The following is a 56436-nucleotide window of genomic DNA, read 5'->3' on the forward strand; positions in this document are numbered from 1 at the left end:
ATGGTCCACAAGGCTGCCCAGCGCACCCAGACGCCGCACGCATCCATCGCCCCGGTGCACGCGCCGGTGATCGAGTAACCCGGCCCGGCACCGTTCACGACCCAATCCGTCCCGGTGATCATGCCGGGACGGATACACGCTTCTCAATCAATCCACGAAATCGGTGGCTTCTGACGAGCCCCTCCACGCATCGAGATCCATCGCGACGGCCTTGGCCTTGACGGCGGCAAGGTCGTTGGCGATCCTGCCGGCGAACAGATGCAGCGGTGGCGATTCGACACTGGCGGCCTGGATGATCAGCAGTGCCAGCTTGTCAGGGTCTCCGGCCTGGTGGCCGTGCAGCGTGCCGAGATGCAGGTCGAGCGACGCCTTGGCCTCCGCGTAATCATCGATCTGCCGTTTGGCCACCGCCAGCGCGCCGCTTGACAGAAAATCGGTGCGAACTGGGCCGGGATAGACCACCGTGGCGCGAATGCCGAGTTCGGCAACTTCCGCGGCCAGCGATTCGGTCAGACCCGCCAGCGCGAACTTGCTCGCGACGTAGCTGCCCCAGCCCGCATAGCCGCCCTGGTAACCGACGATCGACGCGATATTGATGATGTGCCCGCTGCGTTGGCCGCGAAGATGCGGCAGCGCATGGCGCAGGACGACCATCGGCGCAAAGAAGTTCACTTCGAAGTTCTGGCGCAGCTCGTCGTCGGACAATGCCTCGACGGTGCCTTGCTGTGCGTAGCCAGCGTTGTTTACAACCACGTCGATGGCGCCAAACGTCTGCACGGCTTTCTCGATGGCCCGCCGGACGCTTTGGTCATCGGTCAGGTCCACTTCCAGGGGAAGGAAACCGTCGGATGCCTGACCGAACACCTTGGTCAGCGATGCTGCGGTGCGCGAGGTTGCGGCCACACGGTGGCCTTGCTCAAGCAGATGCTTGGCGAGCTTCTGGCCCACGCCTTTCGAGGCGCCGGTGATGAACCAGGTACGGGTTGGTGTTTTCATGGTGAAGATTCTCGAGTTGTAGGTTGAAGTTGGACGGGCGACGTCTTCAGGGCAGCGCGACGCTCATGCCGCCGTCGGCCATCACGACGGCACCGACGATGAAGCTGGCCTTTTCCGATGCCAGGAATGCAATCACCTCGGCAATTTCCTTCGGCTGGGCTGCGCGGCGGATGGGCGCCTTCTTGCCGTGTTCGGCCAGGAACGCCTGACCGTCGGCATGGATGTGATTGGTGATGTTGGTGATGACGTCACCGGAGCCCACCGCATTGACGCGGATGCCGTGCTCGATGGCTTCGAGCGACAACGCGCGGGTCAACTGCGCCAGCGCGCCCTTCGAGGCCGCGTAGGCGGCGATGGTCGGGAATGCCTGATAGCACGCGTACGAACCCACATTGACGATGGCGCCGGACTTTGCCGGCACCATCGCGCGCATGGCTTCCCGCGAGAACAGGAACGCGCCCGTGGCGTTGACGGCCTGGATGCTGTTCCAGTCTTCGAGTGACATGTCGACGACGGGCTTGTTGATGATGATCGCGGCGTTGTTGACGAGAATGTCGAGCTTGCCGAACCGGTCGATCGCTGTCGCGACCGCTTGCACGGCGCTTTCCTCGCGTGCTACGTCGGCGACGAGGGGGACGATGCCGGGTCGGGCCAGTGCTTCGACATTGGCGCTGCGTCCAACGGCGATCACGTTTGCCCCCTGGGCATGCAGGAGTTCCGTCGTGGCCAGGCCGATGCCGCTGGCCGCGCCGGTAACGATGGCGACCTTGCCTGCGAAGGCGCCGGTTTCCGAATGGCGTGATGTCATGATGGTTTCCTTGGTCGGGTTGCGGGACAGGTGCCAGGCGTTCAGAACGGGCTGGCGGTGGGCCGTACGATGATCTCGCTGACGTCGACATCGGCCGGCTGCTCCACGGCGTAGGCGATGGCGCGGGCGATGGCATCGGGCGTGATGGCGATGCGGCGGAACGCCTGCATGGCCGAGCGCGCGGTGTCGTCGGAGATCGAGTCGGCCAGTTCGGACTCCACGACGCCCGGGCAGACCACCGTCACGCGGATCTTGTCCGTCTCCTGGCGCAGCCCGTCGGAAATGGCGCGCACGGCAAACTTGGTGGCGCAGTAGACGGCGGCGGTTGGCGACACGGACAGGCCGCCGATCGAGGAGATATTGATGATCTGGCCCTGGCCTTGCTGCTCCATCGTCGGCAGGACGGCAGCGATGCCGTGCAGTACGCCACGGATGTTCACGTCGATCATCCGGTTCCACTCGCTGACCTTCAGCGCGTTCAGCGGCGAAAGCGGCATCACGCCCGCATTGTTGATGAGCACGTCGATGCGACCGAAGGCGTCGAGCGCAAATCGAGCAAATGCCGCGACATCCTCCGCCGAGGTGACGTCGAGTTCACGATAGCGGACGATGCCGCCGGCCTCCTGCAGCGATGCCGTCAGCTCGACGAGCCTGTCGGTGCGGCGTGCGCCAATCACAAGGCGATGGCCCTGCGCGGCGAGCAAACGGGCGGTGCCCTCGCCAATGCCGCTGCTGGCGCCGGTGATCAGGATGACCTTCGATTGGGTGGAAGAGATTGCCATCTTGCTTACTCCTATTGTCGGTTCGGTTTTGGCGGCGCCTGTCCGCGTTTGTTACGGGGACGACGCCGTGCCGGTTGCGGCCTGCAATGAAGCGAAAGGGGTTCGTCGGCCGGTGAATGAATGGTAGGGAAGACGCGCCCGGAGGCGAATACACGGACCGATGCCGTTATTGCCTATTCCTATCGAGTCCCTATCGAGTCGGCTGGCGCGCGCGCCGGGGGGTGACTACAATGGCGTCTATTGCGACAACAGGAGAGCGCGGTGTCGAACGTCCGCAATCCCGCTTCCACCCGGATGGTCCGTCTGCTGGAGAGACTGGCGCCCAACGAGGGTTACACCCAGTCGGCGCTCGACAGCGTGCGGCTGATGCGTTCGGATCGTCCGCTCGGGCGCACGCCGGTGCTGTACGAGCCGAGCATCGTGATTGTTTGCCAGGGGCGCAAGCTCGGCTTCCTGGGCAATGAGGTCTATGTCTACGACGCGCAGCATTACCTCGTGCTGTCCGTCCCGCTGCCGTTCTCGACGGAAACCCAGGCCTCGCCGGAGGAACCCATGCTTGCGGTGTCCATCCGTCTGGACCTGATCGAACTGAGCGAGCTGATGACGCAGATCGGTGCCGCCGGGCATCATCCCGAAGCGCCGCCGACCGGCATCGTTTCCACACGGCTGGAGGGAGACCTTGCCGGCGCCACGATACGGCTGCTGGAAGCATTGACGGTGCCGCTCGATGCGCAGGTACTGGGGCCAGGTATCGTGCGAGAGATCTGCTATCGGGTGCTCACAGGCGAGCAGGGCGGGGCGATGCGTGCCGCGCTGGCGCATCACGGCCGGTTCGGGCGCGTGGCGCGGGCACTCAAGCGGATTCACACCGAATTTGCGACGCCGCTCAACGTCGCGCGTCTTGCCGAGGAAGCCGGCATGAGCGTGCCGGCGTTTCACGCCAACTTTCGCACCGTGACGCAGACATCGCCGATCCAGTACATCAAGTCGACCCGCCTGCATCAGGCGCGCCTGATGATGATCCGCGACGGCGTGACCGCGGCGGCGGCAGCGGGGCGCGTCGGCTACGAAAGCGCGTCCCAATTCAGCCGGGAGTTCAAGCGCCTGTTTGGCCGCACGCCGGTCGAGGAGGTGCGTGACATGCGCGAATCATTCACGCTCTCGCCGGCGGTCCGCTTCGGTACCTAGGCGCTCGCTAGGCGGTCACGTCCAGAACCACCTTCCCCCGCACGTGGCCGCCCATGCTCCTTGCCAGGGCACGGCTTGCCTCCTGGAGAGGAAAGACCGAATCGACATGGGTGCGCACCTCGCCGGAGGCATGGAGCGCGGCCAGCGCGGCAAGCATCGGGCCATCGGCACGGGTGGCGAAATGCCTGCCGGTTACCTGTGCCGGGTTGCCGGCGCGCGCGGCATCCGGCTTGCTGACGGTGGAAACCAGCGTGCCGCCGCGCTTCAGCACCGACCACGACCTTGCCTGCGTTGTGCCGCCGACGAGGTCGAGCACCAGATCGACCTGGGAGACTTGCTCCGCAAAATCCTGTGCGCGGTAGTCGATGAACGCTGCCGCACCGAGGCTTTGCAGGTACTCGCGATTGCCTGCCGAAGCGGTGCCGATGACATGCGCGCCGGCCAGTTTCGCCAGTTGCACTGCCGCGCTCCCCACGCCGCCCGCCGCGGCATGGATCAGGACCGTTTGACCGGCCTGCAACGCACCGTGTTCGTGCAGCGCCTGCCAGGCCGTCAGCGTCGCAGCGGGCATCGCGGCCGCCTCGGCGAAGCTCAGCCGCGCCGGCTTGCGCGCCAGCCGGCTGGCATCCACCACAATCCGGGAGGCATAGGCGCCGACGATGCCGATGAATCCCATGACCTCATCCCCCGGTGCCAGCGTGGTGACGTGGCGCCCGACTGCGACGACGGTGCCGGCGGCATCCACGCCGGGCGTGAAAGGCAAGGGCAGCGGGATGAACGCCTTCATGGCGCCACTGACGATTTTCCAGTCGATCGGATTCACGCCGGCAGCGGCAACATCGATCAGGACTTCGTTATCGCCGGGAACGGGATCGTCCAGTTCGGCCAGGGCCATGGCGTCCGGGCTGCCATAGGCGGCAACTTGTATGGCTTTCATCAGATGCTCCTCGAAGGGACGCCCACGATCGGGGCGTCAAGGGCCAACGCGGCCTGTACCGGATCGAAATACTCCCGCAAATGGGCGATCCGTCCGTCGCGCGCGGTCAGGAATACGACGTACTCTTGCCGGTAGGTCCGCCCGGTTGCGGAGATCAGCCCTTCGGCCCGCACCCGGGCGATGGCATGCTGGGGGTCGTCGGTGGCGGTGACCACCGTATCGAAGAAGCGGAAATCCTTGACCGCGCCCACGAACCAGCCCACATGCCGCAGCACGGACTCGCGGCCGTCAAGTTGCAGCGGATGGCCAAGGCTCGGTGCATAGGGCAGATCCCACACGATGTCGTCGGCAATCAATCCCTGCCATTGCTGCGGGTCGTCAACCAGCCACTGGAGGTGTTGCTGCAAAAGCGCTGTTGCGATGGTCATGATGCGTTTCCCCTTGTTGGTGCCGGATATTAGGCAATGACCCGCTCGGCCAGCGCACGACGGTTGTCCAGGCTGAAGGCGCCAGCGCCGAAGGCGACCACCTGCAGCAGGCCCCCGGCCATGGCCAGGTTCTTCAGGAAATGGAACATCTGGTTCTGGTCTGCCAGCGCGTGGTGGAAGATCAGCGCGGTCACCACGGCGTAGGCCGCCAGCAGCAGGGCGACCAGGCGCGTCTTGTAGCCGAGCACCAGCAGCGCGGCGCCTGCCAGTTCCAGTACCAATGCGCCGATCAGGCCGAGCGCCGGTGCCGGGAGGCCCAGCGAGCCGATATAGGCCATCGTCGCCCCGGGGGCCATCAGCTTGCCGAAGCCGCTGATGAGGAAGATGGCAGCGATGAGAGTGCGGCCAATGGCCGGGACGGCCGAGCGGGCATTGAGGAGGTCGAGGTTGGCGTTCAGGTTCGAGTTCATGTTGTTCATCCTTTTCAGAGAGTGGATGTCCGAAGATTAGAGACTTGACACCTATCCAGGAAGCCTATATTTCTAGATGAAATCCATCTATCTGGTAGATACATGCTCGACGCCGTCTCGTTGGACCAGCTCCGCACGTTTATCGCCGCCGCTGACGAAGGAAGCTTTTCCGCTGCGGGCCGCAAACTCAGGCGCGCGCAGTCGGTCGTCAGCCATACGCTGGCCAATCTGGAAGGGCAGATTGGCGTCCAGCTCTTCGATCGCAGCGGCCGCTACCCCCGGCTGACCGAGGAAGGGACTGCGCTGCTGGCGCAGGCTCGCCAGGTGGTGAGCGGCATGGACGGATTCAAATCGAAAGCGCGCGCGATTGCCGATGGACTGGAGCCCGAGTTGTCGGTCGTCGTGGACGTCATGTATCCCATGGCGTCGTTGACCGATGCCGTCGGCGCATTCCGGCAGGCATTTCCCCACACACCGCTGCGGCTCTACGTCGAGGCTCTTGGCGCCGTCATGCAGCCTGTACTGGGACAGGCGTGCCGGCTTGGTATCAGCGGCTCCATGCCGGCGGTTCCGGAGTTGTTGGAGGCGGAGAAGCTGTTGGACGTACCCATGGTCACGGTTGCTGCCCCGTCACACCCATTGGCGTCCTGCAAGGGACTCATCCGGCCGCGCGATTTGAAGGACCAAGTGCAGTTGGTACTTACCGATCGCACCACGCTGACCGAAGGCACGACGTTCGGCGTCTTCTCGCCGCAAATCTGGCGGCTTGCCGATCTGGGCGCCAAGCATGCGTTCTTGCGCGCCGGGTTCGGCTGGGGCCATATGCCGATGGCCATGGTTCAGGCTGACCTGGATGCCGGCACCCTCGTGAGGTTGCGCATCGAGGCCTTCCAACCCCGTACCCCGCCGATTGCCATGTTCGCGGTGTACCGGAAAGACACGCCGCCAGGCCCGGCAGGTCGATGGTTTCTCAAACGCCTGAAGGGCGCACGGGACGCTTGACCGTCCGGATGCGGGCGTAGAATGCACCGCCAGCCGCCGCTGGCACGGCACCAGTGACACGCTCCTCGAACAAGACCAAAAGGACAAGATGAGAAACGCCTTCGCCCCCTGCCTGACCCTCTGCGCGGCTGCTATTGGCATATCCGGCCTATCCAGCCTATTCAGCCCCGTGGCACACGCGGCAACCCTGGCACCCGAAGCCGCCCAGCAGCAGGCGCAAGCGAGCTACCGCGAGTATCTGGATCTGCTCAGCATCCCCAATGATTCGGTGGCGCCCGAAGATATCCGGCGCAATGTGGCCTGGCTCGAGCAGGCATTCCGCAAGCGTGGATTCACGACCCAGCCGCTGGACAACGACGGCAAGCCGATGTTGTTCGCCGAGTATCCGGGCAAGCAGGCGTCGCGCAAGACCGTCCTGTTCTATATGCACCTGGATGGCCAGCCGGTCATCCCCTCCCAATGGGCGCAGAAGAGTCCGTGGACGCCTGTGCTGAAGAAGAAGGGCGCCAAGGGCGATTGGGAGGAGATCGACATGGCCAACCTGTTCTCGGGGGCGGTGGACCCGGAGTGGCGGGTCTTCGGTCGTTCCTCGTCGGACGACAAGGGGCCGATCATGATGCTGCTGGCGGCCATCGATGCGATGAAGGCGGCAGGCACCCAACCCGCGGTCAATATCAAGGTGATCCTGGACAGCGAGGAGGAGAAGGGCTCGCCCTCCATCGGCAAGGTGATGCAGGCCCATCGCGACCTGCTGGCCTGCGACGGCATGATCATCCACGACGGCCCCATGCATGCCACCAATCGCCCCACACTTATCTTCGGCAACCGCGGCGCGGCGAAGGCAAAGATCACCGTGTTCGGCCCGAAGGCGCCGTTGCACAGCGGCCACTACGGCAACTACGTGCCGAACCCGGCGCTCCGGCTCGCGAGCCTGCTAGGCTCGATGAAGGACGATAGCGGTCGCGTCACCATTCCGGGCTACTACGCCAAGGTTCGTCTCGGCGATGCCGAGCGCAGGATCATGGCCGCCGTGCCTGACGACGAGAAAGCGCTGAAGGCCCGGATTGGCATCGCGCAAGCGGAGAAAGTCGGCGCCAATTATCAGGAGGCGCTGCAATATCCGTCGCTGAATGTGCGTGGCATGGCCGCCGCCGCAGTCGGTGACAAGGTCGCCAATATCGTTCCGGACAAGGCCGAGGCCGAACTCGATCTGCGCACCACGCCGGACTCCGATGCCGCGTACCTCGGCAAGCTGATCGAGCAGTACATCGCCAAGCAGGGCTACCACCTTGTGAAAGGCACGCCGACCGACGAGGAACGCGCGCGCTACGACAAGCTGGCAAGCTTCTCCTACCAGAGCGAAGGGGCGAATGCAGCGGGTTCGCCGATGGACTCCCCGGTCGCGAAATGGGCGTACCAGGGCGTCACCGGCACCTTTGGCACGAGCCCGGAGCCCGTCCGTATCCGCATGATGGGCGGCACCGTGCCGACGGCGGAAATCGTGGATGTACTGAACGTGCCGTTCGTGATCATCCCGCTCGTCAATGCCGACAACAACCAGCATGCCGCGAACGAGAACCTTCGGCTTGGAAACTATGTCAATGGCGTGCGCACGCTGTACGGGCTGATGACTGCGCCGTTCTGAGTATCAGGCTTTCGCTACGGGGGGCTAGCGATAGTCCCCCAGCACCGTCGCGCGCGTAAATTCCTCGATATTGTCCAGCAGCGCATCGAGCGCTTCGCCGGCGCCATCGACATCGCCGCGCGCAATCGCCGAGGCCACCGTGGCGTGCAGCTTCGACATCGTTGGCAGGTCCGCCGCCTCCTTGTAGTGGAGATACCAGAAGCGGCGCGACAGCCCGTGCATCAGCCGCATCGACCCCTCGGCAAACTCGTTGCGGGCGGCAACCAGACACAGTTCATTGAATTCCCGGTCCGCGCGCACGAAGGCCACGTCGTCGCCACTGCGCGATGACTGCTCGAATTCCTTCGCCAGGCGCTTGAAGTGATCGCGCTGCTCCGCCGTGGCGCGGCGTGCGGCGCAGCGGCAGATCAGTCGCTCCACCTCGCGGCGGGTCTCCAGCAGGCGAAGCTGCTTGGCTACGTCGATCGGCGCGATCAGCAGGCCGCGCTGCGGCAGCACCATGATCAGATGCTCGCGCGCCAGCCGCTGGATCGCCTCCCGGATTGGCGTACGGCCGATTCCCGTCATTTCGCTGAGCTGCAATTCCGACACGGAACTACCCGGCGCCAGCTTCAACGTCACGATGGCTTCTTCTACCTGCTCGTATGCCAGGTCGGTCAGCTTGCCGCGCTGGCCTGGAGCCTCTTCAGGCTCTTGTACTGGCGCAGAACGGGCGCGCGTGGCGGGTTTTGAGGTCATGGGCCGGGATCTGGGTGCACGGAAAACCCATTGTATATGAGCCGTACGCAACTCCTGTACAGGCTGGATTTCGCCCTTGCTTCCCGTCGGATTTCTGCTACTATCCTTCTAATATATTAGATGTGTACCGGAGGAGACGTGACGGACGACGATGTCATAGCCGTGGGGGGCGGGCCAATCACCGTGGTGGCCGTCCATGGCATCCAGGGCACACGGGGTGCCTGGCTGCCGCTGGCACGGCAGTTGGCCGACCGATGCACCTTCATCCTGCCAAATCTGCCCGGGCGTGGCCTCGCGAAGGCGCCCGCCAGTGAGGACGACTGCACGCTGGATGCCTACGCACGTGAGCTGGGCCGGACGATTACCCGGCATGTCGATGGGCCGTTCGTGCTGGCCGGGTGGAGCATGGGGGTATCCGTGGCGTTGGCCTATCTGTCACAGGTCCGCACGACGGCCGCGTGGCCGCTCCCCGCCGAGTTGCTGCTGGTCTCGGGCACGCCGTACCTCGACGCGGTGGCCTGGTTCCCGCCGTCGTCACCCGATGCGCTGCTGGAAGCGATCGCGACACGCGAACAACGGCTCGGGCTGCGTGAGGCCGCCGACCATCGCACCGTGGCGTGGACCTGGAACGCGATCCGGCGGACGGACCAACGCGGCGAGCTGGCCCATATCACGACTCCGGCACGGGTCATCCACGGCAGCGAGGATGCCGACTGCCCGCTGACGCACGGCGCGATGCTGGCCGATGGGGTTCCGCGCGCCGAATTCCACGTCCTGCAGGGCGCCGGCCACAGCGTGCTGACCGAGCGGACCGAGGACATCGCCGTGTATCTGCGCAAGCATTGGCCAGCGCCAGCCGCAGCGCACGGCACCAGAACATACCCACGGGAGACAGCATGAGAATGGAGGACCTGATCTATTTCTGCGCGCCGGCGCGCCTGATCGTGGGCGCAGGCACCCGCGCGCAGCTGCCTGCGCTGCTGCAGCGGCTGGGCTATCGTCACGGCCTGCTGGTCACGGATACGTTCTTCACCTCCGCCACGCCATGGGTCGATGAACTCGTCGCTGCCGCACGCGCACACGGCGTGGCACTGATGGTCTATGACGGCGGCATGCCGGATCCCACGACCACGCTCTGCGACACCGCCACGGCAGCCATCCGGGCGCAGTGCAACGGCGAGCCGCTCGATCACGTCATCGCCCTCGGCGGCGGCAGCAATATCGATCTGGCCAAGGCCCTTTGCCTGAGCCTGCCGGGCGGCAAGCCGGTGCGGGAGTTCATCGGCATGATCGACAGCGCCACGCCCATCCTGCCGATGATTGCGCTGCCCACTACCGCAGGCACGGGCTCCGAGGCCACGCCCGGGGCGATCCTGGTCGATCCGGAGAGCGCCACCAAGGTGGCCGTCATGGACAACCGCCTGCGGCCCGCCGTGGCATTGATCGACCCCGAGTTCACCTACACCTGCCCGCCACGGGTGACGGCCGACGCGGGCATCGATGCGTTGACCCACGCCATCGAGTCATACCTGACGCTAGACGCCGCCCGTTTCGACCGGGGCGGGGACCCTGACCCCGGTTATAGCGGCCGCAATGCCCTGACCATGCTGTTCGCGCATGAATCGATCCGGCTGTGCAGCCAGTATCTGTTGCGCAGCTACCAACGCGGCGAGGACACCGAAGCGCGCATCGGCATGAGCCATGCAAGCCTCTATGCCGCGCTGTCGTATGGCAGCGCCGGACTGAACGCGGTGCATGGCATCGCCTATGCCGTGGCGGGGCTGACGCATCGCTCGCACGGCACGACCAATGCGGTGATGCTGCCTTACGTACTCGATGCCCTGCGCGATGTGCGTGCCGGCGAGATGCTTGCCGTGGCCCGGCTGTTCGGGATCGAGGACCCCGATCCCCATGTGGCCGTGGCGCGCCTGCCCGTCCTGGTGCGCGATCTGGTCCGTGACCTGGGCATTCCCACCACACTGCAGCAGTGCGGCATCGCGCAAGATGACCTGGAGACGCTGGTGAAGGATGCCCTTGGTGTGACGCGCCTCGCCAAGGCGTTTCCCGTGCCGGACGTACCGGTGCGCTATGCCGCCATCGTCCGGCATGCCTGGCACGGCGATCTCTCCGCCGAAGCCCCGTCCATGGCGCCGCGCCGCGCCGCGTAGCACCGCATTTCCGCTGGACCAAACGATGCCGCTTCGCACGGCATGCCGTAAACCATAACTTGAACATCAGCGATGTCCAACTAATATATTACGAAAGCGCGCCGCCAGAGAGCGCGACTCACCTACACAGGAGACAACCATGGATATGTCAGCAGGCGCCCTCAGGCTGGAGGCCGGCGTAGCGGCGCGGCTGGAACGATTGCCGATGACGGGCTACCAGCGCTCGTTGTTCGGCATCATCGCCACCGCGTGGTTTTTTGATTCGATGGACCTCGGCCTCATGACGTTCGTGCTCGGTTCGATCAAGGCCGAGTTCGGCCTGACCGCCGCGCAGGCCGGCATGCTCGCCAGCTCGAGCTTCCTGGGCATGTTCCTGGGCGCCGCCATCGCCGGGCTGCTGGCAGATCGCTTCGGCCGCAAGCCCGTGTTCCAGGTCAGCATGATCTTCTGGGGCGTGGGCAGCCTGATGTGCGGGCTGGCGGACAACGTCACGACGCTGATGATCTATCGCGTGCTGCTTGGCTTCGGCATGGGGATGGAGTTTCCGATCGGTCTGTCGATGGTGTCCGAGATCGTGCCGGCCAAGAGCCGCGGCAAGTACGTGGCCATCCTGGAAGGGTTCTGGCCGATCGGCTTCATCGCCGCCGGCGCGCTGACGTATTTCCTGCTGCCGATGATCGGCTGGCGCGGCATCTTCATCGCACTGGCCGTGCCAGCCGTATTTGTGTTCGTGGTGCGCCGGATGGTGCCCGAATCCCCGCGCTGGCTCGAGGATGTGGGACGCAGGCGCGAAGCCGACGCCGTGATGGCTGGCATCGAGCAGCGTGTGGAACGCGCCTGGGGCCGCGCCTTGCCCCCGGTCGCCACGACCTACGGGAGTGCGCAGCCGGCCAGCCGGAAGGCGCGCTTCATGGAACTCTGGTCTGGCCCCTATGCGCGCCGCACGATCATGCTCTGGTCGGTCTGGTTCTTCGCGCTGCTCGGCTATTACGGCCTGACCACCTGGCTCGGGGCGCTGCTCCAGCAGGCCGGCTATGCGGTGACCAAGTCCGTGCTCTACACGGTCTACATCTCGCTGGCGGGCATTCCCGGGTTCATGTTCTCGGCATGGCTGCTCGAGAAATGGGGCCGCAAGCCAACCTGCGCGCTGATGCTGCTCGGTAGCGCCGTCGCCGCGTATGCGTACGGCCAGGCGGCGGTGCACAAGGTGCCGGTGGAGCAGTTGATCGCCGCCGGGCTGTGCATGCAGTTCTTCCTGTTCGGCATGTGGTCGGTGCTCTACGCCTACACCCCGGAACTCTATCCCACGCGCTCTCGCGCCACCGGCTCCGGCTTTGCCTCGTCGATCGGCCGCATCGGTTCGCTGGCGGGCCCCTATCTGGTTGGCGTGCTGCTGCCGGTGACCGGGCAGGGCGGAGTGTTCACGCTGGGGGCGATGTCCTTCGCCGTGGCAGCCGCGATGGTGCTGATGCTGGGCGTGGAAACACGCGGCAGGGCGCTGGAGGAAGTCTCCCAATAACGATTCGCCGCGCGGCCAGCGTGCCGCGCCTGACAGGGCCCCTGTGCGACAGGGGCATTTTTTGGATCCTCGCACTTTTATATTCAACTAATATGTTAGTGCGACGGACTTTGCCGGAGATGCAATCATGATGACTGAACGCCAACGCCAGTTCAGGGAGCAATACAAGGCCGATATCAGCCCGCTTTATAACGGGCTGCTGCACATCACCGTGATCTACGGCGTGGGCATCGCCGCGCTGTACTGGGCGATCCAGCGCCTGCACAACGTCACGTGGGAATGGGCCCTGATACTGCCGGTGTTCCTGGCCGGCAACTTCGTCGAATGGTTCATGCACCGCTACATCATGCACCGCCGGATCGACGTGTTCGCGCTGCGCGCCATCTATGAGCGCCATACGCGCCAGCATCACCAGTATTTCACCGACCAGGAACCCACTATCGACACCACGCGCGAATTCCGCATCGTGTTCTTCCCGTGGCGCGTGCTGGCGACGCTGGGTGTGGGCGGCGGCGGGCTGGGCTATGTGGCGTCCCTGATCTTCAACGCCAACGCCGGCTACTTCGTGTTCATCACGATGGTGGCGCAGTACCTGGTCTACGAGACCTTCCATTACTGCTGCCACGTGCACGACAACTGGTTCGTGCGCAACATGCCGTTCGTCAACACCATCCGGCGCCATCACACCGCCCATCACAACATGGGCATCATGATGAAGTACAACATGAACCTGACGTTCCCGATCGCGGACTACATCATGGGCACCTCGGACCTGCGCCGCGGCCTGATCGGGCACCTGTTCAACGGCTACAGCGAAGCGTACGTCAAGGAAGAACTGAAGCCGGTGATCCAGAAGTTCCGCACCGACCATTCGCGGGTGACGCTCGACGGCCCGCTGCTGGACGACGAGGAGCGTCGCGCGATGGCTGCGTGACGCGATGATGGTGCGATTGGAGCCGGTGGCCCGCGCCTGGTAATCAGCGCAATACGCGATAGGTCGACTGTACCAGGCCGGACGGGAAGTACCGGCTTGATTCGAGCGCCAGACTCACGTCGTGCGGCAGGGCGCCGAACAGCGGTCTGCCGGCCCCGATCAGCACCGGCACCGTGGTGACCACCATGTCAGCGATCAATCCGTCACGCAGAAACGACTGGACCACCTGGCCGCCATCGACATATACGCGGCGCGCGCCTTCGCTCGCAAGTTGCGCCATCACGTCCGTGGGCGTGCAATCCGAGAAGCGCACCTTCCCCTGCAACGCTTCTGGCACCGGCGTGCCGGCCAACTGGCGGGATAGCACCAGCACCGGCCTGTCGTAAGCCCATTCCCCCATGCCGAGAACCTTTTCATAGGTGCCGCGGCCCATCACGATCGCGTCCTTGTCGGCGATGAAGCCATGGTAGCCATGGTCTTCGGCGGGGTCGTCCCGTTCCAGAAGCCAACCGATATCGCCATCGGGCCGGGCGATGAAGCCATCAAGGCTGGTGGCAATAAATACGTGTCCTGTCGTCATCAATCTCTCAACTGTCTTATCAAGTATCGATGCGCCGGAAACCTGTCCGCATCTCGACCACCCGCTGAAACACTTGGATCGTCACCTCTAATACGTTTTTTACCCTGCTAGCAACGGGGGATTTGAAGGCGTCGCACCTTCACGACAGCGCGTTATCAGTAGCGCTTACATAACTTTTAAGCCGTGATTTAAGATTGCCCCGCATCACTTTGTGTCAATAACAATACATTAGAACGGGGCAGTTCAATGATGACCCATTTTTGTCGTGGAATCCGGCAGGGCGGCGTGCGCGTGCCGCAAGCGTCCTCTATCACTCTGGCTGTCGCGCTGCTGTTTCCGATGGCTGCGTCGGCCGGCGAATATTTTGCTTCCAGTCTCGCCGAGCTGCAGTCGGCCATTGCGGCCGCCAATGCGGACGGCGATGCCACTGCCACCATTCGCCTGAGCGCTGACGTGACAATGCCAGGGGGCGCCTGGTCAATCGGCACGCCTACCAAGCCTATCACCCTCGATACCAATGGTTTTGTGCTGACGAAGACCGGCGCGCTGGGGAACTATGCGACATCCGCGGCGGGACCGCTGACGTTGAACGGCACCTATACGGTTGCCCCGGACACGGCGGGCGGCACGGCCATGCTGATCAGCGGCGGCGGCCAGGCCATCGTCAATGGCACCGTGACCGGCGGCAACACGACGGTGGCGGGCAGCGAGAGCGGGGCAGCCATCTCGGTACTGCCCAACGCATCCGTCGTCAACAACGGTTCGGTCAAGGGCGGCAGCGGAACGAACTCGGCCAACGGTACGGCAGGCGTATCGCTCTCGACCAATGCCAGATTGGTCAACGCGGCCACTGGCACCATCACAGGGGGCGATGCCTCGGGTGGCCTGGCCGGCACCGCCGTGAACCTCACTGCGACCGTCACGGGCGGCGTGGTCAACGCGGGCATTATTCGCGGGGGCGCCGACCTGAGTGGTGGCGGGGCCGGTGGCGTCGGCATACGCGTGGCGGCGGGTACGCCTACCGTCACTAACACGGGGCTGATCGAAGCCGGTGCGGGCGCGGCGGCTATCGTCGTCAATAGCACCACCGGAACGCTGACGGTCGTCAACGCGGGCACCATCCGCGCCGGTACCGGTTACGCGAATGCCATTGAATATGCCTCGGGCGGCACGGGCCGGGCTGTGCTCGAACTGCAGGCCGGCTCCAACATCGTCGGCAACGTCGTTGCGAACGCCACGGTGGCCAATGACACCTTCCGCCTCGGCGGCACTACTGACAGCGTGTTCGATGTCTCGACCATTGGCGACACCGCGCAGTACCGTTACTTCGACAACTTCACGAAGACCGGCACCAGCACCTGGGCGCTGACGGGCACCGGCACAGTCACCGCGCCGTGGACCGTGGACCAGGGGACGCTGCAGATCGGCAATGGCGGCACCAGCGGCAGCCTGGCCGGCAATGTCGTGGTCAACAGCGGCGCCACGCTGGCGTTCAATCGCTCGGATAGCTATACGTACGGCGGCATCGTCTCGGGCGCCGGCGGGGTGGCGCAGAACGGCACCGGCACCACGGTGCTGACCGGCGCAAACACCTATACGGGCGCCACCGCCATCAACCTCGGCACGCTGGCCATCGATGGCTCGATCACAAGCCCGGTGACGGTAGCCACGGCCGGTACGCTGTCGGGCACCGGCACGATCTTCGGCAATGTCACGAACAGCGGCACGGTGACCCCCGGTGGCACGGGCGTGCTGACCATCGCCGGCAACTACCTCGGCAACGACGGCACCGTGCGCGTGAACACCGTGTTCGGCGGCGATGCTTCGGCCACCGGGCGCCTTGTGGTGACCGGCGATACCTCGGGCACTAGCCAGATCCGGGCGGTAAACGTCGGTGGAGCCGGCGCCGCCACGGTCGACGGGATCAAGATCATCGACGTGCAGGGCGCATCGAATGCCACCTTCACGCTGGCCGGCGACTACACGTTCCAGGGCCAGCAGGCCGTGGTGGCCGGCCCGTACGCGTACCGGCTCTACAAGAACGGCGTGTCCACGCCGACCGATGGCGACTGGTACCTGCGTTCCACGCTGGCCGAAACGCCTGCCGGCAGCACCTCGGCCACGGCTGCCACGCCGCTGCTGGCACCGACCGTACCGCTGTACGAGGCCTATTCCAGCGTGCTGCAGCGCTTCAACGAGCTGGGCACGCTCCAGCAGCGCGTTGGCAATCGCTCATGGTCCCCCAACGCCGCCGTGCAGGCCGAGCAGGATGCGGGCAAGCCGATCATCGGCCGTGGGGCGTGGGCGCGCGTGGAAGGCTCGAACACCCATATCGATCCGTCCACCAGCACCACCAGCGCCAGCTACAACGTGCGCATGTGGAAGTTCGAGGGCGGCGTGGATGCACCGGTCGTCGAGAATCAGGCCGGCACGCTGGTGGTGGGCCCGACCTTCCACTACGGCATTGCCAATTCCAACGTCTCGTCGATGTTCGGCAACGGCGCGATCGATGCCACCGGCTACGGCTTTGGCGGCACGGCAACGTGGTATGGCAATAATGGATCGTATGTCGATGCCCGCGCGACCGTGACCTGGTACGACACCGATATCCGCTCGTCGACGCTGTCGACCAAGCTGGCCAACGGCAACCGCGGCAGCGGCGTGGCCACCAGCGTGGAAGCCGGCCACCAGCTTGCGCTGGGCGGCAACTGGTCGATCACGCCGCAGGCCCAGCTTGCGTGGTCGCAGGTTCGCTTCGATGCGTTCACGGACCAGTACGGGACCAATGTGTCACGTGACAACGGCAACAGCCTGGTTTCGCGCCTGGGCGTATCGCTGGATCACGAGACCAAGTGGACGGCCGGCAACGGCAAGACCCGCCGCTCGCACGTGTACGGTATCACCAACCTGTACTACGACTTCCTGCACGGCACGTCGGCGCGTGTGTCGGATATCAGCTTGATCAGCAAGGAGCAGGCGCTGTGGGCCGGGCTTGGCGTGGGTGCCTCGCTGAACTGGGATGATGATCGCTACAGCGTCTATGGCGAACTGCTGGCGCGCACCAGCTTGCAGGACTTTGGCGACAGCAATGCGATTGGCGCCAAGCTTGGCGTCCGCTACCGCTGGTAAGGCGGCATCGCTGAGCCGGAGCTGTCCCGCGCCCCAGTGGCGCGGGACAGCGAATCATCGTTGTGTTCCCTGCCTGCTCAGTGCGAGATCATCCAGGGCCTGCCGCTGGTGCTCCGGGCTACGTCGGGCCGTCCCGCAAGCTTCGGCTTTGCGCAGCACCCGCAGCCGGGGCCATGTCTCGATGATTCCTTCGGCGCAGCCGCGCTGCGTTCGTTGACCGCATGCGCGGCTCGCGCCGACGCCGCCATGCTGGCGAGCGCGGGCGCGGCCACGAGTGCCCGTTCCGCGCCCATGCCGCAGCCGGGGCACATGGCAGGCGCATCGCGCCGCGCCATTGGCCGGATCAATGCAAACTCGCCGCAGTCCTTGCACCGGTAGTCATAGGTAGGCATCGCCGCTCCGCTGGGTGGATTGCAACATGGTGCCGGCCTAGATCACGTCCGGCGACAGCGGCAGGTCCACGTCGCCCGTGATCATCCGCGTTGGCCCGCTGGCGCTGGGACGGATGTCGAAGTCGAAGATCTGGGTGGGCAACCACAGCGTGGCGCAGGCATTGGGAATGTCCACCACGCCGCTGATATGCCCCTGCACCGGGGCGGTTCCCAGGATGGAATACGCCTGCGCCCGCGAGTAGCCGAACTTGGTCATGTATTCGATCGCGTTCAGGCACGCCTGCCGGTAGGCAACCTGCACGTCCAGGTAGTGCTGCTTGCCCGCTTCGTCGACGGAAATCCCTTCGAAGATCAGGTAGTCGTTGTAGTTCGGCGTGATGGGGCTCGGCTTGAAGATCGGATTGCGGATGCCGTACTTGGCCATGCCGCCCTTGATCAGCGACACGCGCATATGTACCCAGCCCGCCATCTCGATCGCGCCGCAGAACGTGATTTCGCCATCGCCCTGCGAGAAATGCAAGTCGCCCACGGAAAGTCCGGCGCCATCCACATACACCGGGAAATACACCTTGGCGCCGCGTGACAGGTCCTTGATGTCGCAGTTGCCGCCATGCTCGCGCGGCGGCACCGTGCGGGCGCCCGTGGCGGCGGCCTGGTCGCGCGCATCGCCCTGCAGCTTGCCCATGTGCGCCGTGGCGGCGAAGGGGGGATTCGCCAGCGGAGGCACGCGGTCCGGTTGGGTGGCGATGAAGTCCATCTCCCGCTTGTTCCACGTCTCGAGCATGGCCTGGTCCGGCAGGCAGCCTATCAGCCCGGGATGGATCAGTCCGGCGAAGTTCACGCCGGGAATATGCCGCGACGAGGTGTACAGGCCGTGGAAATCCCAGATCGACTTCTGCGCCTGCGGAAAATGATCGGTCAGGAAGCCGCCGCCGTTCTGCTTCGAAAAGAAGCCGTTGAAGCCCCACTGGCTGTCAGGCTTCGCGCCAATGTCGAGCAGATCCACCACGAGGAGGTCGCCCGGCTCTGCGCCTTCCACGCCCACCGGGCCGGTCAGGAAGTGGACGATGGAGAGGTCGATGTCACGCACATCGTCGGCCGAGTCGTTGTTCTTGATGAAACCGCCGGTCCAGTCGTAGGTCTCCAGGATGAAGTCCTCGCCGGGCTTGACCCAGCAGGCCATCGGGATATCCGGATGCCAGCGGTTGTGGACGTTGGGGTTCTCGTACGGCGATTCGGCCAGATCGACCTTGATCAGGGTATCCGTCATGACGTTTGCCTCCTGGTGGCGGTGAAGATGTGGTGAAGATGTGGGGTTGCGTTTAAACCGACAGCAGTTGCCGGATGTGCGCCACATCGGTGCTGTGGCGCTGGGTCTCGTGCACGAAGCGGCCGCCTTCGATGACAAGCAGCCGGTCGGCCACGTCCATGGCGAAGCTCAGCACCTGTTCGGAGAAAACGATGGTGATGTCGCGCGTGCGCCGGATCTCGTTCAGCGCGCGCGCAATGTCCTTGATGATCGATGGCTGAATGCCCTCGGTGGGCTCATCCAGCAGCAGCACCTTCGGGTTGCTGACCAGCGCGCGGGCGATGGCCAGTTGCTGTTGCTGGCCGCCGGAGAGGTTGCCGCCCTTGCGGCGCCGCATGTCGAACAGCACCGGGAACATCGCGAAGATCTCGTCTGGAATGCGCCGCATGCGGCTTTGCTCCATGCCGGTGAGGATGTTCTCCTCCACCGTCAGGTGCGAGAAGATCATGCGGCCCTGCGGCACATAGCCCAGGCCGGCGCGCACGCGGCGATAGCTCTCGTCGTGCGCCACGTCGCGCCCATCCACGGTAACCTGGCCCGAGCGCACCGGCAGCATGCCGATCATCGCCTTGAACAGCGTGGTCTTGCCCATGCCGTTGCGGCCCATGATCGCCACGGTCTCGCCTTGCGCTGCGGAGAAAGAGACGCCGTGCAGCGCCTCGCTCTGGCCATAGTTCACCACCACGTTGTCCACGGAAAGCATGCGGGATTCTCCTTTGGCGAGTTGGCCGTGTTAGTGGCCGCGTTAGTGGCCGAGGTAGACGTCGATCACGCGCGGGTCGTTCTGCACCTGGGCCATCGAGCCTTCGGCCAGGATGCGGCCCTGGTGCATCACGGTGACCTTGTCGGCAATGCGCTGCACGAAGTCCATGTCGTGCTCGATCACGATCACCGCGCGGCCCTTGCTGATGCGCTTGAGCAGCTCGGCGGTCAGTTCGCGTTCGCGCACGCTCATGCCGGCGATCGGTTCGTCCAGCATCAGCAGTTTCGGGTCCTGCATCAGCAACATGCCAATCTCCAGCCATTGCTTCTGGCCGTGCGAGAGCTGCGCCGCCTCGCGCTCCAGGACCTCGTCGAGCGCGATCTCCGCAGCCACCTCGGCTACGCGCTGGCGCTCCGCCTCGGTGGTGCGAAACGTCAGCGCGCCCAACACGCTGCGGCCCCGGGGGAACGAGACGGCCAGGTTCTGAAACACCGTGAGGTTCTCGTAGATCGAGGGCGTCTGGAACTTGCGCCCCACCCCGGCGCGCACGATCTGGTATTCGGGCAGGCCAGTCATCTCGCGGTTGCGAAACTTGATGCTGCCGCCGCTGGCGCGCGTCTTGCCGCAGATCAGGTCGAGCAGCGTGGTCTTGCCGGCACCGTTCGGGCCGATGATGACGCGGAGCTCGTCGCGGTCTACGTATAGCGTGAGGTTGTCGATGGCCTTGAAGCCGTCGAACGATACGGTCAAATCCTCTACCGCCAGCATGAAGTCGGTATTGCTCATGGTGTCTCCCGGTCAGGCCGTCTTGGCGGGCAGGGCTTCCGGCTTGGGCGGCGTGGGCGGCTCGGCGGCGCGGCGGCGACGGCTGACGTATTTGGTGTAGAGCCCTGCCAGCCCGTCGGGGAATGCCACCACCACGCCGATGAACAGCGCCGCCATCAGGAACAGCCACAGATCCGGAAAGCTCTCCGAAAAGTAGGTCTTGCCGGCGTTCACCAGCAGCGTGCCCCACACCGCGCCCACCAGGCTCATGCGCCCGCCCACCGCAGCGAAGATCACCATCTCGATGGACGGCACGATGCCGACGAACGACGGCGACATGAACCCGACCTGCAGCGTGAACATGGCCCCGCCGATGGCCGCCAGCGCGGCCGCCAGGCAAAACACGAACACCTTGAACATCGACACGTCGTAGCCCGAGAACCGCACACGGTCTTCCTTGTCGCGCATCGCCAGCAGCAGCACGCCGAGCTTGCTCTTCTGGATCCAGCGGCACAGCGCGATGGCCCCGAACAACAGCGCCACGGTTACGAAGTAAAGAATCAGCCGCGCACTGTCCGTGCGGATATCCCAGCCGAGCAGGGTCTTGAGGTCGGTGATGCCGTTCACACCGCCGGTATAGCCCTGTTGCCCGATGATCAGCACCGACAGGATGAGCGCCACCGCCTGCGTGATGATGGCGAAGTAGACGCCGCCCACGCGGCGCCGGAACATCGCCACGCTGATGACGAATGCCAGCAGGGCCGGCACCACCACCACCCCGATCAGTGCGACCGGCAGATGGCGGAACGGCTCCCACCACCATGGCAGCGCCGTAAGCTGGTTCCAGTCCATGAAGTCCGGAATGCCAGGCGTGGACTGGATGGCGGTACTTTTGACATCCGATGCCTCCAGCTTGAGGAACATCGCCATGACGTAGCCGCCGAGGCCGAAGAACACGCCCTGGCCCAGGCTCAGGACGCCGCCGTAGCCCCACAGCATCACCAGCCCCACGGCCACGAAGGCGTAGCTCAGGTATTTGCCGATCAGGTTCAGACGGAACACGTCGAGTGCAAGCGGCATGATTACCACCAGCACGAGCGCCAGCAGCGCGTAGCCGGCCCATGCGCCGCCTATGCCGCGCAGCCGTTGCAGTCGGGAAGAATTGGACATGGTCTTTGCTCCTGGCATGGCGGTCAGCGCCGTACCGCCGGGGCGAACAGGCCCTGCGGACGAATCATCAGGATGGTCACGATCAGCAGCAGCGTCAGCACCCGCGCCATGGAACCGGTCATGAAGAACTCGGTGATGGACTGCATCTGCGCGATGCCGAAGGCTGACGCCACGGTGCCGGCGAGGCTCGCTGCCCCGCCGAAGGTGACCACGAGGAAAGAGTCGACGATGTACAGCGCGCCGCTGGTGGGGCCGGTGGAGCCGATCGTCGTGAATGCCGCACCCGCCACGCCCGCGATGCCACAGCCGATGGCGAAGGTCAGGCGGTCGGTGTGGCGGGTATTGATGCCGGCCGCGTTGGCCATCGGCCGGTTCAGCGTCGTGGCGCGTACACGCAGCCCCCAGCGCGACCGGTACAGCGCGAGCCAGACGAGGCCCGCTACACAAAGCGTGAGCGCCATCACGAACAGGCCGTTGATGGGAATGTCGAGCCCGGGCGCGGGTGACCAGGAACCCATCAGCCAGTCGGGCAGGGTGGGGCTGACTTCCTTGGGGCCGAAGATGGAGCGGAAAGCCTGCTGCATGCCGAGCGACAGCCCCCAGGTGGCGAGCAGGGTATCGAGGGGCCGCTTGTAGAGATGCCGGATCAGCGCCCACTCGGCCAGCCATCCCGCGCCGAACGCGATGGCGAACGCGGCGCAGATGGCGATGGGGAAGTAGTAGGGCATCCACGCCGGCGCCAGGCGCTCCACCATGGTGGAGGCCAGGAAGATGACATAGGCGCCGATAGTCATGAACTCGCCGTGCGCCATGTTGATGACGCCCATCTGGCCGAAGATGATGGCCAGCCCGAGCGCCATCAGGAGCAGCACCGAGAACAGGCTCAGCCCTGCAAAGCCCTGCATCAGGCCGATATTCAGCATGTCCGACACGTTCATGACTCTGACTCCGTGGATCGATGGGACGGCGGCGGGCTTACTGGTAGCCCTTCGGGAACGGATTGGGCGGAATCAGCTGCGGCGATTCGGCCACCACCTTGAACTGGCCATCGAGCTGCGCCAGCCCGACGCGCGTCTTGCTCCACAGGTGATGGTTCGTATCCACCTTGACATAGCCCTCCGGGGCCGACTTCAACTCGATGCCCGGCGATGCCGCGACGACCTTGTCGATATCGAAGCTGCCGGCTTTCTCCACCGCGGCCTTCCACAGCCAGGGGCCCAGGTAGGCGGCCTGTGTGACATCGCCAATCACGGCCTTGCTGCCGAACTTGCTCTTGAAGGCATCGACGAACTGCTTGTTGTTGGGGTTGTCCAGGGACTGGAAGTACTTCATGGCCGCGTAGAAGCCGGCGATGTTCTCGCCGCCGATGCCGAGCACTTCGTCCTCGGTGACCGAGATGGTCAGCAGGAACTGCTTGTCTGCGGTAATCCCGGCCGCCTTGAGCTGCTTGTAGAAGGCAACGTTCGAGCCGCCCACCACGATCGCGTAGATGCAGTCGGGCTTGGCCACCTTGATCTTGTTGATCAGCGAGTTGAAATTGGTGTGGCCCAGCGGGTAGTACTCCTCGCCCACGACCTTGAGCTTGAGGAAGTTTTCAATGTGCTTGCGCGCGATCTTGTTGGAAGTCCGCGGCCAGATGTAGTCGGACCCAATCAGGAAGAAGCTCTTGGCATTCTTCTGCTTGGCGGCCCAGTCCAGGCCCCAGATGATCTGCTGGGTCGCCTCCTGTCCGGTATAGATCACGTTCTTGGACTGCTCGAGGCCCTCGTAGAACGTCGGGTAGTAGAGCAGGCCATTCTCCTTCTCGAAGACGGGCAGCACCGCCTTGCGCGAGGCGGAAGTCCAGCAGCCGAACACCGCTGCCACACGGTCGTTGACCAGCAGCTTGCGGGACTTTTCGGCGAAGGTGGGCCAGTCCGAGGCGCCGTCTTCCTTGATCACCTTGATCTTGCGGCCAAGGATGCCGCCGGCGGCGTTGATCTGGTCGATGGCGAGCTGTTCGGCCTGGATCGACCCGGTTTCCGAGATCGCCATGGTGCCGGTGGCGGAATGCAGCTGGCCGACGGTGACCTCGGTATCGGTGACGGCGAGCCGGGTGGTGTTCACCGTGCCGGTGGGCAGATTGGCGCCGCGCGCCTGCGTGGCCATGCCGGCAAGTGGCAGCGCGGGCAGGGCGGCAAGGCCCTGCATGAGCCGGCGGCGGGGCAGGGACGGCGGGGACCCGTTTTGTTCGTTATCGCTATCGTTGTCACGCATGATCGACGCTCCGTTGGGGAAGAGGAATGTTGCGGAGCGATCATGCTGTGGGCGTGGGGTGCCCGGCCATACGTCATTCAACGTAGTCGGGCAGTACGCGGCGCACGGCACATCTCTTGCATCGGCAGCGCACGACCCTTAGCCAGTGCGACCATGCACCCCCCTCCATGTCGAGCGTTCCCCAGCCCGTCCAGCGCATCAGCAAGATCCGGCGCGACTACAACCGCTGGGTCGCCGACGAAACCCTGGAGGACTACGCGCTGCGGTTTGCACCAAGGTCGTTCCGGAAATGGAGCGCATTTCGGGTCGGAAATACCGCTTTTGGTGCAGTCGCGTTCCTTGCGCTGGAAGCCATCGGGGCTGCCATCACGCTCAGCTATGGCTTTACCAACGCGATGTGGGCCATCGGGATGGTCAGCCTTGTCATCTTCCTGACCGGCCTGCCGATCTCCTACTACGCCGCCCGCCATGGGGTAGACATGGACCTGCTGGCACGGGGCGCCGGGTTCGGCTACCTCGGCTCCACCATCACCTCGCTGATCTACGCCAGTTTCACCTTTATCTTCTTCGCGCTCGAGGCGGCCATCATGGCGCAGGCATTCGAGCTGCTGTTCGGTCTGCCACGGTCCATCGGCTACCTGCTGTCCGCCATCGTGGTCATTCCGCTGGTCACCCACGGCGTGACGCTGCTGTCGCGCATTCAGCTCTGGACCCAGCCGCTGTGGCTGGTGCTGCTGATCCTGCCCTATGCGCTGATCCTGTGGCGCGAGCCGCAGCGCTATACCGAGTTCCTCTCACTCAACGGCCGCCTGGCCGATGGCGATGGCTTCTCATGGCAGGCATTCGGCGCCGCCGCCACGGTGGCCGCCGCGCTGATTGCCCAGATCGGCGAACAGGTGGACTTCCTGCGCTTCATGCCGCCGCTCACGCGTGACAACCGCGTGCGATGGTGGAGTGCTCTGATTGCGGCCGGGCCGGGCTGGATCATCCTTGGTGCCGCCAAGATGGCTGGCGGGGCGTTTCTCGCGTTCGTCGTGCTGCAGGCGGAATTGCCGATCGCCCACGCGCTGGAGCCCACGCAGATGTACCTGGCGGGCTTCGCACTCGGGCTCGGCAGCGGTTGGCCCGGCTGGGTGGCCGTGCTCCTGACGGGACTGCTGGTGCTGGTCTCGCAGACCAAGATCAACATTACCAATGCCTACGCGGGCTCGCTGGCGTGGTCGAACGTCTTCGCCAGGCTCACGCACAGCCATCCGGGCCGCGTGGTATGGCTCGCCTTCAACGTGCTGATCGCGGTGATGCTGATGGCGATGGGCGTGTTCGAGGCCTTGGAGCAAGTGCTGGCGCTCTATGCCCACCTGGCCGTGGCGTGGGTCGGTGCCATCTTTGGCGACCTCGTCATCAGCAAGCCACTTCGGCTCTCGCCGCGCGATATCGAATTCCGCCGCGCCTACCTGTTCGACATCAATCCGGCCGGCTTCGGCGGCATGGTGCTGGCCTCGGCGCTGTCGATGCTGGTGCATCTCGGCGTGTTCGGCGACACGCTGCGTCCCGCCTCGGTAGGGGTGGGTCTCGCGCTGGCGGTCCTGTTGCCGCCGGCGATTGCCTACCTCACGCAGAGCCGCTATTTCATTGCGCGGGCACCAGTCGACTTCGGCGCGCGGCACGCGGTCATCCGCTGCGCGATCTGCCGAAACGCGTTCGAGCAGGAGGACGTGGCCGCGTGCCCGGCCTATCGCGGCCCGATCTGCTCATTGTGCTGCACGCTCGATGCGCGCTGCGGCGACCGGTGCAAGCCGGGGGCCAGCGCGCAAGAGCAGATCGCCTTCGCGCTCACGCGCGTACTGCCCGCCGGCACGCCGCTGGTGATGGCACGCCGCATCGGCCAGTTCAGCCTGGTGCTGGCCGGCATGGTGTTCGCGTTCGGCACGTTGCTGTGGCTGCTCTATACGCAGGAGCAGCTGGCGGGCGCTCTGGTGCAGGGCGCCGCGCCCCGCACCGACCTGTTCCTCAAGATCGGGGCGGGGCTGGTGCTGTTTGCCGCAGTGGCTTCCTGGTGGCTGGTGCTGGCCAACGAGAGCCGGACCGTCGCCCAGGAGGAATCGGAACGCCAGAACGGGCTGCTGCAGAAGGAGATCGACGCGCACCGTCGTACCGATGCGGCGCTTCAGCATGCCAAGGAGGTGGCCGAGCAGGCCAATGCCGCCAAGAGCCGGTTCATCACCGGCATGAGCCATGAGATGCGCGCGGGGCTCAACTCCATCCTCGGATACTCGCAGCTGCTGCTGCGGGCGCCGGCGTTGCCGGCTGCATGCAGGGAGGATGTGCAGACCATTGGCCGCGCTGGCGAACACCTGTCCAGCCTGGTGGATGGCCTGCTGGAGCTGTCACGGATCGAGGCCGGCAAACTGCGGCTCGAGCATGACGCCGTGGCGCTGGAGAGCGTGCTGGACGACCTGGTACGCATGTTCCGCCCGCTGGCGGCGGCGCGTGGGCTGACGTTTCACTATCGCGTCTCCGGTGCCTTGCCGCCCCATGTGCATGGCGATTCCAAGCGGTTGCGGCAAATTGTCATCAACCTGGTCAGCAATGCCATCAAGTTCACGGAGCACGGTGCGGTCACGCTGGCGGTACGCCATCAGCGCGAACTGGCGACCATCACGGTCAGTGACACGGGGCCCGGCATCGCACCGGAAGACCAGGTACGCATCTTCGATCCGTTCGAGCGCGCCACGGCGCATGACGACCGCGAGGGCATCGGACTGGGCCTTGCCATCGTGCGGCTGCTCGTGGACCTGATGGGGGGAGAGGTCAGGGTGCGCAGTGCGCCGGGCATGGGCAGCGAGTTCTCGGTGCGGCTCTATCTTCCCGCGCTGTCGGTGCCGGTGGCGCGGCCACGGAGGGTCCGTGAGGCGCCGCTGCCGGCGCATGCGCGGGTGTTGATCGTCGATGACCGGCAATCGCACCGGGCGGTGCTGCGTGGCTTCCTGTCGCCGCTGGGGCTGGCGGTGCAGGAAGTCGGGGAGGGTGCCGCGGTGCTCCCGCAAGTGCGGGCGTGGCATCCGCAGCTGGTGCTGCTGGACCTGAACCTGCCGGATGCATCGGGCTGGGACCTGTGCCGCGAGATCCGCGCGCTGGCGGACGCGCCGCAGGTGGTCATCGTCTCCGCCAACGCCCACGAGAACACCGAGGAGGCCCGGCTGCTGCACGGCTACCTCGGCTTCGTCAGCAAGCCGGTGCGCGAGTCGGAACTGATCGACATGGTGCGGCATGCGCTGACGCTGCCCGCCGAGCCAGCAGAATCAGCAGAATCCGCAGAATCTGCCGAGCCCCCCCAATCCCCCGAGCCCGAGGCGCCGCCCCATGCCGAGCTGTTGCGGGAGATGCTGCAACTGGGTGCCACCGGCCGGCTACGCGCCCTGGAGGCGCAACTGGCGGAACTTGCCGCCAGCGGCGGCGCCATCGGCGCGTGGGCGCGGCAGATGCTGACGCTGGCGCGCACCGATGGTGCCGCATTGAATGATCGACTTGGCGAGGCGCTCCATGCATCCCGAACCTGAATTCGCGGCATCCGAAACACGTGTGCTTGTGGTGGACGACAACGCCGACGCGCGCAGCTTCCTGACCCGCGCGCTGGGCGGCGAAGCCATGCTGGTACACACCGCGGCAAGCGGCAAGGCTGCGCTCGGCGCGCTGGCACAATTTTCCCCGGATGCGGTGCTGCTGGACGTGGACATGCCCGGGATGGACGGCTTTTCCACCTGTGCGGCGTTGATGGATCGCCATGCCGACCTCCCGGTCATCTTCATGACCGGCCTGGGCGATACGGTGCACATCGTACGGGGCTTCGAGGTGGGTGCGTGCGACTACGTGACCAAGCCCGTGGCCATCGCCGAGGTGGTGGCCCGCGTGCGCTCGCACGTCGGCAAGGCGCGGCAGGCGCGCGCGCTGCGCGAGGCCATCCTGCGCGGCCATGGCGAAGTGGAAGGCAGCAGCGCCGACGTACTGGCGTCCACGGCGGCGTCCACGGCGGCGCTCACGCGGCGCGAGGCCGAAGTCATGTCGTGGGTGGCCCGTGGCAAGACCAACCGCGATATCGCCGACATCCTCGGCATGAGCCCGCGCACGGTCAACAAGCATCTGGAGCACATCTTCGAGAAACTTGGCGTAGAGACGCGCACAGCCGCCGTGGCGGCCAGCGCCGCACGCGGCAGGTGGAATGCCCCGGTGTCGGCCGACTGAGTTATACGCGAGGGCGGCTAGCCGCCTGGATCTTGTCCCAGACCTGCCCGGCCTGCGGAATGTCGAGGTCGAACACGGTTTCAAACGTGTCGGCGAGATGGTCCGCGCTGGTGATGTGTTGTTCGCTGACGCTGCCGGACGTCACGGTGCGCAAGCGGTCATTGTGCAGGGCGATATAGCCGCTCGCGGTATGGCGCAGGACCGCCAGCGCGTTTGTGAACGGTGACCCGGGGTCCTGCATCAGCCAGGCATGCGTGGCGGCCATGGCAGCCTCGTCGCTGTAATCGACACGGAAGTCGAAGCTGTGCGCGATGCCATGCACATGATTGTTGAAGCGCAGCCAGCCGTCCTGCGTCGGCGCAATCGAAAAGTCGAAGCCGCGCTGGCTGATCGGACCGATTTCCAGCGGCACGGGTTCGACGATGGCATCGGCCACGCCGACCTCGGCGAGATAGGGGGCGTCGAGATCGACACGCAGGGTCAGGTGATTGCCGATGGCAATGTCCCCCAGTATTGCGCGATTCACGCCGCCGCACAGACGGGTGACGCGGAAGCCGAGCGCATCGAGGGCGGCGCCGAAGAGACCGTTCATCTCGTAGCACCAGCCGCCACGTCTGCCCCCCACCATCTTGGCGAAGGCCGACGCGGGGGTGATCGAGGACGGCCATCCCATGAAGGCATCCAACGCCTCGAAGGTGAAGGTCATGAGGTGCGCGCGATGGAGTCTCGACAGGCCGGGAAGGTCGGGCGCTTCCGGGCGGTCGATCTTGATCCTTGCGAGATAGGCATCCAGCTGGCTGGCCGTCAGGGTCATATCGTTTTCGCTGGCAGGCACGGTTGGCATCCTTCGGTCTCCTCTTGATGGAAAGCTGTTGTTCGATCCATCCCAAAAAGTGCATGAACGTGCATAACGTCCAAAAGCGGTCCCCGGCTATTCTTGCCAACGATCCGGGGGCGTCGGTGCGGAACCAGACAGTTCGTCAACGGGGCCGCCGCCGGATTTGCTGGATGCGCATTTCGGATCGCCGGATGTCGCATTCCGGTTTGAGGCTGGATCGACGCGTTCCTAGACTCTGTGCATCTCAATAAGGGGAGTGCACGTGTCCATCCTGACCATTTCAACGCGCGGGGCCCGCTGCGCCATGCTGGCGGTCGCTGTTGCGGCGTGCTCCGTCGCCGCCCATGCGGAAACCTGGCCGGCGAAGCCCATCACCATGGTGGTGCCATTTCCGGCCGGCGGCGGTACCGACCTCGTGGTTCGTTCGATCCAGCCGCTGTTGCAGCGCGAACTCGGGCAGCCGGTGGTGATCGACAATCGCAGCGGGGCCGGCGGCACGCTCGGGTCGGGCTACGTGGCGCGGGCCGTTGCCGATGGCTACACGGCTGGCGTGGTCACGACGAGCACGCACGCGGTAAGCGTGGCGCTGTATCCGAAGCTGACCTACAACCCGGCGCAGGACTTCGCCTATGCCGGCTTCATCGGCACGTCGCCCTACGTGCTGGCCGTCAACAACACCCTGCGCGTGGCCGATACCCGCGCGCTGGTTACCCGGTTGAAAGCGGACAAGTCGCAGCACAGCTTCGCTTCGGTAGGCGTTGGCACCGTGTCGCACCTGATGGGCGAACAGTTCCAGAAGTTCATCGGGGTGCCGATGATTCATGTTCCGTATCGCGGCGCGGCGCCGGCCTACACGGATCTGATTGGCGGGCAGGTGCAGATCATGTTCGACAACCCAGTGGGGTTGGCGCCATACATCAGGGCCGGGAAGATTGCCGCCGTCGCCGTGACTGCCGCCACGCCGCTGTTGCCAGATGTGCCGACGTTCGCCAGCCAGGGCGTGCCAGGCTTCGAACAGCAACTGTGGTACGGCATCGCCTTTCCAAAGGGAACGCCCGCCGCGATCGTCGATCGCTTCAATGCGGCCCTGAACAAGGTGCTCGCTGACAAGGCGGTCGCCGATGATCTCGCCGGCAAAGGTGTGACGGCGCGCCCCGGTACACCGTCCGCGCTGCAGACCGCAGTCCAGCGAGACATCCCCTACTGGGGCAAGATTGCCAAATCCGTGGGAGCCACAGGTGAGTGAAGTCAAGCTGATCCGGGTTTTCGTGCGCGATGGGCGAGGCGGCAATCCGGTACCGCTGGTGGCCGACGCGCGCGGCATGAGCGCGCCGGCAATGCAAGACGTTGCCGCAACCTATGGGCACGAGTCGGCATTCGTATTGCCGAGTGAGATCGGCTGCGACTGGCGCTTTCGCTTCTTTGTGCCACAGCACGAGATGGAGATGTGTGGCCATGCCACGGTGGGCACCCTGTGGGCGCTGCGCCAGTGGGGGCGCTGGACCACGCCGACGGCGCGCATCGAAACGCTGAGCGGCATCGTGCTGGCGTATTGGGACGACGCCTCGCAGCGCGTCTGGATTTCGCAGCCGGCAGTGCGTACCGAGATGCTGGACGCCGGGGCATCGGGCCGCGTGGCCATGCAGCTTGGCCTGCCTGCTGGCAGCTATGCGGCCATCAATGCCGCCACCAGCCGCGTGAAGACGCTCATCCACTTGCCATCCGTGGCAGTGCTAGACGGCTTGCAGCCCGATTTCCCGACCATGGAGGCGCTATGCGCGTCGATCGACTCGACCGGCCTCTATCCCTATGCGTTCGGGGCGCCTAAGGCGGACGGCCAGCCCGTGGTCCATGCGCGGCAGTTTCCGAAGTCGTCTGGCTATCCCGAAGACGCCGCCACCGGCATCGCTGCGGCTGCGCTGTGGGGCTATCTGAACCAGGCGGGCAAACTGGGGGATGATGGCCTAACGGTGTCGTCCATCGCGGTCTGGCAGGGCGACGCCATGGGCAGTCCCTCGGAAATCCTCGTGGCACCGCGCCATGCCGATTCCGGCGCGCCTGACGGATGCTGGCTCAGCGGCGGCGTAGCATGGAGCGACGCATGACGGCCCATTCTCCCGAAGCGCGGCTTGCAGCCGCAGGATTCACGGTGCCCGAGGTGTCCAGTCCACGCGGCAGCTATGCGCCGTATCGCGCGGTAGAGGTGGGTCCGTCGCGTTGGGTGTCGATCGCCGGGCAGGTATGCCGGCAGCAAGGCGTTGCCATGGCAGGCCAATGCCAGAGCGAAGCCGATGTGGAGCCCGCCCGCCGCGCCGCCGAAGTCTCGATGCTGAACGCGCTGGCGGCGCTGCGCGTGGCTGCCGACGGCGAGTTGTCACGCGTGATCCAGATCGTCCGCCTGCGCGGTTTCATTCGCGCGGCGCCGGACTTCACCCATCATCCGGCCGTGCTCGATGCGGCCTCGGCCGTGCTGCGTACGGCATTCCCCGATCAGGCTCTGCCAGCGCGCAGCGCGCTTGGCGTGACGAGCCTGCCAGATGGTGCGTGGACGGAGATCGAGATCGACGCCGTCGTGATGACGGACTGACGCCGCCGGCCCGCTGCGCCTAGGCTGGATCGGCAGCTTCGCGCAGCAGGCGGTGCAGATGTCCGCTGGAAGAAAAGCCGAGATCCAGGCTGACGCGGGCGACGGATTGGCCTTGCGCGATCAGGGCGCGTGCATGGGTGGCCAGGATGCGACGCCGGACCGCCACCGGCGTCACGCCGAACTCGATCTGGCAAGCGCGCTGCAAATGCCGGATCGAGACGCCCAGCTCGTTGGCCACGGCATCGATCGACGGCAAGGGCAGGTCGCGTTCAAGCGCCTGATGGAAGCGCCGCACCATGCGCAGTGCCACGGATGATGGTTCTTCGGGCATCGCCAGCGGCCGGCCGGCCAAGAGTTGCTCCACGATGGCGCGCACCAGCCATGCAGCACTCGTCACCGAGATGCCCGGCGCCAGCAGTGCCTCGAGCATGGGGATGGTCGCGGCGTCCAGATGCATGGCGCCAAACCGGCGACCGGCGGGCAGGCGGTCGGGCGGCAGGTAGAGCTCCCCATGCTGTTGGCGCCCGGGCTCGGATGCCGTCAGATGCGAGGTCGACGCCGGCAGCAGTAAGGCGGTACCGCGCACCAGCGACGCAGCATGCGGCGAGTCCGGCACGCCGGACACATCGTTCCAGACCGTCTTGAGCCTGCCCATACGCGGCCAGAGCAGCATGCCGCAGTCGTGGGTATGCCATCCCCGGTGAAAAGCGGGCTGGCGGCTGTCATGCAGCGCAAATCCGTGCTGCGCGGTCAGATGCAGCTTGGGAGACAGGTGAGGATCGTGGGTCATCGCCGGCATTTGGCAACCATTGAGGAATGCCGTCGATCATACGCTGTCAGGTAGATGGGGCGAAGGTCTGGTTCTACCCCTATGCCTCTTGTCGCTGGCGGGCTCAAAGCGGCCATATGGCGCCGAAGTTCCTCAATCGGACTTCGCTGCGAGCAGATCGATCATCCGGTTCGCCAGCGGTGACAGGTAGGCGCCCGCCCGCGACAGTACGCCGACGCGGCGGCCCAGGTCGAGGGCATCGGCGCGCAGTGCAATCGGATGCAGCCCGGCAATCCGGCTGTTGCCGTTGGCGGCGGCCATGCACAGCATCTCGGTGCCGCGCACGAGGTCGAACAGGGTGGCGCTGCCGAAGTCCGTCTCCACGCGCAGGATGGGCGGCGGGAGGCCGAGTTCGGCGAACGCGGCCTCGAGTTGTTGGCGAATCAGGACGTGGGCACTGGGCAGCATCCATTGCTGGCCGACCAGATCGGCCAGCGTGAGGTTGCGCCGCCGCTGCAGCGGGTGGGCCTCATCGGCGACCACGGCGAGGCGGTCGGTAAACAGTTCCCGCATCTGTAGCGCCGGATGGGGCTGGCGCGGCAGCGGCGCGAGGGCCAGGTCCAGTTCGCCGGTCTCGACCAGGTCCATCAGTTCGCGCGCCACACGCATCGTCAGCCGCAGCCGCGCCACCGGGCGCTCCCGGATCAACTGCCGGCACGCGCCGAGCACCAGCCCGGTTGGCATCGACGGCGAATAGCCCAGCCGTAGCAGGCCCAGTTCCCCGGTCTGGATGCCGCGCATCTCCTTTACCGCATCCTCGTATTCCAGCCGGATGCGGCGCGCCCGTTCCAGGAACACCGCCCCGGCTGGCGTCACGCGCATGCCCAGCGCCGTGCGCTCGAACAGCGACACGCCAAGTTGGGCTTCCACGCGCTGGATCGCCTTGGTCACCGCGGGCTGCGTCATCCCCAGCGCCTCCGCAGCCCGCCCGATGCCACCGTGCGTGCCCACTGCCAGCACGTAATCCAGGTCCCGCGTCTCCATATGGCATTCCTGATGGTTATGACTTTATGCCACTCACCAGATTGTAGTGATGGGCCGCAGCTTACAGACTGAAGGTACAAAAACCAAGGCCATCCAGGAGACACCCCATGTCCTTTGCCTATTTCCTCAGGCGCGCCGCGCGTTACTGGGGCGATAACCCCGCCGTACTGTACCGGGACCGCTTGCTGACCTACCGCCAGCTCGAAGACCGTTCGACCCGGCTGGCCAACGCGCTGCTGGCGCTGGGCCTGCGCAAGGGCGACCGCGTGGCGATTCAGTCACGCAATTGCCCCGAGATCGTCGAGATTGAATGCGCGCTATACAAGGCCGGACTCGTCAAGGCCGCGCTGAACCCGCGTTTCACCGCCGCCGAGGCGTCCGACGTGGTGGAAAACTGCACGCCGCGCGTGATGATCGTGGGGCCCGGATATACCGGTTACTCGCGCGATACGCGCGGCTTTGGCAGCGTGGAGCACTTCTTCGCCATCGAGGCCGGGGCAGCGGGCCATCGTGACTATGAAACCCTGGTGGCCGGCGGCGGCCTGGCAGCCATCGACGACACGCCACACCCCGACGATCTGGCGGTGCTGCATTTCTCCTCGGGCTCCACAGGCAAGATCAAGGCGGCCATGCAGAGCTACGGCAACCGGCTGGCGGCGCTGCGCAAGATGATCCTGACCATGGATCGGCCCGCACGCCCCGGCGACCGCCTTGCCCTGATCGGCCCGGTCACGCATGCGTCCGGCATGCTGATGCAGCCTTACCTGTTTCTGGGCGCCACACTGGTGCTGTTCGAGAAGTTCGAGCCGGCGCATTTCCTGGCCGAGGTGGCACGTCTGCAGCTGACCCACGTCTTCATGGTGCCGGCGATGATCAACATGCTGCTGGCCGAACCGACGCTGGCCAATGCCGACCTGAGCAGCCTCAAGACGCTGGCCTATGGCGCGGCACCGATGGCGCCGGCGCGCATCCGCGAGGCGTGGCAGCGCATCGGCCCGGTGCTGTCGCAGGGCTACGGTGCGAGCGAATCCACGTCGGGTGTCACGCGGCTTTCCACGGCCGACCATGCATTGGCCATCGACCAGTACCCCGAGCGGCTGGCGTCATGCGGGCGCGCGCTGGGCGAGACCGAAGTCCGCGTGGTCAACGAGCGCGGCGTGGAGGTCAGTGGCGACGAGATCGGCGAACTGGTGATTCGCGGCGCAGACGTGTTCCAGGGCTACTGGGGCGAGCCGGCGTTGACCAGCGAGGTGCTGATCGATGGCTGGCTCCATACCGGCGATCTCGCGCGCGTGGATGCGCAAGGCTATATCTATCTGGTCGACCGCAAGAAGGACATGATCATCTCGGGCGGCTTCAACGTCTATCCGAACGAGGTGGAGGCCACGCTGTACCAGCACCCCGACGTGATGGAGGCGTGCGTGATCAGCGTGCCGGACGATACCTGGGGCGAAAGCGTCAAGGCCGTGGTGGCGTTGTGGCCGGGCCGGCAGGCCAGCGCGAATGAATTGATCGGCCATTGCCGCGCGCGCATTGCGGACTACAAGTCGCCGCGCTCGGTGGACTTCGTGGCGGAACTGCCCAAGAACGCCAGCGGCAAGCTGGCTCGCAAGCTCGTGCGCGAGCAGTACTGGGCCGGTGCCGGCCGCCGCGTCAACTGAGGAGTGCTGATGTTCGACCATCTGACCAATCCGGTGCTGATCGAGACGCGCGCCGCTGTGGCGCGCTTCATCGAAGATGAACTGCGCCCGCTCGAGCGCGAACTCGGTCTGGGTACCGAAGACCCATGGCCGCGCGAGGTACTGCGCAACGTCTGGCGCCGTTCCAGCGAACTGGGCCTCTACGCCGCCTGCCTGCCTGCGGAGCTTGGCGGAAAAGGGCTCAACATCCAGGAGCAATGCGCGCTCAAGGCTGACCTTGCCGCCAGCGGCGCGGTACTGGCGCCGCACGTGCTGGGCGATCTGGGTGGCCCGCCCCGCGTGGGCAATATGCTCAAGTACGCCACGCCAGACCAGGTGGCGCGCTACTTCCGCCCGGTGATCCGGGGCGAGAAGTCCACCTGCTTCGCGCTGACGGAACCCCATTCCGGATCTGACGCGCAGAGCATTCGGACCACCGCCGTCGCAGACGGCGACGATCTGGTCATCCACGGCCAGAAGCACTACATCAGCGGGGCACCGTTCGCGGACTTCGCCATTGTGATGTGCGTGACCGATGCAAGCGCCACGCCGCCCGCGATCACCGCAGTGCTGGTGGACCTGGACCTGCCCGGCGTGACCGTCGAGCAGGCTTATGTGCCGATGTCCGGCCAGCATATCGATGCCGACATCCGTTTCGAGAACGTGCGCGTGCCGCGCGCGAACATCTTCGGGGGGGAAGGGCGGGGCTTCAAGCTCGGCATGTCGCGCATCAACGTGAACCGGCTGCTGCATTGCCCCTCGATGCTCGGGCTGGCGGCGCGTGCGTACCAGGCATCGGTGGAGTACGCGGGACAACGGCGGCAGTTTGGCGGCCCGATCGCGCGCTTCCAGGCTATCCAGCACATGCTGGCCGATATGGCGGCGGCGCTGTGGGCCTGCGAGAGCATGATTGCGCAGACGGCGATGCTGGCCGATGCCGGCGCCGACCTGCGCATGAAGGCCGCCGCCTGCAAGCTGTTCGTGTCGGAGCGCTGTTTCGAGGTGGCCGACAAGGCCGTGCAGATCCACGGCAACGTGGGCGTGACGCGCGGGCATCCCGTGGAGCAGACCTGGCGCAAGCTGCGCATGTTCCGCATCTTCACCGGCACCAGCGAGATCCAGCGCAACACGATTGCCAAGGCGATCCTCGATCCCGCTGCTGCCTGAACGCATACCGGCGACGCGGCCCAGACCGCGCGCCCATCAGGAGACAACCATGAATCGTCGTCAATGGCTTGCCAGTGCAGGCGCCGCAGCCGGCGCCGCGGCGCTGGGCGGCACGTTTGGCCGCGTGGCGCTGGCCGCCGCACCCTATCCAGGCCGGCCGATCCGGCTCGTCGTGCCGTTTGTCGCGGGCACCGCGCCGGATGCCATCGCCCGTACGATCTCGGCGGAACTGGGGCCGGTGCTCGGGCAACCGCTGGTGGTGGAGAACGTCGGCGGGGCCGGCGGCATCATCGGCGCGCGCGCGCTGAAGCGGGCGGCGCCCGATGGCTACACGCTGGGCGTGCTGGCCAACCAGCACGTGATCAATGTGCACCTGTATCGCGAACCACCGTTCGATCCGTCGCGTGATTTCACGGCGATCTCGGCGCTATCGGGCGGGCCCGTGGTGCTGGCCGTGCCGGCCTCCTCGCCATACAAGACGGCGCGCGAACTGCTCGACGCGCTGCGCAAGCGGCCCGGCGCGCTGAACTATGGGTCGGGCGGCAAGGGTAGCGTGTCGCACCTGGCGGTGGAAACGCTGCTGTACAACACGCACACGGAAGCGGTGCACATCCCCTACAAGGGCGCCAACGAGATCCTCACCGCCATGATCAGCGGGCAGACACAGTTCGGCATGCCTGTGCTCAGCACCGCCGCGCCGATGATCCGGCAGGGACAGGTGCGCGCGCTGGCGGTATCCGCGGCGGCGCGTTCCACGCATTTTCCGGAAGTGCCGACGTTAGCCGAATCGCTTCCGCCCGGCTTCGTGCTCGACAACTGGAGCGGGCTGTTCGCGCCGGCGGGCCTGCCGGCCCCCATCGCCAGGCGGCTGTTCGAAGCGGTGGCGGCCTTGCAAGCCAGCGGCAAGCTGGACGCCACCATGAAGGCCAATGCCGGGGAGCTGCGCAAAAGCGCATCGCCCGCGCAGTTCGCGGAAATGGTTGCGGCAGAGACCACGCGCTACGGGGCGCTGGTGGCGAAGATCGGGATGAAGGGCGAGGCAGGGTAGCGAAAAAAGCCCGCAGCCAAACCGGCCTGCGGGCTTCAACACCGGGCTTCACCACCCTTATCGAAACACCGGCTTCAGATTGCGCCTGCCAACCTGAACTGCCCCACCGCCCGGTGCAGGGCGTCTGCCTGGTCTTCCAGCGACGCCGCTGCGGCCGTGGCTTCCTCCACCAGCGCCGCGTTCTGCTGCGCCATCTGGTCCATTTGCGACACCGCCTGGTTCACCTGCTCGATGCCGCCGGTCTGTTCCTCGGTGGCGGCGCGCATCTCGCCCATCAGGTCCGTCACGCGCTTCACCGCTTCCACGATCTCCTCCATGGCGCGGCCGGCGCCTTCCACCAGCACCGCGCCGTCTTCCACGCGCTGGGCCGAGTTGTCGATCAGGGCCTTGATCTCCTTCGCCGCCGTGGCCGAGCGCTGGGCCAGGCTGCGCACCTCGCCGGCCACCACGGCGAAGCCGCGGCCCTGCTCGCCGGCCCGGGCGGCTTCCACCGCCGCGTTCAGCGCCAGGATGTTGGTCTGGAAGGCGATGCCCTCGATCACGCCGATGATGTCCACCACCTTGCCGGAGGCCGCCTTGATCTCGCCCATGGTACCCACCACCTGGTGCACGATCTCGCCGCCGCGCACGGCGATGTCCGAGGCGCCCTCGGCCAGCCGCGACGCCTGCCGGGCGTTGTCCGCGCTCTGGCGCACCGTGCTGGTCAGCTCCTCCATGCTCGCGGCGGTTTCCTCGAGCGAGGCGGCCTGCTCCTCGCTGCGGCGCGACAGGTCCACGTTGCCCGCGGCGATCTGGCGCGCCGCGCCGGCGATCGAATCGGCCGAGCTTCGGATTTGTCCGATGGCACCGGTCAGGCGCGCCTGCATCTGCTGCATGTTGTAGAGCACGCTTTCCTGATCGTTGGGCGCGGTCTGCACGTGCGAGGCGAGGTCGCCCTCGGCGATGCGCGCCGCGATCTGCGAGGTCAGCGCGGGCTCACCCCCCAGCTGCTTCTGCAGGCTGACGGACACCCGCACCATCACCACGCTCATCAGCGCGCCCACGCCCAGCAGCCAGGCCAGCGCTTCCCACAGCGACTGGCGGAATTCAGCGTGGATGTCATCGAGGTAGAGCCCGGCGATGAAGTTCCAGTCCCACGGCTTGAAGTTCAGCACGTAGCTCAGCTTGGGCTGGGGCGCCTCGGCGCCCGGCTTGGGCCACAGGTATTCGACGAAGCCGTGGCCCGGGTTCTTGCCCAGCGCGGCAATCTCCCGGAACAGGTAGACCCCGTTGGGGTCCTTCATGTCGCCCATGTTCTTGCCATCCAGCTCCTTCTTGATGGCATGCATGAGCACCACGTGATCAGAACGCATCACGGTGAAATAGCCGTCCGCGCCAAAGCGCAGTGCGCGCACGCGGTCCAGCGCCTGCTTCTGGGCCTCTTCCACCGGCAGCTTGCCGGCCCGCGCCATCGCCTCGTACTCGGTGACGATGGAGTTGGCGACATCGGTCACCTGCTCGAGCGACAGCTTGCGATCGTGCAAGCGCAGCGCGCGCATTTCCCAGGCATTCCAGAGGGTGATGGCCAGCAGGCAGATCCAGCTCAACACCAGGGGCAGCATGAGCTTCTTTCTCAGGCTGAGATTTTGCAGCATTCGATTTCCTCCTTTTCCATGTCTGAAACCCGTTCGGGGCGATCTCTTTGTCGCCCTCTATGGGTGCCATAACGGCGCGGTCATCAAGGATCTTGATCGGGGGGAAACACTGATAGGGTTAGGTGATGAGAGAGGCGCATGGGTTCTCCGACCGCCCACCGCTGGGGCTGTAACGCAACGTAACCAGGAGCGGTGTGCTGATTACGTCATGTCGGATTGCCCCAACAAATGAGAACGATTATCATCCGCCGGTTGCGGCTGATTGACAGGCCGCCGCGCACCGGCGCACCTCCCATTTTTCTCCCGCATGACAGACAACCAGCCGGCCTCGGGCCAGCAGCGCCGCGCCTTCTGGCTCAAGCACCTTCACCAGTGGCACTGGATCAGTTCCGCGATCTGCCTGATCGGGATGATGCTGTTCGCCATCACCGGCTTCACGCTGAACCATGCCGGCCAGATCGAGGCCCGGCCCAGCGTGGTCACGCGCGGCGACACCGCACCGCGCGAGGTGCTGGCCGCCCTGCGGCAAGCGGCCCCGGCCGGTGCCGCCCGGAAGACCGAAAAAACGCCGGTGCCGCCCGCGCTAGCCCAGTGGCTGTCGGCGTCCCTCCATGTGGATGCCGAGGGGCGCGAGGCCGAATGGTCTGCCGATGAACTCTACGTGGCCCTGCCACGCCCCGGCGGCGACGCCTGGGTCAGCGTGGCGCTGGACAGCGGCGAGGTGCAATACGAAGCCACCTCGCGCGGCTGGATCTCGTATTTCAACGATCTGCACAAGGGCCGCAACACGGGCCACGCGTGGAGCCTGTTCCTCGATGTGTTCGCCTTCGCGTGCCTCGTCTTCAGCCTCACCGGGCTGTTCCTGCTGAAGCTGCACGCCGGTGGCCGCGCGGCCACGTGGCCGCTGGTGGGCGCAGGGCTGGTGGTGCCGCTGCTGCTCGCCATCGTGTTCATTCACTGATTTGCATTCCTTCCAACCAGAAAAGGTAGTTCCGATGCGCCGACTCCTTACCGTGACCATGACTGGCCTTGCCGCCGCGCCGCTGGCGCCCGCCATGGCCGCCGATCTGAACGTCAAGGTGGAAATTCCCCGCCTCACCGTGGCCGAGTACCACCGCCCCTACGTGGCGATGTGGGTGGAGCGTGCCGACCAGAGCCCCGTCTCCACGCTGGCGGTCTGGTACGACGGCAAGCTCAAGGACGGCGAGGGCACCAAGTGGCTCAAGGACATGCGCCAGTGGTGGCGCAAGGCCGGCCGCGACATGCAGATGCCTGCCGATGGCATCTCCGGCGCCACCCGCGCGCCGGGCGAGCACGCGGTGTCGTTCAAGGACGGCAAGTCGCCGCTCGGCAAGCTGCCCGCCGGCGACTACCAGCTGGTGGTGGAGGCCGCGCGCGAAGTGGGCGGCCGCGAGCTGGTGCGCGTGCCCTTCACGTGGCCGCCGCAGTCCGCGCAGACGGCCCGCGCCAAGGGCGAGCATGAACTCGGCGGCGTCACCGTCGACCTGAAGCCCTGACCCATCCGCCGTTCTCACCCCGTTTTGACTGGATTGACTGGATTGACTGGAGCCTGACGATGAACAAGCCTGCCCGTTTCCCGCAACGCCTTGCCATGCGCGCCGCCGTGCTGGCGCTGGCCGCCCTGGCCCCGCTGGCCGCCCACGCCCACCGCCAGTGGCTGCTGCCGTCGGCCACCGTGCTGTCCGGCAACGACGCCTGGGTGACCGTTGACGCTGCCGTCTCCAACGACCTGTTCTACTTCGAACACGTGCCGATGCGGCTCGACAACCTCGTCGTCACCGGCCCCGATGGCGCCGCCGTGAAGGCCGAGAACGCCGCCACCGGCAAGTACCGCAGCACCTTCGACCTGCACCTGACGCAGCCGGGCACCTACCGCGTGGCCGTGGTCAACCAGGGCGTGTTCGCCTCGTGGAAGGAAGGCGGCCAGACCAAGCGCTGGCGCGGCACCGCCGAGGCGCTGGCCAGCAACGTGCCGGCCAACGCGCAGGACCTGCAGGTAACCGAGAACGCCGGCCGCGTGGAAGCCTTCGTCACTGCCGGCAAGCCGTCGAAGCAGGCGCTGTCGACCACGGGCCGCGGCCTGGAGCTGGCCCCGATCACCCACCCGAACGACCTCGTGGCGGGCGACACGGCCAGCTTCCGCCTGCTGCTGGACGGCAAGCCGGCCAGCAACCTGAAGGTGGAGATCGTGCCGGGCGGCATCCGCTATCGCGACAAGCTCAACGACATGAGTGTCACCACGGACGCGGACGGCAAGTTCAGCGTCAAGTGGCCGGCCCCGGGTATGTACTGGATGGAAGCCGATGTGCGTGACGACAAAACCTCGGTCAAGCAGGCCAAGGCCCGCCGCGCGGGCTACGCCGTGACCGTGGAAGTGCTGCCCCAGTAAGCCCGGCCGATGCAGCGCGTTCTGATCCCCACCTCGCTGACCGCCCCGCCGCCCACACCGGTGGCGGACGGCCACGTGCGGCAGTGGGCCGGGCGGACCATGGGCACCACGTGGTCGGTGTCGGCGGTGCTGGCAGGCGATGGGGATGCAGGGATCGAAGCCGGGATCGAGACGGTACTCGCCAACGTCATCGCCCAGATGAGCAACTGGTCCGAGACCTCGGACCTGAGCCGCTTCAACCGCGCTGCCGCCGATACCTGGGTCACGCTGCCCGAGGATTGCTTCACGGTGCTCCAGGCCGCGCTGCAGGTGGCGCGCGACAGTGGCGGCGCCTACGACCCGAGCGCCGGGCCGCTGGTGGACCTGTGGGGCTTCGGCCCCGCAGGGCTGGCGCATGCGCGCCAGACCGCGCCCACCCCGGACGACGTGGCGCGCGTGCGCCAGCCCTGCGGCTGGCAGCGACTCGAGGTCGATGTGACCCACCGCCGGGCGCGCCAGCCGGGCGGGCTCGCGCTGGACTTCTGCGCCATCGCCAAGGGGTTTGCCGTCGATGCGGTGTCCCGCCATCTGGACGCGCGCGGCATCACCCATCATCTGGTCGAGATCGGCGGCGAGCTGCGCGGGCAGGGCCTGAAGCCGGACGGCATGCCGTGGTGGGTGGAACTGGAATCCCCAGGGGGGAACGGGACCGGGAGTGGGAACGCCCACGGCGCCGCCCGCACGCTGGTGGCGCTGCTCGGGCTGTCCATCGCCACGTCCGGCGACTATCGCCGCTACTTCGAGCAGGACGGCCGCCGTTTCGCCCATACGATCGACCCGCGCACCGGTTACCCGGCGGCGCACGCGCTGGCTTCGGTGACGGTGATCCACCGGGACTGCATGCTGGCCGATGCCTTCTCCACGGCGCTGACCGTGCTTGGCCCGCAGGCGGGCATGGACTTCGCGCGGCGCCATGCGCTGGCGGCGCGCTTCCTGGTCCGCACGCCGCGCGGCTTCGATGAACTTACCTCGCCGGCGTTCGCCGCCATGCTGTCATGACCGTGGGACGCCTGTGGCCCTGGGCCGTGTGCCTTGCCGGCGTCGCGCTGGCCGTGCTGTCCCCGGAGCGGATGGCGATGGCCGCCGGCGTGGTGGCGGCCTATGCGGGCTTCTGCGCCGCCATCCTCGCCCAGCATCGCCGCCGCCGCGCGGCGCGGGTGGGGCTCATTCAGCAGGACAACGGCGCCGCGCGCCCGACGCTGGTGGCCTACGCCAGCCAGACCGGCTTCGCCGAGCAACTGGCGATGCAAACCGCCCGCGCGCTGCAAGGCGCCGGGCTGCCGGTGCAAGTCCTGTCCTTTGCCGAGCTGGACGGCGCGCGGCTGGCCGCCTGCGGGCAGGCGCTGTTCCTGGTCAGCACGACAGGCGAGGGCGACGCGCCCGATACCGCCTCCGGCTTCACGCGCAAGCTGGTGTCCGGCGCCGCGCCGGAATCGCTGCGCCAGTTGCGCTACGGCATTCTCGCGCTGGGCGATAGCAGCTACGCGCGCTTCTGCGCCTTCGGGCACACGCTGTCCGGCTGGTTGCAGCGCCATCACGCCCAGCCGCTGTTCGACATGGTCGAGGTGGACAACGGCGACCCCGGCGCGCTGCGCCACTGGCAGAACCATCTCTCCGCGCTCGGCGGCGGCGCGGAGATTGCCGACTGGGAGCGCCCGCGCTATGGCCGCTGGCAGCTGGTGGAGCGCCGGCTGCTCAACGCCGGCAGCCAGGGGGCGCCGGCCTGGCACCTCGCGCTGGTGCCCGAAGATCCCAGCGATCTGGCGTGGACGGCTGGCGACATCGCGGAGGTCGGCCCCTGCCAGCCGCCGGACGTGGTGGCGACCCTGCTGACCCGTCTCTCCCTCGATGGCGCCACGCCGGTCCGCTGCGACAGCCGCCCCATGACGCTGGCCGAGGCGCTGGCCACGCGCCTGCCGCTGCCCGATGCCCATCTCGACACCATGGCCGGCCTGGCCCCGCAGGCGCTGATCGACGCCCTGCCGGCCCTGCCGCACCGCGAGTATTCGATTGCCTCGCTGCCCGCCGATGGCCGGCTCGAACTGCTCGTGCGCGAGACCCGTCATGACGATGGCCGGCTGGGGCTGGCTTCCGGCTGGCTGACCGTCCATGCCCCCGAGGGCACGCATATCGCGCTGCGCGTGCGCGCCAATCGCGCGTTTCATCCGCCTGCCGATGACCGCCCGCTGATCCTGATCGGCAACGGCACGGGCCTGGCCGGCCTGCGCGCGCTGCTGAAGGCCCGCGCGGCCGCCGGGCATCGGCGCAACTGGCTGCTGTTTGGCGAGCGTTCCGCCGCCCATGACGACTTCCACGGTGCAGAACTGCGCGCGTGGCAGGAGCAAGGTGTGTTGCAGCGCATCGACCGTGCGTGGTCGCGCGATGGTTGCGTGCCGCACTACGTGCAGGACGCCGTGACGGCGCAGGCCGACGCCATCCGCGCATGGCTGGCCGAAGGCGCGGCGATCTATGTCTGCGGCAGCCTGCAGGGCATGGCCGGCAGCGTGCACGCGGCGCTCGCCGGCATCACCGGCGAAGACGCTTTGCAGGCGATGACCGAGGACGGGCGCTACCGTCGGGACGTTTACTGAACCTGAAACGCCTGTATTGCGGCGGCGCACGATCGCCGTATCGGCCCCATCGGCGCCACATTCGTCTATCCTCATGAGTCCTGATTCAACAGGCCCCGAAGAGGAGACACAATGCTTCACCATTCCCGTCCGCTGCGGCGCACTGCCGCCGCGCTCGCTTGTCTTGCCACGCTCTCCAGCCTCACCACCCTCAGCACCCCCGCCGCCCTCGCCGCCGGCCCAGACCGCTTCGCGGTGCCGGGGCTGGAGAAGCCGGCCAGCATCCTGATCGACAAATGGGGCGTGCCCCATATCTACGCCGGCACGCTCTACGACGCTTTCTACGCGCAGGGCTTCATGGCCGCGCGCGACCGCCTCTGGCAGATCGACCTCTGGCGCAAGCGCGGGCTCGGCGAGATGGCCAAGGACTTCGGGCCGGCCTATGTCGAGGGGGACCGCATGGCGCGCGCGGTGCTGTTCCGGGGCGATATGTACCGGGAGTGGCTGGCCTACGGCTCAGACGCCAAGCGCGTGGCCGAAGCCTTCGTGGCCGGCGTGAACGCCTACGTGGCGCAGACGGAGGCCAACCCGGCGCTGCTGCCGCCCGAGTTCCGGGTGCTGAACTACAAGCCGGCGCTCTGGCGCGCCGAAGACATCGTGCGGATTCGCCACCACGGCCTGACGCTCAATTTCACGGGCGAGATGGACCGCGCGGCGGTGTTCTGCGAAGGCAAGGCCAACGCGGTGCGCGCCGACTGGGTGCGCCGCGAACTCGATCCGCCGGTCGAGCCGAAGCTGCCCGAGGGGCTGGACCCCTGCGCGCTGCCCGTGGCCGAGCTGAAGCAGGCCTACGCGCTGGCCACGGCCGCGCCGCGCTTTCCGAAGGAGTGGTGGACACCGGGCGCCAGCAAGGCTGCGGCCGCGGGGGCTGGGAACGTGCCGGTGGACCAGCTCTATGCGATGGTCGATGCGTCCAGCGACACCGGCCGCAGCCTGGGCTCGAACAACTGGGTCATCGCGGGCAGCCGCACCACCACGGGCCGGCCGATCCTCGCCAATGACCCGCACCGCGCGCACGGCGCGCCGAGCCTGCGCTACATCAGCCACCTGAACGCGCCGGGATTGTCCGTGATCGGCGCCGGCGAGCCGTTCCTGCCAGGCATCTCGATTGGCCATAACGGCACCATCGCCTTCGGCCTGACCCGGTTCTACATGGATCAGGAAGACCTCTACGTCTACGAGACCAACCCCGGGCAGGCGCGCGAGTACCGCTACAAGGGCCGCTGGGAGCCGATGGAAACCGTCACCGAGCAGATCGCGGTGCGCGGGGAGGCCACGCCGCGCACGGTGACCATCGACTACACGCGCCACGGCCCGGTGCTCTACGCCGACGCCAGGACCCAGCGCGCCTGGGTGCTGCGCGCCGCGTGGCTGGACTACGGCATGGCGCCGTATTTCGGGTCGATGGACTACATGCGCGCGCGCAACTGGGACCAGTTCCGCGCGGCGATGAACCGCTGGGGCGCGCCGGGCGAGAACCAGGTCTACGCGGATACCTCGGGCAATATCGGCTGGATTCCGGGCGGCCTGACCGTGAACCGGCCCAACTGGGACGGCCTGACGCCGGTGCCCGGCGATGGCCGCTACGAGTGGGCCGGCTATCGCAACATGGACGAACTGCCGTGGGCCTACAACCCGACGCCGGGCTACGTGGTCACCGCCAACGAGAACAACATCCCGGCCAACCATCCGGCCGCGAAGATTGGCGTGGGCTATGAATGGAGCGACAGTTCGCGTGCCCAGCGGCTCAAGGCAGTGGTGGGGGCCAAGTCGCGCAGTTCGGTGGCGGACTCGATGGCGTGGCAGAACGACACGGTGTCCCTGCCGGCTCAGCGCGTGGTGGCGCTGCTCAAGCCGCTCAACAGCCCGGACGCGCAGGTCCAGCGCGGGCTGGACCTGCTGCGCAACTGGGACGGCAACGAGCGCGCCAACAGCGCGGCGGCGGCGCTGTTCGAGGTCTGGTTCAGCAAGCATCTGCGCACGGCCATCGTGCGCGGGGCGCTGTCGCCGGAAGCGGCCAAGCTGGTGGGGGCGGGCGATGCCACCCGGGTGATCGCGGTGATGGAGCAGCCCGCCAGCTGGATGACCGTGGAGCGCCGCAACGAGATCATGCTCAGCTCGCTGAAGTCGGCCATGGCCGAGGTCGAGAAGTCCCTCGGGCCGGACCCGGCGGCGTGGCAGTGGGGCAAGCTGCACACCGCCGTGTTCAACCATCCCCTCAACGCCATCCTCGACCCCGCCCAGCGCCAGCAGTACGACGTGAACGCGGGGCCGATCGGCGGATCGTCATTCACGCCGATGAACACCAGCTATCGCAACAATGACTTCCAGCTCACCGCCGGGGCCTCGTTCCGGATGGTGCTGGACGTGGGCAACTGGGACGCCTCGCGCGCGGTGAACACGCCGGGGCAGTCGGGCAACCCGGCCAGCCCGCACTACCGCGATCTGGCGCCGCTGTGGGCCAAGGGGGAGTACTTCCCGCTGGTCTACACGCGCAAGGCGGTGGAAAAGGCCACCACCGAGCGCGTGGAACTGGTGCCGCGCTGAGCGGCGGGGTCCACCTCAGGCTGGCGGCTGTTCCTGGCTGAACGCCGCCAGCTCGCGCGCCAGGCTCTGCGCCGCGAGCTCGACCAGCGCGCGGCCCCGCTCGCGCGTGGCCAGCCCCGGGTTGGAGCCCAGCCGGCCGTCCGGGAAGCGGGCGCGGAAGTCCAGCGCATCGCGGATCGGGCCAGACGGGGCGATGGGCGGCGCATAGTCGGCCGTCTTCACCGACTCCGGGAAGGCCCATTGCGTGATGGCGATCTCGGAGGGCGTGGCGTGCGCGCCGTGCCCGGTCGGGAACTGGTCGCGCGCCAGTTCGCCCACGCCTTCCAGGTCCCACCAGTTGGCGAGCTTCAGCGCGAAGCCGGCCGGGCGCCGCGCGAAGCTGGCTTCCGCGTACAGCTCCGAGAACGCCGCCTCGATCGAGGCCACATTCCCGCCGTGCCCGTTCAGGAACAGGATCTTCTCGAAGCCGTGCAGGGCGAGGGAGCGTACCCAGTCGCCGATGGCGGCGATGAATGTGGACGGCCGCAGCGAGATCGTGCCGGCAAAGGCCAGGTGATGCTGGGCCATGCCGATATTGAAGGTCGGGGCGATCAGGATGTCGGCCGATTTCTCCGCCTCCCGCGCGATGATCTCGGGGCACAGCCAGTCGGTGCCCAGCAGGCCGGTCGGGCCGTGCTGCTCGTTGGAGCCAATCGGCACGACGATGGTGCGGCTGCGCTGGAGGAACGATTCGATTTCGGCCCAGGTGGACATGTGCAGTTGCATGGGAATCCTCTTATGGGTGGCTACCGGTTGGCCGGCAGCTTGTTGGTGATGACGATCAGGGCGGCAAGGACAGGCAGGCAAGCCATGACCAGCACGCCAAGGTGCAGGCTGCCGGTGGCGGTCTTGGCCCAGCCGATGATGGCCGGGCCCCAGAAGCCGCCGGACAGCCCGATGGTGTTGATCAGCGCGATGCCGCCCGCCGCTGCCGGCCCCTTGATATAGGCGGGCGGAATCGCCCAGAAGACCGTGTAGGTCATCCACAGCGCCGTGGTGCCCAGCGTCAGCAGCGCCAGCGTCAGGAACAGGTGGCCGTCCGCCAGCGTGGAGGCGGCGAGCAGCACGCCGCCAGCCAGCGCGGGCACGCCGCAGTGAAAGCGCCGCTCGTTCTTGCGGTCCGAGCGCCGGCCCATGTAGTACATCCCGAACGCCGCGCCGATATAGGGCACCGCCGCGTACCAGCCGAGCTGCACGGTGTCCGTCACGCCCTGCGCCTTGATCAGGGTGGGCAGCCAGAAGCTGATGGCGTAGATCGCCGCGATGATGCAGAAGTAGGCGAAGGCCAGCACATAGATGCGCCTGTCGCGCGCCACGGCCCGGAACGAGTGGCTGTGGGCGGCGCCGGCGTGGCCGAGGTCGGCCTCCAGGATGCGGCGCTCCTGATCGGTCAGCCAGGTGGCCTCCGACGGCTTGTTCGGCACCAGCTTCAGCGCCAGCAGGCCCAGCAGCACGCAGGGCAGGCCCTCCACCAGGAACATCCACTGCCAGCCGGCGAGGTTGCCGGCGCCAGCGAGCGAGGTCATCAGCCAGGCCGAGGCCGGCGCGCCCAGAATGCCGCCAATCGGCCCGGCCAGGAAGACGATGGCGATGGCGCGCGCCATGCGCTGCGGCCCGTACCAGCACGACAGGTAATAGATCATGCCCGGCGCGAAGCCCGCTTCGAAGATGCCGAGCAGGAAGCGCATGGCGTAGAACGTCGGCACATCGCGCACGAACAGCATGCAGGCCGAGGTAATGCCCCACAGCACCAGGATGCGGCTGAAGGTCTTGCGCGCGCCAATGCGCGGCAGCATCAGGTTGCTCGGGATCTCGAACAGCACGTAGCCGATGAAGAAGATGCCGGCGCCCACGCCGTAGGCCGCGTCCGAGAACCCCAGGTCGCTCTGCATCTGGAGCTTGGCGAAGCCGATGTTGACGCGGTCCAGGTAGGCGAACAGGTAGCAGATCAGCAGAAAGGGCAGCAATCGCCAGTTGATCTTGTTGTACAGCGCGGACGTGTCGTCGACTGCACTTTCCTGGGGGATTGCTAGCATTGCCGGTCTCCAGTCTGTTCTCTAGGGATGCCTGTGAGGGATGCCCTGCGTGGGGTCACTCGATATTGGCAGCGGCGCGCCCACCTACCAACAGCAACAAAGTTCACGTATCGTTGCCCCTCAGGCAACGTAGCGAAGGCAACGTAGCGAAGGCAACGTAGCGAAGGCAACGCAGGGAAGGCGGCGAGATGCGCGAGATCAATCAGCAGCGGTTGCGGTACTTTCGGGAGGTGATGGCGCACGGCACCATCCGGGGCGCGGCGGAGCACCTCAACACGTCACCGTCGGTCATCACCCGGCAGATCCGGCTACTGGAGGACGAACTGGGGTCGACGCTGTTCGAGCGCCAGCCGCGCGGGCTGCGGCCGACCGAGGCGGCCGCGCATCTGCTCGAGTTCTGGCGCGGCTATCGCTCCCACCAGGAGAAGCTGGAAGATCAACTCCACGCCTTGCAGGGGCTTCAGCAGGGCGAGGTGCGGCTGGTCATCAGCGAGGGGTTTGCCGATGCGCTGGTCAACGAGGTGCTGGCGCCGTTCTGCGCGCGCTATCCGAAGCTCGACATCCACATGGTCAGCCTGCCCGTGGACGACGTGCTGAACGAGGTGGCCGAGAGCCGCGCCCATATCGGCCTGGCCTACAACCCGCCGCCGCACCCGCGCGTGGCCTACCGCGCCAGCGTGGCCCAGCCGGTGGTGCTGCTGGTGCGGCGTGACCATCCGCTGGCGCTGCGCGGCGGCCCGGCGAGCATCGCGGACATGCAGGATTACCCGCTGGCGCTGATGCCGCCGTCGTTCGGCATCGGCCATGCGGCCAAGATGCTGGAGTTTGCCGAGAACATCACCATCCACGCCACGCTGACCACCAACTCGCTGCCGGCGCTCAAGCAGATCGTGGCGTACGAGAACTTCATGACGCTGATCGGCGAGTTCGCGGCCTACCGCGAGATCGCTGCCGGGCAACTGGCCGTGGTGCCGATCGACCATCCGCTGTTCCGGAACACGCAGGCCCGGGTGCTGGTCAAGGCGGGGCGGCCCCTGCCGGGCGCGGCGCTGGCGCTGCTGGCGCAGATCACGGAGGGGATGTCGATGTTCCGGGGGCATGCCGTGCGTGATGCATAAGCCACGCGCGATCTCAAAAACGTTCAGATCGGATCCGACGGACGCCGGCATATAGTGGTGAGACCGTTCCCGGCATGGCCGGACAAGGAGTCTCGCATGGCCAAAATTTCCGTCCCCGCCACGCTGCGCCGTGCCGCGTGGCTGACCCTTCCCGCGTGCGGCGTCGCGCTCTCTGCCTTCTCGGGCGTGGCCCACGCGCAGCTCGGCGACTTGATGAAGTCGGCCCCCAGCGGGGGACTCGGTGGCATCAGCGGGCTGTCGATGTCGTCGCTCAGCGCCGGCAGCGCCGGCAATGCCGCCGGGGTGATCGAATACTGCATGAAGAACAACTACCTCAACGCCGACTCGGCAACCTCGGCGGTGAAGGACAAGCTGCTGGGCTCCGTGCCAGGCGGCAGCAAGGACGCCGGCTACAGCGACGGCTCGCGCGGCGTGCTCTCCACCAGCAACGGCCGCCAACTCGACCTGAGCAATACCGCCGGCATCAAGGCCGAAGTCACCAAGCAGGTCTGCGACAAGATCCTCGCGCAGGGCAAGTCGATGCTGTGAGGCGGGCGGTGTCGCCCGGTCTCACCTCACTCACTTGAGCTGCTGGATGCGGAGCATGTTGCCGGCCGGGTCGCGCACGCCCAGGTCGCGCACGCCGTAGGGCTGGTCGGTCGGCTCCTGCACGATCTCGGCGTCCCAGTCCTGCAGGCGCTGGAAGGCGGCGTCGAGGTCGGTCGCGCCCAGCAGCAGCATGGCGTAGGTGCCCTTGGCCATCATTTCGGCGATGGTGCGGCGTTCGTCGTCGGTCACGCCGGGCGTGGCGTTGGGCGGATACAGGACGATCGACGTCTCGGGTTTGCCCTTGGGGCCGACCGTGACCCAGCGGTTGCCGCCGAAGGCGACGTCCTTGCGGATTTCGAAGTCGAGCGCGTCCCGGTAGAAGGCCAGCGAGGTTTCCGGGTCGGTGTGGGGCAGGAAGGCCGAGTGAATGCTGAGGTTCATGAGGGGGGTTCCGGTTCCGTGTTGAGGTCCAGGCAGTCTAGGCCGTCCCCTTTCCCGGCGCTTCTCGATTCCTGATCGGTCGCGTGACCTGCCGGGCGACGCAGGGCGGCATGCCCTCGGTCTCGCCGGCGGCCTCGCGCCGGTAGCGGCTCGGCGAGACCCCGACCAGCTCGGTGAAACGGGTGCTGAAGGTGCCCAGCGACGAACATCCCACCTCGAAGCAGACCTCGGTGACGCTCAGGTCGCCCCGGCGCAGCAGGGCCATCGCGCGCTCGATGCGCCGCGTCATCAGGTAGGCATAGACGGATTCGCCATAGGCCAGCCGGAACTGGCGGCTGAGGTGGCCCGCGGACATGTGGACACCCCGGGCCAGCGCCTCGACGTCCAACGGCTGGGCATACTCGCGGTCGATGCGGTCGCGCACGCGGCGCAGGCGGGCGAGGTCGCGGAGGGTGGTGTCGGCGGCGATATGGGCGGCGGCGGGCATCCGGCCATGCTGCCATGCCCGCCGGGCAGGTTCAACCCACCATCACTGGCCGTCCCCGCGGATGGCCGCCTCGATCCTGGCGATGTCGATCTTCTTCATCGTCAGCATCGCGTTAAACGCGCGTTTGGCCAGCGCCTTGTCCTGGCTGGTAACGGCCTCGACCAGCACGCGCGGCGAGATCTGCCACGACAGCCCCCATTTGTCCTTGCACCAGCCGCAGGCGCTCTCCTGCCCGCCATTGCCGACGATGGCGTTCCACAGGCGGTCGGTTTCGGCCTGGTCTTCCGTGGAAATCTGGAACGAGAAGGACTCGTTGTGCTGGAAGTGCGGGCCGCCGTTCAGGCCCACGCAGGGAATGCCGGCGACGGTGAACTCGACGGTGAGGACATCGCCCTCCTTGCCGTCCGGATAGTCGCCCGGCGAGCGGTGGACCGCCCCAACCGCGCTGTCGGGGAAGGTCTTGGCATAGAAATTGGCGGCATCGAGCGCGTCGCGGTTGTACCACAGGCAAATGGTGTTCTTGCTACTCATGCGTGTCTCCTGAAGTTGGACCAACACTTCGGGTCGCGCCGCAGGACGGGCGAAGTTGGCCTCGCTCCATTGTATGACCGCATCCGCCTAGGCAAACACCTCCGCCTCCCGCAGCGTCTTGGCCCCGGCGTCCTTGGCCGCGAGCAGCGGTTCACCCTGGAGTGGCCAGTCGATGTGGAGCGTGCTGTCGCGCCACAGCAGGGAGCGCTCGTGTTCGGGGTGCCAGGTGTCCGTGGTCTTGTAGAGGAACTCGGCATAGTCCGAGGTGACCACGAAGCCGTGGGCGAAGCCTTCGGGCACCCAGAGCTGGCGCTTGTTGGTGGCCGAGAGCGTCACGCCCACCCACTTGCCGAAGGTGGGCGAACTGCTGCGCAGGTCCACCGCCACGTCGAATACCTCCCCCATCACCACACGCACCAGCTTGCCCTGCGGATGGCGCACCTGATAGTGGAGGCCGCGCAGGACATTGCGTGCCGAGCGCGAATGGTTGTCCTGGACGAAGCTGGTCTTCACCCCGGTCAGGGCCTCGAACTCGGGGCCGTTGAAGCTTTCGTAGAAGAAGCCCCGATCGTCGCCGAACACCTTGGGTTCGATGACCAGCACATCGGGAATGGCGGTTCGAGTCACGTTCATGGTCATGGGAGGCTCCAGGCTTACGGGCTTACGGGCTTACGGGCGCAACTGGTCCAGCAGCAGGTGCAGCCCCTGCTGCCAGTCCGGCAGGTGGATGCCGAACGTGCGGCGCAACTTGCTGGTGTCGAGGCGCGAATTTGCCGGGCGCGGCGCCGGCAGCGGATAGTCGGTGGCGGGAATGGGGGCGATGCGCGCCGGGTCCGTCTTCAGTGGGAAGCCATGCGCGGCGGCGTAGCGGATCACCTCGGTGGCATAGCCGTGCCAGCTGGTTTCGCCGGCGGCGGCCAGATGGTAGAGGCCGGCCGGGAACGCCGCGCGGTTGCCGGCCAGCCAGTAGCGGGCCACGATCTGCGCGGTGACATCGGCGATGAGTGCTGCGGTGGTCGGCGCGCCGAACTGGTCCGCCACCACGCGCAGGCTGTCGCGCTCGGCGCCGAGCCGCAGCATGGTGCGGGCGAAATTGGCGCCGTGCGCGCCGGCCACCCAGCACGTGCGCAGGATCAGCGCCGGCGCGTCCACGGCGGCGATGGCCTGCTCGCCGGCGAGCTTGCTCCGGCCATAGACCGACAGCGGGCCGGTCGGGTCGCTCTCTATATAGTAAGCACCGGTTTTTGCCCCATCGAACACATAGTCGGTGGAGTAGTGCACCAGCAGGCTGCCGTGCGCGCGGGCCTCTTCCGCCAGCACGCCCACGGCCTCGCCGTTGATCCGGAAGGCGGTGTCGCGCTCGGCCTCCGCCTCCGCCCGGTCCACGGCGGTGTAGGCGGCAGCGTTGAGGATCACGTCCGGGCGGACTTCGCGCACCACGCGCCGGAGTTGGTCGAGATCCGACAGGTCGCAGCCGGCGCGGTCCAGCGCCACCACGCGGCCCAGCGGCGCCAGGCTGCGGCGCAGCTCGAAGCCGACCTGGCCGTTGCTGCCGGTGACCAGCAGGGTGGGGATCTCGCGGTCCCTGGGGGTGTCATGCGGCGGCATACTGCCTCGCCATCCAGTTGCGGTACTCGCCCGAGGTCACGTCCTTGACCCAGCCGGGGTTGTCCAGATACCACTGCACGGTCTTGCGCAGGCCGGTCTCGAAGGTTTCGGCGGGCCGCCAGCCCAGTTCACGCTCCAGCTTGCGGGCGTCGATGGCGTAGCGGCGGTCGTGGCCGGGGCGGTCGGTGACGAAGGTGATCTGCTGGCGGTAGGAGCCGCTCGCCTTCGGGCGCAGGGCGTCGAGCAGGTCGCACAGCGTGTGCACCACGTCCAGGTTCGACTTCTCGTTCCAGCCGCCGATGTTGTAGGTCTCGCCAACCCTGCCGCGCGCCAGCACCGTGCGGATGGCCGTGCAGTGGTCGCCCACGTAGAGCCAGTCGCGCACGTTGAGGCCGTCGCCATAGACCGGCAATGGCTTGCCGGCCAGCGCGCGGGTGATCATCAGCGGGATCAGCTTCTCGGGGAAGTGGTAGGGGCCGTAGTTGTTCGAGCAGTGGGTGGTCAGCACCGGCAGCCCGTAGGTGTGGTGGTAGGACCGGACGAGGTGGTCCGACGCCGCCTTGGAGGCCGAGTAAGGGCTGTTGGGCTGGTAGGGCGTGGACTCCGAGAACGGCGGGTCGTCGGCGCCCAGCGAGCCGAATACCTCGTCGGTGGAGACGTGCAGGAAGCGGAAGTGGTCCGCATCGGCCGCATTCAGGCGCCCCCAATAGGCCCGGGCGGCTTCCAGCAGCGTGAAGGTACCGACCACATTGGTCTGGATAAAGGCGCCCGGATCGGCGATGGAGCGGTCCACGTGGCTCTCCGCCGCGAAGTGCACCACGGCCTGGGGGCGGTGGGTGGCCAGCAGCGCGTCCAGCGCGGCCCGGTCGCAGATATCGGTCTGGGAGAAGACGTGGCGTGGTTGTCCTTCCACGGCGGCCAGGCTGCGGCGGTTGCCGGCGTAGGTCAGCTTGTCCACATTGACGATGCGGTCGCCGTGGTGCCGCCGCAGCCAGTCGAGCACGAAGTTGCTGCCGATGAAGCCGGCGCCGCCGGTGACGAGAAGGGTTGCCATCGTAGTTTGCCTGGTGCCTGGTGCCTGGTGCCTGTTACCTGTGGACTAGCGCTATCGCCCGACGATCCGCTTGGCCAGCGCCTTGGCGTACGGGGGCGTCATGCCATGCAGGATGTCTCGCGCGGTGATGGTGAAGCGCTCGCCGGGCCGGGCGCGGAAGCGCGTGGTGTGTTCCTCGGAGGCCTGGTCCGGGCGCCCGTTGGTGTAGTAATAGAGCGCGATCGAGCGGCGCGTGACGCCGGGCGGGCAGGCCAGCGGCACCGGATGGCCGTGCCAGGAGCACTCGTTGGTGCTGAAGACCACCAGCCGGTTGCCGATGGGCGAGATGTTCTGCACGCAGTGCTGGACTTCCTCGTCCCAGAGCTGGAGATGGCCGGCCCAGTTGTCGTCCCATTCGTCATTCAGGTACAGCAGCACGTTAAGGCGCCGGTCCAGCTTCCATTCGAGGTGGTAGTTGTAGTCGATATGGAGCCCCAGGCGGCCGCCCGGCAGCGTCTGGTGCAGCCCGCCGCCGTGCAGGTGGGGGTCCGGCACCAGCCCCTGGATGCCCGACAGCTGCTCCAGGAAGCGGATGAAGCCGGGACTGTTGAACTCGACAATCAGGGCGCGCAGCGCAGGCGGAATGGCGTAGAAGTCCTGGATCTGGAGCTTCAGGTTCTCGGCGGCGGAGCGGAAGGTGAACCAGACTTTCTCGTCGGCGCTGGGGAATGCGGCGCTGGCCTCGCGGTAGAGGCCGTCGTCCAGGAAATTGTCGATACAGACATGCGGAAACGGCGCGGCGCCACTGTAGGACTCCGAAAGCTCGCGCGACATCCAGTCCAGCTTGGCAACATCCAGCAGATCTTGGTGCATGACTCTTGCCTCCTCCTGTAGCTAGGCTGCGTCTGGCAGCGCGGTCTTGTCGAGATTGCGGTAGGCGGTGGGGGACAGCTCGAAGCGTTTGCGGAAGATCTTGGCAAGGCGGTCGCCATTGCCCATGCCGCAGCGGCGGGCGATCTTGTCCACCGGGAGGTCGGTTTCCTTGAGCAGCCGGCAGATCATCTCCAGCCGGGCACGGATCAGGTATTCGGACGGGGTCATGCCCAGCGCGCATTTGAAGCGGCGCAGGTAGTTGCGCTCGCTCATGGCGGCGATGCGGGCGGCGTCGGCCACGGAGATCTCTTCCGCGTAGTGCGCGGTGATCCAGCGGGCGGAGGCGCGCACTTTCTCCAGGGCTTCGGAGGAGGCGGCGATGTCGGGGCCGTCGTCGGGTTCGGGCGGGTCCTGGCGGGCCAGCGGGGTGTCGCGCTGCGGAGCCAGGCGGCGGGCCACTTCGGTTGCCATCGCGCAACCGAGGTCGAACTCGATCTGCGCCAGCGCCATGTCGGCGGCCGAGGGCATCACGTCCGGCGCGGAGACGGCGCCATCGCGGCACCAGAACACGGACGAGGTGACGTGGCTGATGCCCGTCATCTCGTCCACTTCGACAATCTTCTGGGGAATGGCGCGTGATACGCGGGGCTGGGCGGGCGGCGGGGTGCGCTGGCCGCGAGGGTGGCTTCCGGGGCTGCGCTCCAGGACCGAGGCGCTGACCTCGATCATGGCGTTCATCAGGCGGGCGTCGCGCTCGCCAGACGGCTCGCGCTCGCTGCAGCCAATGAAGATGGCGTTGAAGCCACGTTGGCCCAGCACGTCCAGCCCCTGCGTCCAGATCCGCACGGAGGAGGAGCAGGCAACGATGCCGCCCCGGTGGGACAGCAGGGACAACTGGTAGGCGGGCCGGCCGGTGCGCTGCAGGGCGATTTCATTCGCCATGCGGAATGCCTCGGCAATGATGCCGGCGGTCAGCAGGGAGCAGCCATCGAACAACATCAGGCCGATGCGCCGGATCTCGCGCTGGCCGGTCATCGGGATCGGGCCGATGGTGCGCATCGGCGCTGGCGTATCGACTAGGTAATCCATTGGCCGCTGCTCCCCTGATGTCGAATAAGAAAATCGCATCTGCTGCGTTGCATCATAACGAATATCGCCTGCCCGCAAA

Annotated in this window: 53 protein-coding genes; 24 read left to right on the forward strand and 29 right to left on the reverse strand. The window is 66.6% G+C overall.

Annotated features, from left to right (window positions below):
* Positions 1-147 precede the first annotated feature (147 nt).
* Genes SB751_RS24795 through SB751_RS24805 form a run of 3 tightly spaced genes read right to left on the reverse strand, consistent with a single transcriptional unit; the run spans position 148 to position 2586 of the window.
* The gene (locus SB751_RS24795; protein ID WP_144197533.1) at positions 148-996 is read right to left on the reverse strand and encodes an SDR family oxidoreductase; all 849 of its coding nucleotides are present in this window, start codon (positions 994-996) and stop codon (positions 148-150) included.
* 46 nt (positions 997-1042) lie between these two features.
* Entirely contained in the window at positions 1043-1804 is a 762-nt protein-coding gene (locus SB751_RS24800; protein ID WP_144197534.1) for an SDR family NAD(P)-dependent oxidoreductase, read from the reverse strand.
* A gap of 41 nt (positions 1805-1845) precedes the next feature.
* The gene (locus tag SB751_RS24805) at positions 1846-2586 is read right to left on the reverse strand and encodes an SDR family oxidoreductase (RefSeq protein ID WP_144197535.1); all 741 of its coding nucleotides are present in this window, start codon (positions 2584-2586) and stop codon (positions 1846-1848) included.
* A 294-nt stretch (positions 2587-2880) separates the two neighbouring features.
* On the opposite strand from SB751_RS24805, the gene SB751_RS24810 reads away from it, so the two are divergent.
* A complete protein-coding gene (locus SB751_RS24810) occupies positions 2881-3774 on the forward strand; it encodes an AraC family transcriptional regulator (protein ID WP_144197807.1) in 894 nt (297 codons plus the stop codon).
* A gap of 7 nt (positions 3775-3781) precedes the next feature.
* On the opposite strand, the gene SB751_RS24815 is transcribed toward SB751_RS24810, so the two are convergent.
* From SB751_RS24815 to SB751_RS24825, 3 genes are read right to left on the reverse strand one after another with little or no spacing between them, the layout of a single operon-like run.
* Positions 3782-4711, reverse strand: a complete 930-nt coding sequence (locus tag SB751_RS24815) for an NADP-dependent oxidoreductase (protein WP_144197536.1) — start codon at positions 4709-4711, stop codon at positions 3782-3784.
* The gene (locus tag SB751_RS24820) at positions 4711-5139 is read right to left on the reverse strand and encodes a nuclear transport factor 2 family protein (RefSeq protein ID WP_144197537.1); all 429 of its coding nucleotides are present in this window, start codon (positions 5137-5139) and stop codon (positions 4711-4713) included. Before SB751_RS24820 ends, SB751_RS24815 begins: the two co-directional genes overlap by 1 nt.
* Positions 5140-5168: 29 nt before the next feature.
* A complete protein-coding gene (locus SB751_RS24825; RefSeq protein WP_144197538.1) occupies positions 5169-5618 on the reverse strand; it encodes a DoxX family protein in 450 nt (149 codons plus the stop codon).
* 93 nt (positions 5619-5711) lie between these two features.
* Here SB751_RS24825 and SB751_RS24830 point away from each other — a divergent pair, with 93 nt between their 5' ends.
* Both SB751_RS24830 and SB751_RS24835 read left to right on the forward strand, forming a co-directional pair.
* Positions 5712-6611, forward strand: coding sequence for a LysR family transcriptional regulator (locus SB751_RS24830; protein WP_144197539.1), 900 nt, complete (start codon positions 5712-5714; stop codon positions 6609-6611).
* An 88-nt stretch (positions 6612-6699) separates the two neighbouring features.
* Positions 6700-8256, forward strand: coding sequence for a M20/M25/M40 family metallo-hydrolase (locus SB751_RS24835; RefSeq protein WP_144197540.1), 1557 nt, complete (start codon positions 6700-6702; stop codon positions 8254-8256).
* Between the two features lie 24 nt (positions 8257-8280).
* Here the strand turns inward: SB751_RS24835 and SB751_RS24840 are convergent, their stop codons facing one another.
* Positions 8281-8994, reverse strand: a complete 714-nt coding sequence (locus tag SB751_RS24840) for a GntR family transcriptional regulator (RefSeq protein ID WP_144197541.1) — start codon at positions 8992-8994, stop codon at positions 8281-8283.
* A gap of 138 nt (positions 8995-9132) precedes the next feature.
* Between SB751_RS24840 and SB751_RS24845 the strand changes: the two genes are divergently transcribed.
* From SB751_RS24845 to SB751_RS24860, 4 genes are all read left to right on the forward strand, one after another.
* Positions 9133-9894 carry an alpha/beta fold hydrolase gene (locus SB751_RS24845; protein WP_244844472.1) on the forward strand — a complete coding sequence of 254 codons (762 nt, stop codon included), beginning with the start codon at positions 9133-9135 and terminating at the stop codon, positions 9892-9894.
* On the forward strand, positions 9891-11162 hold the full coding sequence (locus SB751_RS24850; protein WP_410748658.1) for an iron-containing alcohol dehydrogenase: 1272 nt from the start codon (positions 9891-9893) through the stop codon (positions 11160-11162). The genes SB751_RS24845 and SB751_RS24850 overlap by 4 nt, the downstream gene beginning before the upstream one ends.
* A gap of 139 nt (positions 11163-11301) precedes the next feature.
* A complete protein-coding gene (locus SB751_RS24855; protein ID WP_144197544.1) occupies positions 11302-12681 on the forward strand; it encodes an MFS transporter in 1380 nt (459 codons plus the stop codon).
* Between the two features lie 127 nt (positions 12682-12808).
* Complete coding sequence (locus SB751_RS24860; RefSeq protein ID WP_144197545.1) at positions 12809-13615, forward strand: sterol desaturase family protein; 807 nt, start codon at positions 12809-12811, stop codon at positions 13613-13615.
* A gap of 43 nt (positions 13616-13658) precedes the next feature.
* Here SB751_RS24860 and SB751_RS24865 read toward each other — a convergent pair whose 3' ends face one another.
* On the reverse strand, positions 13659-14195 hold the full coding sequence (locus SB751_RS24865) for a dihydrofolate reductase family protein (protein ID WP_144197546.1): 537 nt from the start codon (positions 14193-14195) through the stop codon (positions 13659-13661).
* Between the two features lie 339 nt (positions 14196-14534).
* Between SB751_RS24865 and SB751_RS24870 the strand changes: the two genes are divergently transcribed.
* Positions 14535-17324 (forward strand): autotransporter outer membrane beta-barrel domain-containing protein, encoded by a 2790-nt coding sequence (locus tag SB751_RS24870; RefSeq protein WP_186296820.1) that lies wholly within the window; start codon positions 14535-14537, stop codon positions 17322-17324.
* 77 nt (positions 17325-17401) lie between these two features.
* Here the strand turns inward: SB751_RS24870 and SB751_RS24875 are convergent, their stop codons facing one another.
* From SB751_RS24875 to urtA, 7 genes are read right to left on the reverse strand one after another with little or no spacing between them, the layout of a single operon-like run.
* Positions 17402-17716 (reverse strand): zinc ribbon domain-containing protein, encoded by a 315-nt coding sequence (locus SB751_RS24875; RefSeq protein ID WP_144197548.1) that lies wholly within the window; start codon positions 17714-17716, stop codon positions 17402-17404.
* A gap of 37 nt (positions 17717-17753) precedes the next feature.
* Positions 17754-18986 carry a formamidase gene (fmdA, locus tag SB751_RS24880; protein WP_144197549.1) on the reverse strand — a complete coding sequence of 411 codons (1233 nt, stop codon included), beginning with the start codon at positions 18984-18986 and terminating at the stop codon, positions 17754-17756.
* 52 nt (positions 18987-19038) lie between these two features.
* Entirely contained in the window at positions 19039-19728 is a 690-nt protein-coding gene (urtE, locus tag SB751_RS24885; RefSeq protein ID WP_144197550.1) for an urea ABC transporter ATP-binding subunit UrtE, read from the reverse strand.
* A 42-nt stretch (positions 19729-19770) separates the two neighbouring features.
* A complete protein-coding gene (urtD, locus tag SB751_RS24890) occupies positions 19771-20514 on the reverse strand; it encodes an urea ABC transporter ATP-binding protein UrtD (protein WP_144197551.1) in 744 nt (247 codons plus the stop codon).
* Between the two features lie 12 nt (positions 20515-20526).
* Positions 20527-21663 (reverse strand): urea ABC transporter permease subunit UrtC, encoded by a 1137-nt coding sequence (gene urtC, locus SB751_RS24895; protein WP_211942709.1) that lies wholly within the window; start codon positions 21661-21663, stop codon positions 20527-20529.
* 23 nt (positions 21664-21686) lie between these two features.
* Positions 21687-22601 carry an urea ABC transporter permease subunit UrtB gene (urtB, locus tag SB751_RS24900; RefSeq protein ID WP_211942710.1) on the reverse strand — a complete coding sequence of 305 codons (915 nt, stop codon included), beginning with the start codon at positions 22599-22601 and terminating at the stop codon, positions 21687-21689.
* A 37-nt stretch (positions 22602-22638) separates the two neighbouring features.
* Positions 22639-23919, reverse strand: coding sequence for an urea ABC transporter substrate-binding protein (urtA, locus tag SB751_RS24905; protein ID WP_144197553.1), 1281 nt, complete (start codon positions 23917-23919; stop codon positions 22639-22641).
* A gap of 167 nt (positions 23920-24086) precedes the next feature.
* On the opposite strand from urtA, the gene SB751_RS24910 reads away from it, so the two are divergent.
* Positions 24087-27479, forward strand: coding sequence for a hybrid sensor histidine kinase/response regulator (locus tag SB751_RS24910; protein WP_250025671.1), 3393 nt, complete (start codon positions 24087-24089; stop codon positions 27477-27479).
* A complete protein-coding gene (locus tag SB751_RS24915; RefSeq protein WP_144197555.1) occupies positions 27463-28161 on the forward strand; it encodes a DNA-binding response regulator in 699 nt (232 codons plus the stop codon). The genes SB751_RS24910 and SB751_RS24915 overlap by 17 nt, the downstream gene beginning before the upstream one ends.
* 1 nt (position 28162) lies before the next feature.
* Here SB751_RS24915 and SB751_RS24920 read toward each other — a convergent pair whose 3' ends face one another.
* Positions 28163-29005 carry an arylamine N-acetyltransferase family protein gene (locus tag SB751_RS24920; protein ID WP_144197556.1) on the reverse strand — a complete coding sequence of 281 codons (843 nt, stop codon included), beginning with the start codon at positions 29003-29005 and terminating at the stop codon, positions 28163-28165.
* A 256-nt stretch (positions 29006-29261) separates the two neighbouring features.
* On the opposite strand from SB751_RS24920, the gene SB751_RS24925 reads away from it, so the two are divergent.
* From SB751_RS24925 to SB751_RS24935, 3 genes are read left to right on the forward strand one after another with little or no spacing between them, the layout of a single operon-like run.
* A complete protein-coding gene (locus tag SB751_RS24925) occupies positions 29262-30245 on the forward strand; it encodes a Bug family tripartite tricarboxylate transporter substrate binding protein (protein ID WP_144197557.1) in 984 nt (327 codons plus the stop codon).
* Positions 30238-31104 carry a PhzF family phenazine biosynthesis protein gene (locus SB751_RS24930; protein WP_410748659.1) on the forward strand — a complete coding sequence of 289 codons (867 nt, stop codon included), beginning with the start codon at positions 30238-30240 and terminating at the stop codon, positions 31102-31104. The genes SB751_RS24925 and SB751_RS24930 overlap by 8 nt, the downstream gene beginning before the upstream one ends.
* Positions 31101-31586, forward strand: a complete 486-nt coding sequence (locus tag SB751_RS24935) for a RidA family protein (RefSeq protein WP_144197559.1) — start codon at positions 31101-31103, stop codon at positions 31584-31586. Before SB751_RS24930 ends, SB751_RS24935 begins: the two co-directional genes overlap by 4 nt.
* 19 nt (positions 31587-31605) lie before the next feature.
* Here the strand turns inward: SB751_RS24935 and SB751_RS24940 are convergent, their stop codons facing one another.
* Both SB751_RS24940 and SB751_RS24945 read right to left on the reverse strand, forming a co-directional pair.
* Positions 31606-32385, reverse strand: a complete 780-nt coding sequence (locus tag SB751_RS24940) for a helix-turn-helix transcriptional regulator (RefSeq protein WP_322791026.1) — start codon at positions 32383-32385, stop codon at positions 31606-31608.
* A 123-nt stretch (positions 32386-32508) separates the two neighbouring features.
* The gene (locus tag SB751_RS24945) at positions 32509-33399 is read right to left on the reverse strand and encodes a LysR family transcriptional regulator (RefSeq protein WP_144197560.1); all 891 of its coding nucleotides are present in this window, start codon (positions 33397-33399) and stop codon (positions 32509-32511) included.
* A gap of 107 nt (positions 33400-33506) precedes the next feature.
* On the opposite strand from SB751_RS24945, the gene SB751_RS24950 reads away from it, so the two are divergent.
* Genes SB751_RS24950 through SB751_RS24960 form a run of 3 tightly spaced genes read left to right on the forward strand, consistent with a single transcriptional unit; the run spans position 33507 to position 37293 of the window.
* A complete protein-coding gene (locus SB751_RS24950; protein ID WP_144197561.1) occupies positions 33507-35060 on the forward strand; it encodes an AMP-binding protein in 1554 nt (517 codons plus the stop codon).
* Between the two features lie 9 nt (positions 35061-35069).
* On the forward strand, positions 35070-36245 hold the full coding sequence (locus SB751_RS24955) for an acyl-CoA dehydrogenase family protein (protein WP_144197562.1): 1176 nt from the start codon (positions 35070-35072) through the stop codon (positions 36243-36245).
* 49 nt (positions 36246-36294) lie between these two features.
* Complete coding sequence (locus SB751_RS24960) at positions 36295-37293, forward strand: tripartite tricarboxylate transporter substrate-binding protein (RefSeq protein WP_410748660.1); 999 nt, start codon at positions 36295-36297, stop codon at positions 37291-37293.
* 74 nt (positions 37294-37367) lie between these two features.
* Here the strand turns inward: SB751_RS24960 and SB751_RS24965 are convergent, their stop codons facing one another.
* Positions 37368-38927: a methyl-accepting chemotaxis protein gene (locus SB751_RS24965; protein ID WP_144197564.1), complete on the reverse strand. Its 1560-nt coding sequence runs from the start codon at positions 38925-38927 to the stop codon at positions 37368-37370.
* Between the two features lie 307 nt (positions 38928-39234).
* Here SB751_RS24965 and SB751_RS24970 point away from each other — a divergent pair, with 307 nt between their 5' ends.
* The 6 genes from SB751_RS24970 (at position 39235) to SB751_RS24995 (ending at position 46553) form a co-directional block, all read left to right on the forward strand.
* The gene (locus SB751_RS24970) at positions 39235-39888 is read left to right on the forward strand and encodes a PepSY-associated TM helix domain-containing protein (protein WP_144197565.1); all 654 of its coding nucleotides are present in this window, start codon (positions 39235-39237) and stop codon (positions 39886-39888) included.
* A gap of 34 nt (positions 39889-39922) precedes the next feature.
* The gene (locus SB751_RS24975; RefSeq protein WP_144197566.1) at positions 39923-40444 is read left to right on the forward strand and encodes a DUF2271 domain-containing protein; all 522 of its coding nucleotides are present in this window, start codon (positions 39923-39925) and stop codon (positions 40442-40444) included.
* A 59-nt stretch (positions 40445-40503) separates the two neighbouring features.
* Positions 40504-41337, forward strand: a complete 834-nt coding sequence (locus SB751_RS24980; protein WP_144197567.1) for a DUF4198 domain-containing protein — start codon at positions 40504-40506, stop codon at positions 41335-41337.
* Positions 41338-41346: 9 nt separating this feature from the next.
* Positions 41347-42375, forward strand: a complete 1029-nt coding sequence (locus SB751_RS24985) for an FAD:protein FMN transferase (RefSeq protein ID WP_144197568.1) — start codon at positions 41347-41349, stop codon at positions 42373-42375.
* The gene (locus tag SB751_RS24990; RefSeq protein WP_144197569.1) at positions 42372-43967 is read left to right on the forward strand and encodes a sulfite reductase subunit alpha; all 1596 of its coding nucleotides are present in this window, start codon (positions 42372-42374) and stop codon (positions 43965-43967) included. Before SB751_RS24985 ends, SB751_RS24990 begins: the two co-directional genes overlap by 4 nt.
* Positions 43968-44078: 111 nt before the next feature.
* Positions 44079-46553 carry a penicillin acylase family protein gene (locus SB751_RS24995; protein ID WP_211942714.1) on the forward strand — a complete coding sequence of 825 codons (2475 nt, stop codon included), beginning with the start codon at positions 44079-44081 and terminating at the stop codon, positions 46551-46553.
* Between the two features lie 15 nt (positions 46554-46568).
* On the opposite strand, the gene SB751_RS25000 is transcribed toward SB751_RS24995, so the two are convergent.
* Positions 46569-47318, reverse strand: a complete 750-nt coding sequence (locus SB751_RS25000; RefSeq protein WP_144197571.1) for a creatininase family protein — start codon at positions 47316-47318, stop codon at positions 46569-46571.
* A gap of 20 nt (positions 47319-47338) precedes the next feature.
* Complete coding sequence (locus tag SB751_RS25005; RefSeq protein ID WP_211942715.1) at positions 47339-48628, reverse strand: MFS transporter; 1290 nt, start codon at positions 48626-48628, stop codon at positions 47339-47341.
* Positions 48629-48816: 188 nt separating this feature from the next.
* On the opposite strand from SB751_RS25005, the gene SB751_RS25010 reads away from it, so the two are divergent.
* Positions 48817-49746: a LysR family transcriptional regulator gene (locus tag SB751_RS25010; RefSeq protein ID WP_144197573.1), complete on the forward strand. Its 930-nt coding sequence runs from the start codon at positions 48817-48819 to the stop codon at positions 49744-49746.
* Positions 49747-49842: 96 nt separating this feature from the next.
* Positions 49843-50295: a DUF2501 domain-containing protein gene (locus tag SB751_RS25015; protein ID WP_144197574.1), complete on the forward strand. Its 453-nt coding sequence runs from the start codon at positions 49843-49845 to the stop codon at positions 50293-50295.
* 30 nt (positions 50296-50325) lie between these two features.
* Here the strand turns inward: SB751_RS25015 and SB751_RS25020 are convergent, their stop codons facing one another.
* The 8 genes from SB751_RS25020 to SB751_RS25055 all read right to left on the reverse strand — a co-directional run bounded on the left by SB751_RS25020 (position 50326) and on the right by SB751_RS25055 (position 56357).
* Positions 50326-50736 carry a VOC family protein gene (locus tag SB751_RS25020; RefSeq protein WP_211942716.1) on the reverse strand — a complete coding sequence of 137 codons (411 nt, stop codon included), beginning with the start codon at positions 50734-50736 and terminating at the stop codon, positions 50326-50328.
* Between the two features lie 37 nt (positions 50737-50773).
* Positions 50774-51223, reverse strand: coding sequence for a helix-turn-helix transcriptional regulator (locus SB751_RS25025; RefSeq protein WP_211942717.1), 450 nt, complete (start codon positions 51221-51223; stop codon positions 50774-50776).
* Between the two features lie 42 nt (positions 51224-51265).
* On the reverse strand, positions 51266-51754 hold the full coding sequence (locus SB751_RS25030) for a VOC family protein (protein ID WP_144197577.1): 489 nt from the start codon (positions 51752-51754) through the stop codon (positions 51266-51268).
* Positions 51755-51841: 87 nt separating this feature from the next.
* A complete protein-coding gene (rfbC, locus tag SB751_RS25035; protein WP_211942718.1) occupies positions 51842-52393 on the reverse strand; it encodes a dTDP-4-dehydrorhamnose 3,5-epimerase in 552 nt (183 codons plus the stop codon).
* A gap of 30 nt (positions 52394-52423) precedes the next feature.
* Positions 52424-53362 (reverse strand): dTDP-4-dehydrorhamnose reductase, encoded by a 939-nt coding sequence (rfbD, locus tag SB751_RS25040; RefSeq protein ID WP_410748661.1) that lies wholly within the window; start codon positions 53360-53362, stop codon positions 52424-52426.
* Positions 53349-54416: a dTDP-glucose 4,6-dehydratase gene (rfbB, locus tag SB751_RS25045; RefSeq protein WP_144197580.1), complete on the reverse strand. Its 1068-nt coding sequence runs from the start codon at positions 54414-54416 to the stop codon at positions 53349-53351. Before rfbB ends, rfbD begins: the two co-directional genes overlap by 14 nt.
* A gap of 51 nt (positions 54417-54467) precedes the next feature.
* Positions 54468-55268, reverse strand: coding sequence for a 2OG-Fe(II) oxygenase (locus SB751_RS25050; protein WP_144197581.1), 801 nt, complete (start codon positions 55266-55268; stop codon positions 54468-54470).
* A 21-nt stretch (positions 55269-55289) separates the two neighbouring features.
* Complete coding sequence (locus SB751_RS25055) at positions 55290-56357, reverse strand: GlxA family transcriptional regulator (protein WP_186296821.1); 1068 nt, start codon at positions 56355-56357, stop codon at positions 55290-55292.
* Between the last annotated feature and the right edge of the window lie 79 nt (positions 56358-56436).

It is taken from the genome of Cupriavidus sp. SIMBA_020 (assembly GCF_046535395.1).
Classification (GTDB): domain Bacteria; phylum Pseudomonadota; class Gammaproteobacteria; order Burkholderiales; family Burkholderiaceae; genus Cupriavidus; species Cupriavidus campinensis.

Excerpts from the sequence above, each read along its gene's own strand:
- SB751_RS24795 (WP_144197533.1), bottom strand. The coding sequence starts at position 996 with ATGAAAACACCAACCCGTACCTGGTTCATCACCGGCGCCTCGAAAGGC.
- SB751_RS24800 (WP_144197534.1), bottom strand. The coding sequence starts at position 1,804 with ATGACATCACGCCATTCGGAAACCGGCGCCTTCGCAGGCAAGGTCGCC.
- SB751_RS24805 (WP_144197535.1), bottom strand. The coding sequence starts at position 2,586 with ATGGCAATCTCTTCCACCCAATCGAAGGTCATCCTGATCACCGGCGCC.
- SB751_RS24810 (WP_144197807.1), top strand. The coding sequence starts at position 2,881 with ATGGTCCGTCTGCTGGAGAGACTGGCGCCCAACGAGGGTTACACCCAG.
- SB751_RS24815 (WP_144197536.1), bottom strand. The coding sequence starts at position 4,711 with ATGAAAGCCATACAAGTTGCCGCCTATGGCAGCCCGGACGCCATGGCC.
- SB751_RS24820 (WP_144197537.1), bottom strand. The coding sequence starts at position 5,139 with ATGACCATCGCAACAGCGCTTTTGCAGCAACACCTCCAGTGGCTGGTT.
- SB751_RS24825 (WP_144197538.1), bottom strand. The coding sequence starts at position 5,618 with ATGAACAACATGAACTCGAACCTGAACGCCAACCTCGACCTCCTCAAT.
- SB751_RS24830 (WP_144197539.1), top strand. The coding sequence starts at position 5,712 with ATGCTCGACGCCGTCTCGTTGGACCAGCTCCGCACGTTTATCGCCGCC.
- SB751_RS24835 (WP_144197540.1), top strand. The coding sequence starts at position 6,700 with ATGAGAAACGCCTTCGCCCCCTGCCTGACCCTCTGCGCGGCTGCTATT.
- SB751_RS24840 (WP_144197541.1), bottom strand. The coding sequence starts at position 8,994 with ATGACCTCAAAACCCGCCACGCGCGCCCGTTCTGCGCCAGTACAAGAG.
- SB751_RS24850 (WP_410748658.1), top strand. The coding sequence starts at position 9,891 with ATGAGAATGGAGGACCTGATCTATTTCTGCGCGCCGGCGCGCCTGATC.
- SB751_RS24855 (WP_144197544.1), top strand. The coding sequence starts at position 11,302 with ATGGATATGTCAGCAGGCGCCCTCAGGCTGGAGGCCGGCGTAGCGGCG.
- SB751_RS24860 (WP_144197545.1), top strand. The coding sequence starts at position 12,809 with ATGATGACTGAACGCCAACGCCAGTTCAGGGAGCAATACAAGGCCGAT.
- SB751_RS24865 (WP_144197546.1), bottom strand. The coding sequence starts at position 14,195 with ATGACGACAGGACACGTATTTATTGCCACCAGCCTTGATGGCTTCATC.
- SB751_RS24870 (WP_186296820.1), top strand. The coding sequence starts at position 14,535 with ATGGCTGCGTCGGCCGGCGAATATTTTGCTTCCAGTCTCGCCGAGCTG.
- SB751_RS24875 (WP_144197548.1), bottom strand. The coding sequence starts at position 17,716 with ATGCCTACCTATGACTACCGGTGCAAGGACTGCGGCGAGTTTGCATTG.
- fmdA (WP_144197549.1), bottom strand. The coding sequence starts at position 18,986 with ATGACGGATACCCTGATCAAGGTCGATCTGGCCGAATCGCCGTACGAG.
- urtE (WP_144197550.1), bottom strand. The coding sequence starts at position 19,728 with ATGCTTTCCGTGGACAACGTGGTGGTGAACTATGGCCAGAGCGAGGCG.
- urtD (WP_144197551.1), bottom strand. The coding sequence starts at position 20,514 with ATGAGCAATACCGACTTCATGCTGGCGGTAGAGGATTTGACCGTATCG.
- urtC (WP_211942709.1), bottom strand. The coding sequence starts at position 21,663 with ATGTCCAATTCTTCCCGACTGCAACGGCTGCGCGGCATAGGCGGCGCA.
- urtB (WP_211942710.1), bottom strand. The coding sequence starts at position 22,601 with ATGAACGTGTCGGACATGCTGAATATCGGCCTGATGCAGGGCTTTGCA.
- urtA (WP_144197553.1), bottom strand. The coding sequence starts at position 23,919 with ATGCGTGACAACGATAGCGATAACGAACAAAACGGGTCCCCGCCGTCC.
- SB751_RS24910 (WP_250025671.1), top strand. The coding sequence starts at position 24,087 with ATGTCGAGCGTTCCCCAGCCCGTCCAGCGCATCAGCAAGATCCGGCGC.
- SB751_RS24915 (WP_144197555.1), top strand. The coding sequence starts at position 27,463 with ATGCATCCCGAACCTGAATTCGCGGCATCCGAAACACGTGTGCTTGTG.
- SB751_RS24920 (WP_144197556.1), bottom strand. The coding sequence starts at position 29,005 with ATGCCAACCGTGCCTGCCAGCGAAAACGATATGACCCTGACGGCCAGC.
- SB751_RS24935 (WP_144197559.1), top strand. The coding sequence starts at position 31,101 with ATGACGGCCCATTCTCCCGAAGCGCGGCTTGCAGCCGCAGGATTCACG.
- SB751_RS24940 (WP_322791026.1), bottom strand. The coding sequence starts at position 32,385 with ATGCCGGCGATGACCCACGATCCTCACCTGTCTCCCAAGCTGCATCTG.
- SB751_RS24945 (WP_144197560.1), bottom strand. The coding sequence starts at position 33,399 with ATGGAGACGCGGGACCTGGATTACGTGCTGGCAGTGGGCACGCACGGT.
- SB751_RS24950 (WP_144197561.1), top strand. The coding sequence starts at position 33,507 with ATGTCCTTTGCCTATTTCCTCAGGCGCGCCGCGCGTTACTGGGGCGAT.
- SB751_RS24955 (WP_144197562.1), top strand. The coding sequence starts at position 35,070 with ATGTTCGACCATCTGACCAATCCGGTGCTGATCGAGACGCGCGCCGCT.
- SB751_RS24960 (WP_410748660.1), top strand. The coding sequence starts at position 36,295 with ATGAATCGTCGTCAATGGCTTGCCAGTGCAGGCGCCGCAGCCGGCGCC.
- SB751_RS24965 (WP_144197564.1), bottom strand. The coding sequence starts at position 38,927 with ATGCTGCAAAATCTCAGCCTGAGAAAGAAGCTCATGCTGCCCCTGGTG.
- SB751_RS24970 (WP_144197565.1), top strand. The coding sequence starts at position 39,235 with ATGACAGACAACCAGCCGGCCTCGGGCCAGCAGCGCCGCGCCTTCTGG.
- SB751_RS24975 (WP_144197566.1), top strand. The coding sequence starts at position 39,923 with ATGCGCCGACTCCTTACCGTGACCATGACTGGCCTTGCCGCCGCGCCG.
- SB751_RS24980 (WP_144197567.1), top strand. The coding sequence starts at position 40,504 with ATGAACAAGCCTGCCCGTTTCCCGCAACGCCTTGCCATGCGCGCCGCC.
- SB751_RS24985 (WP_144197568.1), top strand. The coding sequence starts at position 41,347 with ATGCAGCGCGTTCTGATCCCCACCTCGCTGACCGCCCCGCCGCCCACA.
- SB751_RS24990 (WP_144197569.1), top strand. The coding sequence starts at position 42,372 with ATGACCGTGGGACGCCTGTGGCCCTGGGCCGTGTGCCTTGCCGGCGTC.
- SB751_RS24995 (WP_211942714.1), top strand. The coding sequence starts at position 44,079 with ATGCTTCACCATTCCCGTCCGCTGCGGCGCACTGCCGCCGCGCTCGCT.
- SB751_RS25000 (WP_144197571.1), bottom strand. The coding sequence starts at position 47,318 with ATGCAACTGCACATGTCCACCTGGGCCGAAATCGAATCGTTCCTCCAG.
- SB751_RS25005 (WP_211942715.1), bottom strand. The coding sequence starts at position 48,628 with ATGCTAGCAATCCCCCAGGAAAGTGCAGTCGACGACACGTCCGCGCTG.
- SB751_RS25010 (WP_144197573.1), top strand. The coding sequence starts at position 48,817 with ATGCGCGAGATCAATCAGCAGCGGTTGCGGTACTTTCGGGAGGTGATG.
- SB751_RS25015 (WP_144197574.1), top strand. The coding sequence starts at position 49,843 with ATGGCCAAAATTTCCGTCCCCGCCACGCTGCGCCGTGCCGCGTGGCTG.
- SB751_RS25020 (WP_211942716.1), bottom strand. The coding sequence starts at position 50,736 with ATGAACCTCAGCATTCACTCGGCCTTCCTGCCCCACACCGACCCGGAA.
- SB751_RS25025 (WP_211942717.1), bottom strand. The coding sequence starts at position 51,223 with ATGCCCGCCGCCGCCCATATCGCCGCCGACACCACCCTCCGCGACCTC.
- SB751_RS25030 (WP_144197577.1), bottom strand. The coding sequence starts at position 51,754 with ATGAGTAGCAAGAACACCATTTGCCTGTGGTACAACCGCGACGCGCTC.
- rfbC (WP_211942718.1), bottom strand. The coding sequence starts at position 52,393 with ATGACCATGAACGTGACTCGAACCGCCATTCCCGATGTGCTGGTCATC.
- rfbD (WP_410748661.1), bottom strand. The coding sequence starts at position 53,362 with ATGCCGCCGCATGACACCCCCAGGGACCGCGAGATCCCCACCCTGCTG.
- rfbB (WP_144197580.1), bottom strand. The coding sequence starts at position 54,416 with ATGGCAACCCTTCTCGTCACCGGCGGCGCCGGCTTCATCGGCAGCAAC.
- SB751_RS25050 (WP_144197581.1), bottom strand. The coding sequence starts at position 55,268 with ATGCACCAAGATCTGCTGGATGTTGCCAAGCTGGACTGGATGTCGCGC.
- SB751_RS25055 (WP_186296821.1), bottom strand. The coding sequence starts at position 56,357 with ATGGATTACCTAGTCGATACGCCAGCGCCGATGCGCACCATCGGCCCG.